Raw genomic sequence first — 57671 nt, 5'->3', positions numbered from 1 at the left:
CCCCGTCCAGGTCGGTTTTCATCAGCGTTTTCCAGTCCTCAAGGTCCACTTCATGGATGCGGCCCTGGACAATCACGCCAGCATTATTCACCAGCACGTCAACCCGGCCATATTTATTCAGCACGGTTTCTGACAGTTGTTTAACCTGGGCAGCGTCTGAGACGTCGCAGGCCGCTACCAGGTGGTCACCCGGCGTCAGTCCGGCCAGCGTCTCTTCGAGTTTCTGCGCGGTGCGTCCCACCAGCACCACTGACGCGCCTTCTTCTGCAAAGCGTTTTGCGCTCGCCTCACCAATGCCGGACCCGGCACCTGTCACAACCACAACTTTCTGCGTAAATCTGGACATTATGCCTCCTTATCAGCATCAATTTTCACGTTTAACAACCGGTTAAGCCTGGCAGTGATTGCCAGAAATTCAAGCGCAGCGTCAGAGGCGCTGCGCCTGAAGCCTTACCGTCATCCCTAATCAGGGACGTCTGAACAGGGCGAAGCTGCGTCCTTCCAGCTCAAAATCCTTCTCTTTGGTGATGACCAGACCGCGTTTCGCCACGTCGCTGGTGGTCAGCTCCAGCACCCAGCCCCCTTCACCAAACTGCGGGATGCGGAAGGGCACGTTGCCCTCAAACGGGTTAAGCAGCATCAGCACATCGTGCCAGATGCCCTCTTCGGTCTGCAGGTCGGGCCGCCCGATATAGACGCCCAGCGTGGAGCCTTCATCCCACTGCTCACTCTGCTGGAACCCGCCGCCGGCGTTAAACCATTTGATATCCATGCCGTCGCGCCAGTTCTCCCGACGCAGCAGAGGCTGCTGCGCACGCAGGCTCAGGATCTGGCGGGTGAACGCGCGCAGCGCTTCGGCGGATTCCGGCAGGTTATCCCAGTGAACCCAGGAGATTTCACTGTCCTGGCAGTAGCCGTTGTTGTTGCCCATCTGGCTGCGGCCAAACTCATCGCCTGCCAGCAGCATCGGCGTGCCGTGTGAGAAGATCAGGGTGGCGAGGAAGTTACGCTTCTGGCGCTCACGTACGGCGTTGATGCCTTCGTCGTCCGTCGGGCCTTCTGCGCCATAGTTGTACGATCGGTTGTCATTGTGACCGTCGTTGTTATCTTCGCCATTCTCATCGTTGTGCTTGTCGTTGTAGGAGACCAGGTCGTTGAGCGTGAAGCCATCGTGCGCCGTCACGAAGTTGACGCTGGCCCACGGGCGACGGCCGTGCTGATCGTAAAGATCGCCGGATCCGAGCAGACGGGCGGCAAAGTCGGTCGAGACGTTGTTGCCTTTCCAGTAGTCGCGCACCGTGTCGCGATACTGATCGTTCCACTCTGCCCAGCCGGGCGGGAAGCTGCCGACCTGATAGCCACCCGGTCCGATATCCCAGGGTTCACCAATCAGCTTTTTCTGTGACAGGATCGGGTCCTGCATTACGGCATCGAAGAAGCCGCCGCGCGGGTCAAAGCCATCCGGTTCGCGTCCCAGAATGGTGCCGAGGTCAAAACGGAAACCGTCGATATGCATCGACTCAGACCAGTAGCGCAGCGAATCGAGCACCATCTGCAGCACGCGCGGATGCGAGGTATTGACGGTGTTGCCGGTTCCGGTGTCGTTGATGTAGTAGCGGTGCTGATCCGGCAGGGTCCGGTAGTAGGAGAAGTTATCGATGCCTTTAAACGACAGCGTCGGCCCCAGCTCATTCCCCTCGGCGGTGTGGTTGTAAACCACGTCGAGGATCACCTCAATGCCGGCATCATGAAAGGCGCGAACCATGTCGCGGAAGCCCTGAATGCCGCGCGGGCCGAAGTAGCGGGTCGCGGGCGCAAAGAAGCCCAGCGTGTTGTAGCCCCAGAAGTTTTTCAGCCCTTTATCCAGCAGATGCTGATCGTCCGGGAACCAGTGCACCGGCAGCAGCTCGACCGAGGTAATGCCTAAGCTTTTGATGTAGTCGACGGTCGCTTTATGACCCATGCCGTCAAAGGTGCCGCGCAGTTCGGGCGGCAGCGCCGTGTTGAGCTGGGTAAAGCCTTTAACGTGGGTTTCATAGATCACCGTTTTCGGCCATGGCACGTTCGGACGGTTCCTGTCCTGCCAGTCAAACTCGTTGGGATCGATAACCCGGCACTTCGGTGTAAACGGCGCGCTGTCGCGGCTGTCAAAAGTGAGATCTTTATCGTCGTGATAGAGATCGTAGGCGAAGTGCGCCTCGTTCCAGGCGATGTCGCCCGCCAGTTCGCGGGCGTAGGGATCGAGCAGCAGCTTGTTCGGGTTAAAGCGATGACCATTCTCCGGGTCGTAGGGACCATAGACGCGATAGCCATAAAGCGCACCTGGCTTCAGACCCGGCACATAGCCGTGCCAGATTTCATGGGTATATTCCGGCAGCTCCAGACGGGCGATTTCCGTTTTACCGCTGGGATCGTACAGACAGAGTTCCACCCGCTCGGCGTGGGCACTGAACAGGGCGAAGTTTACGCCCTGACCATCAAAGTTTGCCCCCAGCAAATGGCTGTAACCCGCCGTAATTTCAAAACGCTGACTGTTTGACATTGATGCCTCGTTATTCAGTGAACAGATTGACGCGTAAAAGAAAAAAGGTTTCAGCGTGCCACCAGCACGGCGCACCACTGCGACGCCAGGTCGCCCAGCGCCAGCGCATCGCCCGCATCGAGCGTGTTACCGCTCAGCACATCCTCATAATGGCGCTGACGCAGCCCGTCCGGCAGGGCGAGGCTGATCTCTGCCCAGCGCGCCGCAGGCGGCTGATCCAGGTTTTCCGGCAGGGCGTCAAAGACCCGGCGCGACACAATGACAATCACCGCCTGATCCCCATGGGTGCGGGCAAAGGCCAGCACCTTGTCCGGCTGCCCACCCCCGGCTTCCAGCGCCAGATAGTCGCCGTGGCGGAACAGGTCAGGTTGCTGCTGGCGCAGCGCCAGCAGTTTCACAATCGCCTGCTGATTAACCTGGCCACGCCGCCAGTGGGCCTCACTGCCGTCGTGCTGCGGCGCACTGAGCATGGCGGCCAGCGCGTCAAAGTCGGGCTCGCGGCGGTTATCGGGGTCGACCAGGCTGAAGTCCAGCGCCTCGCTGCCCTGATAAATATCGGGCACGCCCGGCGCGGTGAGTTTCACCACGGTCTGGGTCAGACTGTTGACCAGGCCCGCGCGGATAAAGGGCTGCAGCGCCTCGCAGAAGTCATTAAGGAAGGCGTGACTGGCGGGCGAGAGCAGGTGACGGGCATAGCCCAGCACCGCCTCTTCATAGGCGTCATTGTTGTCGGCCCAGTCGGTGCGCAGCTTGGCTTCACGCAGCGCTTTTTCCACGTAAACCACAAAGCGGGCTTCCAGCGCCGCCAGACCTTCCGCGTCGTCCGGTTGCAGGGTGGTCGGCCAGACTCCGGCCAGCGCTTCATAGAGCATCCATTCGACTGCCGGCTCCGGTGCCGGGCCATCTTTCAGCCGCACGACCTGATCCTGATTCATCTCGCGCCAGCGGCTCACGCAATCCGCCCAGCGCTGCGGCGCTTCGGTCAGGGTATAGAGCCGCGCACGCGCATCCTCACCGCGTTTGGTGTCGTGTGTTGAGGTGCCCGACAGTGCATCGGGCTGATGGTCGCGTCGCGCCTGCATTTCGGCGTGGAACTGCGCCAGCGAGAAGTGACGCGCCAGCGGTTCAGCGCCGACCTCGTTCAGCGCCAGCGCCATGTGCTGACGGAAAAACAGCGTATCTTCGACAGACTTCGCCATCAGCGGGCCGGTCAGCTGCTGGAAGCGGGTGCGGAACTGCGTGGCATCCTCGCGGGCCGCAGAGGCGACCTCTGCCCGCAGAATCCGGGTCAGAAAGTCGAGCGCCGCGCTGTCTGGTGCCGTGGCGCTGGCTTTCACCTGACCAACCACCTGCTGCAGCAGCTGCTGGTCGGCAGGGGTCAGGCCCTCCGGGGTGCCGTAGGTGCGATAGACCGGGAACGCTACCAGCAGCTCGCGCAGCGCATTTTTCAGCTCAGGCTCCGGCTGTGGCGTGCCCTCTGCGTCGGCGATCGTCAGCGCCAGCTGGAGTAACCGGTTAAATTCTCCGGCAAAATTACGGTTCGCCATCAACAGCTTGGCGGCGCGCAGCTCCGCTTTCATGTCCACGGTTTTGCCAATCACCGCCTGATAGGCTTTGCGCAGGCCACTCAGGCGATCGCTGTCGACCAGCAGGTTGGCGAGCGCCGCCATAAACTCATAGCCGGTGGTGCCGGAAACCGGCCACTCATCCGGCAGCTGTTCATCCTCACCCAGGATCTTCTCCACGGTGAGGTAGCAGTCGGGACCCGCCGCCTGGCGCAGCTGCTCCAGATAGCCGCGCGGATCGGCCAGGCCATCGACGTGATCCACCCGCAAGCCCTGCACCGCGCCGCTGTGAACCAGTTCAAGAATCAGCTGGTGCGCTGCGTCAAAGACCGTTTTGTCCTCCACGCGCACGCCCACCAGACCGGTCACCTCAAAGAAACGCCGGTAGGAGAGGTCGCGCGGCGCATCGCGCCAGGACATCAGTCGCCACGGCTGCTGGTCATGCAGGGCCGCAATCTCTGCGGCATCGCGCAGGGCGAGCACCGCCTCTTCCCGATCCTGCCAGGTCCGTGGGTCCAGCGGGTAGAAATTGTCAAAGTAGGCCAGCGCCGGCTTGCCGCTCTGCGGGTCACGCTGCACGCTGATCTCGCCATTCGCCAGCACCGCCTCAAAGGTGTCACCGAGGAACGGCAGTGTCAGGCGACGTGACCAGTCGATATCAAAATAGCTGGCGTAGCGACTCTGTTCGCCATGTTCGATCACGTCGCGCCACCACGGGTTCTCAAGCGACGCGGCCATATGGTTCGGCACAATGTCGAGGATCAGGCCCAGTCCGGCGGCCTGCAGCGCGGCGACCATCCGATCAAATCCTTCGCGTCCGCCAATGGCGGGCTCGATCTCGTTGACGTCGGTGACGTCATAGCCGTGGGTGGACTCCGCAGTCGCGCTGAAGATCGGCGAGGCGTAGAGATGGCTGATCCCAAGCTGTTTCAGATAGGGCACCAGCGCCGCGGCGCGGTCAAAGGTCATGCCGTTGCGGAACTGGATGCGATAGGTTGCGGTTGGAATAGTCATGCGGTTTCTCCCTTAGCCAGACGCACCACGATAGAGTCAGGCGCGAGTTCAGTTGCGGCCTGCGGCCAGGCAAACAGGGTCTTACCCGGCAGATCGGGGATCGGCTGCGTGCGGTTGCTGACGTTCAGCGCCAGGGAGAGCGTGCCCGCCGGGAAGTCCCAGCGCACCGCGAGGAAGCCCTCTGACGTCGTGATCACCTGGCCGGCGTCCCCCCCGGCGCTCTGCAGCAGCGGCACAATATGCTGCTGACGCAGGCTGAGCAGCTGGCGCGTCAGTGCCAGCCACTGCTGGCCTTCCGGCGTCTCCCTCTTCTGCCAGTTAAGTTTCGACTGTTCAAAAGTGGTCACATCATTAGGGTCCGGCACGGTTTCACCGTGACCGGCATGGCCTTCAAATTCTCTGGCGCGGCCTTCGCGCACCGCTTTAGCCAGATCGCCGTGGAAATCGGTGAAGAACAGGAACGGCTGGGTTTCGCCATACTCTTCGCCCATGAACAGCAGCGGGATATGCGGCGAGACCAGCAGGGTGGCCAGCAGCACCTGAGTGCGCGCCGCGCCAGCCAGGCTGATGAGCCTTTCGCCCTGCGCCCGGTTGCCCGTCTGATCGTGGTTCTGGATAAAGTCGACAAAGGCCACCGGCGGCTGGCTGCTGCTTTTCACTCCACGCGGTTCACCTGACTGCTTCGACACTTCGCCCTGATAGACAAAGCCTTCTGCCAGCGCCCGCGCCACCTGCTGCGCCGGATGATCGGCAAAGTCCTGGTAGTAGGCGTGATCTTCCCCGGTCGCCAGCACATGCACGGCGTTGTGGAAGTCATCGTTCCACTCCCCCGTGAACAGCGGAGCGTCGCCTTTTTCATCACGCGGATGAAGGAAGGTGACATTGCGGCAGTCTTCGGTGGTGAGATGGATAGGGCGATCGGTAATCGTCGAGCGGATGCGCTCGGCAATCTCAATCAGCACATGCTTTTCGCTGGGATCGTCAATCTGATCGATGGCGTCAAAACGCAGGCCGTCGAGATTAAACTCCTGCAGCCAGTAGAGCGGCGCCTCCACAATGTAGCGCCGAACCGCATCAACGTCATAGGCGATGCCTGCGCCCCACGGCGTCTTGCGCTCCTGATGGAAGAAGTCAGGCGAGAGCAGGGGCAGATAGTTGCCCTCCGGGCCGAAGTGGTTCAGCACGATATCGAGCACCACCGACAGACCGTGGCCGTGCGCTGCGTCGATAAAGGCTTTGAAATCATCGGGTGTGCCGTAGGCGGCGTGCGGTGCATAGAGCAGCACGCCGTCGTAGCCCCAGCCGCGGTTGCCGCCAAACTGCGACACCGGGAGCACCTCGATCATGGTAATGCCGGTTTCCGCCAGCACCGGAAGCTTTTCAATCGCGGCCCGGAAAGTGCCTTCGGGGGTAAAGGTGCCGATGTGCAGTTCATACACCACCGACTCCGGCCACGGACGACCGCGCCACGCCGTGTTCTGCCACTGATAAGCATCAGGATCGATCACCAGAGAGGGGCCGTTGACCTCCGCTTTCTGGGCGCGGGCGGCGGGATCGGGCACGGCTGTGCCATCGGCCAGCACAAAGTCATACTCTGCGCCGGCAGCCACACCGGCAACCTGCGTCTCAAACCAGCCGTCAGCCTGCGGGGTCATCTCTATGTCTTTACCGGAGAGGCGCAGCGTCACACGTTGCTGGCCGGTTGCCCAGAGGCGAAAACGCACCTCATCACGGGCAACCCGTTCAGCGCCCCAGCTTTTGGAAAAAGATTTGGATTCCATTCAGTTGCCTCATTTAGCCTGGAAATGCGCAATGGCGTCCATCGCGCGAAAAGGATGTTGATCATGCAAATGTCAAAAATCATAAACCTGCCAGCGAGACCAGGATGCCGGGTGGGCCGGCGCGTCTCTTCAGCCAGGAAGCTGGACTGGTATTCAGTGTGATGCGGTGGAAAAGGGCGGTGAGACCGCTTCCACGCGGCTACAGTGAATAATCATAGACTAAGATGTTGCCCTCGCCGGGCGGCGGAGGGGCTGGTGAACAAAATTTGCGTTTATGACGCTGAATCAGCGTGATCCGGGATGAGTGAAAGCGGGGGCGGCGCAGAAAAAGCTGACGGAGGGGGCGGATTCGCTATAAGCTCAGGCACGTCCGGACAGGCTCGCCCGTGACGCTGAATGTTTAAGGAGAGGATGTGAGGAAAAACGCCCTGTTAGCCGTGTTGCTGCTGCTTTCTGCCTGCTCTAACCGGGTCGGACACCGGCTGGACAATACGCATCTGCAGCAGATTCATGCCGGTCAGACCACCAAAGCCCAGCTGATCGCCCTGTTCGGCCAGCCCGACAGTGAAATACCCTACCCGGACGGGCAGCGGCTGCTGAAATGGACCTACAGTGAGGCGCGCACCCTGAATACCACCGAGGGGCAGACGCTGACCGTGCAGATGAAAAATGACAGAGTGCTGAACTATGCGCTGAGTAAAAGCTGAACCGCGCGGCAGCAGGGGCCGCCGCGCGTGGGGGGTTACTGTTCGCTGCTCTGCTGCGCGTCCCGGCTCCCGGGGTGCGGCTGAGCCAGCCGGGCGAAATCGGACCCCGCCGGATGCTGATAGATCTGCAGTTCAAACAGACGGGCCATCGAATAGATAAACTCAAAAATTTCCGCCTGGGTATTCTCATAATCCACCCACAGAATGGAGGAGGTGAAGCAGTAGATCTCCACCGGTAACCCATCCGGTGACGGTTTCAGCGGCCGCACCACGATATACATCTCTTTCTGAATATCGTGACGCTGGGCGAGCCAGGCGGTCAGGAACTTACGAAATACCATCAGATTGGTAATGCCGTTCTCCATAAACCAGCGGTCGCCAACGGCGCTGATGTCGCGCCCGTCCAGCAGCCCGGTAATCGCTTCGCTGGCGATGCGGATCTGGCTCATCGACTGCAACATCTCCTGATTCACAAAGGTGATCGACTTCTGATCCAGATAAAAGCTGCGCATGATACGGCGCGCACCGGAGGAGAACATCGCCTGCCAGTTCGTGTAGGTCTCGGTCAGGAAGTTCTTGGTCGGGATGCGCGAAATGGTGTTGTCCCAGTTGCGGATGGTGATGGTGTGCAGCGCAATATCGATCACCTCCCCGCTGATATTGTTATCCGGCATCTCAATCCAGTCGCCCAGCTGCAGCACGTCGTTGGAGGAGAGCTGAATATTGGCCACCAGCGACAGCAGCGTATGCTGAAAGATCAGCATCAGCACGGCGGCCACCGCACCCAGCGAGGAGATGATGATCGCCGGTGACTTGTTGGACATAATCGCCAGAATCATGATCGCGGCGATAATGTGCACCAGGATTTTACCAATCTGGATGTAGCCTTTGATCGAGTGATTCTTGCGCTTCGATTTGCGCGAATAGGAGCTGTTAACGATCTCCAGCACTTCGTTGAAGAAGATCGACAGATAGATAAAGAACAGGATGCCGCAGATGGTCTGCACGGCGATCTTCAGATGCTCCGGCAGGCCGGGCATGAACTGCAGGAAATTGTAGACCACAATGACCGGCACAAAATTGGAGAGCTTCTGCGAGAGGCGCACATCTTTGTCCAGCGGCACGCCCTGTTTGTGGCTGCTGAAGAAGACTTTCCTGACCACTTTGACGATGAAGAATTTGCAGATCAGGTGAGTGACCATCCCGGCCATTATCAGCAGCAGCAGGCTGAAGCTGGCCGACAACACGCTGTTTCCCTCAATAAAACGCATCAGACTCTGTATGTAATGCATGATAACCACGTGCAAAAAATGTAAGGGGCGAATTCAACCACAGCAGAGGGGCGGATGTTAAGCGGCGAATGCGCTCAGAGGCCTTCGCAGCGCTTTTTTTGTCCGGCTGAGTGTGCCTGGCATCACGCCGTGAAAAAGCTTTTCCATCAGGCACTCAGATAAACGCGGCGCTGGCCGATAACGCTACTATCTCCTCTGATATGAGCCTGCTCACATGATAAAAAATCTTAAAATAACGCACGGTATTCTGGCGGTGCTGGCCGTCTTCATCATTTTACTCACCCTGACCGGTTTCCTGTTCTACAACGGCATGGCAAAAGCCGATAAAAACTTCGTGGCCGCTGAGCAGCTGACGCTGCAGCAGCAGCACCTGAGCGATGCCGTGAAAACCCTGATCAAAACCCGCGTCACCATCAACCGCGTGGCGATCCGTTTCCTGAAGAATCAGCAGGACCCGAAATCGCTGGCGGCGATGGCGACGCTGCTGGAGCAGGCGGGGCAGTCTGCGGCGGCGGCCGACGCCGACTTCACCGCCTGGCAGGGGCTGACGCAGCAGGAGAAACAGAGCGACGCGCAGGCGACGCAGGTGAAGGCGGCCTATCAGCAGATGCGTGAAACCATGCTCGCCTCCATCACCTTTCTGAAGCAGGGCAACTACCCGGCTTACGGCAACCTGGAGGCGCAGGCCGCCCAGGATCAGCTCGACAGCGCCTATCAGGCCTGGCGTGCGCTGAACATCCAGCTGATGAAAGCGACCTCCGAGCATAATCAGCGCAGCCTGACGGATGCGCTCTGGACGCTGCTGACCATCGGCCTGATTACCGTTGTGGTGGCCGCAGCGGTCTGGATCGGGCTGCAAAAACTGCTGGTTGGCCCGCTCGGCAGGCTGACCGGTTACATGCGTGCCATCTCCGGCGGTGATTTAACCTCCGCGATTCAGCAGGAAGGGCGCAATGAGATGGGGCTGCTGGTTCAGGAGCTGCAGCAGATGCGCGATGCGCTGGTGGTGACCATCACCTCGGTTGATGACGCTACCCGTTCAATCTTCACCGGTGCGGCGGAGATCTCCGCGGGCAGCAGCGATCTCTCCTCCCGCACCGAACAGCAGGCCGCCGCGCTGGAGCAGACCGCGGCCAGCATGGAGCAGCTCACCTCGACGGTGAAACTCAACGCCGACAACGCCCGCCAGGCGACCACGGTGTCAAAAGAGGCGTCAACCACGGCGGTGCAGGGCGGCGAGACGGTGGCCCGGGTCATCGCCAACATGGATCAGATCAGCGAAAGCTCCGGTCAGATCGCCGGGATTATTGCTATTATCGACAGCATCGCGTTTCAGACCAACATTCTGGCGCTGAATGCGGCCGTTGAGGCGGCGCGCGCCGGGGAGCAGGGTCGGGGATTTGCAGTGGTGGCGGGTGAAGTGCGCTCGCTGGCTGGCCGCAGCGCCACGGCCGCGCAGGAGATCCGCGGCCTGATTGACTGCTCTGCTGAGCGGATCAGAACCGGTGCCGGTTACGCCGCGCAGGCGGGCAGCGCGATGGAGAGCATCGTGACATCGGTAAGCCGGGTCACGCAGCTGATCGAAGAGATCGCCGCCTCCTCGACCGAACAGACCCGTGGCATTGAGCAGGTCTGCATCGCCGTTTCAGAGATGGATGGCGTTACGCAGCAGAACGCCGCGCTGGTGGAGGAGTCTGCCAGTGCCGCCGCCTCGCTGGAGGAGCAGGCAAGTTACCTGCGTAAAACGGTCGCGGTTTTCAAAACCGGCACGCTGCACGCCGCGTTTACAGCCGCACCGGTCGCGAAGGCGATCGCCGCGCCACAGCGTCAGCCTGTCGCCGTGGCCGACAACGACAACTGGCAGAGCTTCTGACGGGAACGCCTTTTACGTCAGGGTTCCGCTTTCTCCGCCATAAAAAAAACCGCCCGGGGGGCGGTTTTTTTATTCACTTAAGGCATCAGGCCGGAACAGACTGTGCCTTCTGGCTGCGGGACCAGACGCGGTGCGCTTTCATCGCCTGCGTAAATTCAGAGGTCAGGGCGCTTTCCGCCGAGTCACCCTGCACGATGCCTTCTTCCTGATCGCCATCACCCAGACCGAACTGCGCTTTGAAGCGGCGCGCGTCGCCCACCAGGCCAATGACCTTGAGGTGCTTGTAGGCTTCCAGCAGGAAGTAGCGGGCATCACCACTTAACAGCAGCGCATCGATGTTGCCATCCGGTACGATCACCGCATCAAAGGTCAGCGAAGGCAGACCGGCGAAGGTGGCGTCGATCGGCAGTACGGAACCATCGTCGGCACGCACCTGGCCCATGTGCGGCGCCAGAAGTTTGGCGTGCACACCTTCCGCTTTCAGCGCCTGCAGGATCGCCAGCACACCGTCCGCTTTCACGCCGTCGCTCAGCAACAGTGCAACCTGACGGCCTTTGATCTCGCCATCCGGCACGGCATAGAGGCTCAGGCTGTCATCTTTGGTCAGGCCGTTGACCGGTGCCGGCGGCTGGATATTGCGCTGCTCGTCGGTCAGGGCGATGCCCAGATTGTCGGCCACACCCTGCGCCAGTTTGGTATCGATGCGCGCCAGATGATCCACCACGCGCTCACGAATATAGGCACGTCCTACTTTGCTCAGCTCAAACGAGTAGGCACCGATGATGTGCTGCTGCTCAACCTCGGTCTGGCTCTGCCAGAACAGGCGCGGCTGGGCATAGTATTCGCCGAAGGAGGGGCTGCGCTCGCGCACCTTGTGGCCTTCGATCCGCTCCTGATAGCTCTCGAAGCCGCCGCCTTTCGCCGCCGGTGGGGTTTCACGCGGCCAGTTGTCGTTGATCGAGTTCGGCTCGTAGTTAGCCGGGTTGGTGTCGATGTCCTGACGATGCATCCCCTGACGCTGGAAGTTATGGTAAGGGCAGGTCGGACGGTTAATCGGGATCTCGTGGAAGTTCGGGCCGCCCAGACGACTGATCTGCGTGTCGGTATAGGAGAACAGGCGACCCTGCAGCAGCGGATCGTTGGAGAAATCGAGCCCCGGCACGATATGACCCGGATGGAATGCCACCTGCTCGGTTTCGGCAAAGAAGTTGTCCGGGTTACGGTTCAGCACCATTTTGCCGACAATTTCAACCGGAACCAGCGCTTCCGGGATCAGTTTGGTGGCATCGAGAATGTCGAAGTCAAATTTGAACTCATCCTCTTCCGGGATCAGCTGCAGGCCCAGTTCATATTCCGGGAAATCGCCCGCTTCAATGGCTTCCCACAGATCGCGGCGGTGGAAGTCCGGATCGCGGCCGGTCAGTTTCTGCGACTCATCCCACAGCAGTGAGGCTTTACCGGCCACCGGCTTCCAGTGGAAGCGGACAAAGGTCGCTTTGCCTTCGGCGTTAATCAGGCGGAAGGTGTGAATCCCGAAGCCTTCCATGGTGCGATAGCTGCGCGGAATGCCGCGATCGGACATCGCCCAGATGACGTTGTGCATGGTTTCCGGCTGCAGGGAGACATAATCCCAGAAGGTGTCATGGGCACTCTGGCCCTGCGGGATTTCATTGTGCGGCTCCGGCTTAACGGCGTGCACAAAGTCAGGGAATTTATGCGCATCCTGAATAAAGAACACCGGGGTGTTGTTACCGACCAGGTCAAACACGCCCTCTTCGGTATAGAACTTGGCGGCGAAACCGCGGATATCACGTACGGTATCGGCAGAGCCAGCACCCCCCTGTACGGTGGAGAAACGCACGAAAACCGGGGTGGTCTGATTCGGATCGCTGAGGAACTGAGCTTTGGTCAGATCTTTCAGTGAGCGGTAAGGCTGAAAGTAGCCGTGTGCCGCTGAGCCGCGTGCATGCACGATACGCTCAGGAATACGCTCATGGTCAAAGTGCGTGATCTTCTCACGCAGGATGAAGTCTTCCAGCAGGGTCGGACCACGCGTACCGGCTCGCAGGGAGTTCTGGTCGTTGGCGATGCGGGTGCCCTGATTGGTGGTCAGCGGCTGGTTCGTGCCGTTTTTACGGCTGGCTTCAAGCTGGTCGAGTTTAGCGTTGTGGGTCTGTGGCGCTTTCAGGCTGCCTGGGGCAGTAGGCTGCTTGCCTGGCGGAGTGGGTTCGGCGGGTGGCTGATGCGAACCATCTTTCGGTGCCAGCGAACCCAGACCCGGCTCTGATGACTCTGGTCCGGTAGTGGGCGCACGGTGGCTCAGGGGTTTCTTCTCAGTTTCTTTCGACATTAATCCATGCTCCGGCTGTTGTTTTATTTTCGACGACACTAAATATAGAACAACCTGAACAATGCTGAGGGTAAACGGGGCATTTAATCCGGATGGCTGCCGCTTTTTCGTCCGGCTGAAAACGCACGCTTATCTGCGGGTACGCCTCGTCGCTTCGTTTATTCACCCCCTGTGCCGTCTGGCTTATCGGCGCGTCAGTGCCCGCCCGCCAGGCCATCCGCTCTGTTTTCCCTCCGCCAGCCTGACCTGCCATCTCTCCCCGCTGAGGCGCTGAACCGGGGAGATAACCATAAACAGATTTAATGTTGATAAAGCGGCAAACGGGTTGAATATGGAAATGTTATATCATAACATTTCATTTTGTAACTTTTACTGAGGGTCAGGTTGTGGTGAATCATGCAGGTAAATGGATAGGGATCGTGGCGGCGCTGTTAATCACGCAGCAGGTGCAGGCACACGGCAGTCACGCACATGGCAAACCGCTGTCAGCGCAGGAGCAGAAAGCCGCAGAAGGGGTCTTTGCTGACAGCGACGTGAAAGATCGTTCGCTTTCTGACTGGGATGGGCTGTGGCAGTCGGTCTATCCGCTGCTGCAGAGTGGCGAGCTGGATCCGGTCTGGCAGAAGAAAGCGCAGCAGGATCCCCATAAAACGGCCGCAGAATATAAAGAATATTATCGCAAAGGGTATGCCACCCGCGTCGATACCATCGGTATTGAAAATGGCGTCATGGAGTTTCACGTGGGCGACCAGGTCAGCGCCTGTCACTACCGCTATGACGGCTATAAAATCCTGACCTACAGCTCTGGCAAAAAAGGGGTGCGCTACCTCTTTACCTGTGAAGACGCGAACAGCCGCGCGCCAAAATATGTGCAGTTCAGCGACCACACGATCGGACCGCGTAAGTCTGCCCATTTCCATATCTTCACGGGCAACGACTCTCACCAGGCGCTGCTGGCGGAGATGGAGAACTGGCCGACCTATTATCCCTACCAGATGATGAATGCTGAGGTGGTGGAGGAGATGCTGCACCACTAAGCGCGGGGTAAGATGGCTCACGGGTGACGGCGGGTCGGGCTCCTGTCCGCCGTCCTTCTCCTGACCCGTGGCCGCGCTGTCAGCCCACCCAGACCGGGCGGCGCGAAGCGGGGATACCCATCACGACGCGGCGATAAGCCTCCTCCACCAGTTGCTGAATCAGGCCGGGCGAGAGGCCGTCACCGGGCGAGACCGTGATCCAGTGACGCTTATTCATGTGATAGCCGGGGGTAATAGAGGGGTAGATGACTCGGTGCAGCTCCGCCTGCTGCGGCTCGCATTTCAGCGTGATGATGGGCACCCCGCGCAGTTCGGTCAGCAGCAAAAACACTTTTCCACACACTTTATATACCTGATGTTTCGGCCCGAACGGATAGCTGCATTCGGCGGCGGGCAGCCGCTCCGCTGCGTCGATGGCGATGCACTGGATTTCATGGCCCTGCATAGCGTTTCTCCCTGTCACTCTATAGCCTGCCTCTGCGCCCCGCGACTGGCTGGTCGCCAGAGGCCTGTTACACTTCTGATAAGCATCAATCAGGAGCAGTCATGAAATTAGGCTTTGCATGTAAGTATCTCAACAGTGATGGCAAACAATTTTTCCCGTTTCGCGCCACCACCCGTAAACGGTTTCTGAGTTTATCGCATGATGAACGTTATCAGCTGGTCTATGAGATCAGCGTTACCAACCTGAATCATCTTTATCAGACGCTGGAGCAACTGGCTACCTTACCCGCGCCTCTCCGGATGATGCGTATCGGCAGCGATCTGCTGCCGCTTTACACCGTGCCCGAAGCCACACCGCTGTTTGCGGCGTTTCTGCCCGAACTCCATCCGCTGTTTGCCCGCTGTGGTGAACTGGCGCGGGCAAATGATATCCGGCTCTCCTTCCATCCGGGCCAGTACACCGTGCTGGCCTCCGATAATCCCGATGTGGTGACCCGCGCGCTGGAGGATGTGGAGTATCACACGCTCTGCGCTACGCTGATGGGCTACGGCAAACAGTTTCAGGATTTCAAAATCAACATCCATATGAACGGCAAGGCGGGGTTCGACGGATTTAAACGCGCCTTTGAGCAGCTCAGCCCGGAAGCGCAACGGATGCTGACGGTGGAGAATGATGAGATCTCCTGTTCGCTGGATGACGTGCTGCAGGCGGCACCGCTCTGTCCGGTGGTGCTGGATATTCACCATCACTGGGTAAAAGAGAGTGAGTTTATTCAGCCAGACGATCCGCGTGTTGCCCGCGTCATCGACTCCTGGCGCGGCGTGCGTCCGGTGCTGCACTACTCGATTTCGCAGGAGGGGATCATTCCGCCGCAGGGCTGGCCCGATCAGGCGGCGCTGGGGGTGAGCAAAAGCAAACTGCGGGCGCACTCTGACTACTTCTTTAACCCGACGCTGAATGGATGGGCGCTGTCGTTTCAGGATTTCGACATTATGTGCGAAGTGAAAATGAAGAATCTGGCGCGGGAACCGCTCTACGCCTGGGCGATAGCGCAGCAGCGGATAGCCGATCCCCTGGCAGAGTGTGCCAGGGAATCGTCCTGTTAAATAATCGCCACGCCGCCAGTGACGGCGATGGTTGCCCCTGAAATGTAGCTGCCTTCGTCACTGGCCAGCATCACATAGGTGGGTGCCAGCTCAGCAGGCTGACCGGCCCGCTGCAGCGGCACCTCGCTGCCAAAGTTTTTCACCTGTTCAACCGGCATGGTTGAGGGGATCAGCGGCGTCCAGATAGGGCCGGGCGCGACCGCATTGGCGCGGATACCTTTTTCAGCCAGCAGAGCGGCCAGTCCGCCGGAGAAGTTGACGATGGCGGCTTTAGTGGCCGAATAGGCGAGCAGCTTCGGTTTTGGCTGATCGGCATTGATTGAGGCGGTGTTGATGATCGACCCGCCCGCCGGCATATGCCGGGTGGCGGCTTTAGTCAGATAAAACATCGCGTAGAGGTTGGTTTTCATGGTGCGGTCAAACTCTTCATCGCTGATCTCATCCAGCGACATACGCGTCATCTGAAAGGCGGCGTTGTTGACCAGGATGTTAACCTCCCCGAAAGCCTCTACCGCCCGATCGACCAGCGCATTACAGTGAGACGCCTCGGTAATATCGCCGGGCACCAGCACGGCTTTGCGACCGGCGGCCTCTACCAGCCGGGCCGTATCCTGCGCATCTTCATGTTCATCGAGGTAGGAGATCAGCACATCGGCACCTTCGCGGGCAAACGCAATGGCGACAGCCCGGCCAATGCCAGAGTCGCCACCGGTAATAATGGCTTTTTTACCCGTCAGGCGGCCTGATCCCTGATAGCTCTCTTCGCCATGATCGGGCTGCGGCTGCATCGCGGCAGTGCTGCCTGGCCACGTCTGCTGCTGTTCGGCGAAAGGTGGCTGTGGACGCTGAGTGGATGACATGGCTATTCCTCCAGTAAAAAAGGCGAAACCTGTCAGGGCGTCACTCCCCGACAGGCGTGCAGCATGAGTGATTAAGGTTTCGGCGGCGTGATACCGTCAATCTGCTCTGCCTGGGCACCGGAACCCGGGCGGGCGTTACCGAGCAGCGGTTCGTCACCCAGAATATCGGGCTGCTGTTTCGCGCTGAACTGACCCTGACCATCGTAAGCCGGACCGCTGCTCCAGCGGCCTTCCGGCAGCGGTTTATCCAGTGAGGTGTTCAGGCAGTAGTAGGAGTGTTCCTGCGCCTCATTTTCCTGCGGGAAGCTGTTCGGGATCGGCAGCGAGGCGTTCAGTCCGCCCATCTCCTCAATCACCGCCAGCCACTGCTGCTGGTGCATGGTGTCCCTGGCGATCAGGAATGAGAGGAAATCCTTCATGCCTTTATCTTCGGTCATGTTGTAGAGACGGGTAGCCAGCACGCGACCGGTGGCCTCTGCGGTGACGTTGGCCAGCATATCCGCCGCGACGTTACCGGAGGCGTAAATGTGGCTCATGTCGAACGGCATTCCGTTGGCGTTCACCGGCATTGCGGCCAGGCCGGAAGAGAGAATATGGCGCGGGTTCATGCCGCCCAGAATCGCATTGACCACCGGATCTTTCGCGGAGGCTTCCTGGTAAGAGAGGGGGGCACCTTCCAGATTAAGCGCCACGGCGTAGCCCAGCATTTCGATATGGCTCAGCTCTTCGGTGGCGGTTGAGATCAGCAGATCGCGAATCCGCACATCACCGCGTGCGCCCATTGCCTGGAAAAAGTATTGCATCGCTACACGAATTTCACCTTCGACGCCGCCGATCGCCTGCTGTAACAGCATGGCAAACTCTGGATCGGGTTTCTCTACACGAACCGGAAATTGAAGTTTTGATGAATGATGAAACATGATTATTTTCCTCGTCTGTGTTTGCAGGAGATGCAGAAAAAGCCTGGACACAGATATCGGATAAATAAAGCGAACCGAGAGCAATTAACCGCAATTGGTGGTGAAATAAGCGGCAAAAATAGTTAAATCTGGCACGATATCTGGCTGTAAGAGAGGGAGGAAAAAGAGGGGACGCAAAGGGGGTCTACAGGACAAAAAAAAGCCCCTTATCAGGGGCAGATTCCGGACAGGAAACGCATCCATGCTAATTCGCGTTCCATCGTAACAGACACAGGTTTTTTAGCTGGCGCTGGCTGCCGGCGCACGCTGCAGAACATGTTCAAGAGCCTGACGGTAAACGTCCTGTTTAACCACGTCACGCTCACTCTCCAGGCGGTTAATCAGGCCCAGCACGACATCTTTATCGGAAACGTGGGCTTTAGCACGGGCGAGTTCAGCATGGACAGCCGCGATAACCTGTTTTTCAGTCGTCAGTGTCTTGCCAGAGTTCATGAAGTAATCAGAAATCTGAGACTCTGTATTCATCGTAGGTTGCATGTCAGGCCTCATAAGAAATTGGGGGTTGATGCGTCGATTCAGATCCGGTGACCGGCAGACGCAAAAAAAATTGCATCTGAAGGTGGAAATCCACAACACCTTCAGATGCGGTGCAAAGCACCCTTCGTTACAAGTGATTTATCGTCACGCAGTAAAGTTATACAAGAATGAGAAACTTGTACAATGAAATCTGATAAAAGTGTACTGGTCGGAGATGTTGACGGGTTGAGTTTTCCTCGAAAATGGCAGGTTTTTTTCTTTTATGTGAGTAAATACAGTGGGTTAATTTATCATCCCGGTCAGCGTAACGGGAAGGGCAAGGCACCCGTTTATTTTGCGGCCACCCGGTAAAAACGTTACAACTGCCTTTTTTACGCCGTTTTTCTCCAGAAACCTGTACAGCCTGTACAGGTTTCTGCGGTGCACAGGATCAGCGTGCACCGCGGCTGCTGGAATCCTGACCGTCCGGCCGGTCAGGACGCATAATTCACTTCACACGCCGGAGGCAGAAGACTAAGGTTGACCCCTAATTCATCACAAGGAAACGATCATGGTTCACGACTATTTCGCGATACCGCCTGCGGGCATCACTCAGGAGCAACACAAACGTTCGGTCGCCGTGGCGGCTGCCCTGTCAGTGGCAAAAGAGTCCGTCAGCGCCTCGACCTCGGCTACCGGCTCTAAAGCCTCCTGGGACCTGCAGGCAGTGGCCAATGAAATTGGCAATCTGGCCGACGCGATTCAGGATGCGCTGGAGAGCGACAGCGCGGTTTAAACGCTGACGGCGAGGCCACCGCCGCCGCTGAGACGGAAGAGAACAGGGCGGTGGCAGCGACCCGCACAGCCTGCGAACGGTCACTGTCGGGCACTGCCGGAAAGGGGGTTATCTCATCGCCCCCGGCTCAGACTGAATAGCGTGGCAGAGCCTGTGCGCTGCTTATTTCCTTTCTCCCGACCGCTCCGCTCTTCTTGTTTTTTGCGCACGATCACTCTCTTATCTGACCTCTTTTCATTCCCGGAATGATTCAGCGCACGCGGCTGAACATTCTCTTTTTCTGCCTGCGATAAATGTCCTTCAGCCAGCATCACCGCATTAAGGCTGTCGCGCGTTGCCGTTTAAAAAAAGCGGAATAATCAGGCTGCGTTACCTGTTTAAATGGCCGCCGGGCGTGATCCGATTGTGCTTAAGTTAAAAAGTCAGTGGGTGAATTTATAAGAAGAATGAATGTAAGCCGCTCTCAGCGTTATTTTATCGCTGCGGAGAAAATCATCTGATTTCGCTTAATATCGCGGCAGCCAGAAAGAAAGATTAAAAAAAGTGTGTGGTTGTCAGGCGCTTTACTTAAAAACACCTCGTTTCGCTTGATTAAAAGGGGGATTCGATATTACTGTGTTTATATACAGTAATTCGGAAGAGGAGAACAATGATGGAATTTATCAAACCTGCGGACATACGCGCCGCAATGGCCTTGCCGCTCTATATCGAACGTGTCCCGTGCGGATTTCCCTCCCCGGCGCAGGACTATGTTGAACAGCGTATCGATCTGAATACGCTGATGGTACAGCACCCCAGCGCCACCTATTTTGTCCGGGTCAGCGGCGAATCGATGATAGAGGCGGGCATCAATGATGGTGACATGCTGGTGGTCGACAGCTCCCTCACCGCCGGACATGGGGACATCGTGGTAGCCGCCGTCGACGGGGAATTTACCGTGAAACGCCTGCAGCTTCATCCCTGCCTGCAACTGATGCCGATGAACACCAAATTTAAGCCCATCGCCATCCAGACTGAAGATGTGCTGGAAGTGTTTGGCGTCGTTACCTTTGTGATTAAATCGACGCACTGAGCATGTTTGCGCTGGCCTGAATGAATGCCGCTATCCGGCAGAAAGCATCGGTGCGCTGATGCAATGAGACAGGCGCAGAGAGCCCGCTTCAGCCGGACTCTCCGCGCCTGCACTACGCCTGGCAAGCACCACGGCACGCGCGTCACAGGCGAGGGCGACATTCATGTCGTGAATTTCCCAATCCAGGGGTTATGGGTTTCCTGAGACCAGAGCTGTGACAGCCGTTCCCGGAACTTTTCCGCCGCCGGACTGAGTCCCGTCTCTCTGCGCTGAACCAGGCCCAGCGTGCGTCGGATCACCGGTTCAACCAGCGGACGGCTGACAAGGACAGGGTGTTCATCCATGGGCATCGCCAGGTTCGGCACCACCGCGACACCCAGGCCCGCCTCCACCATACCGAGTGACGTTGAGAGATGTCTGACCTCGTAAAACCAGTCGGGTTTAAAGGTTCCGCCCTCCAGCGCCTGGTCGATTAGCGATCGGTTACCGCTTGAGCGCCTTACACCAATCAGTCTTGAACCCGCCAAATCTTCCCACGTCACCAGCGGTTTTTGCGCCAGCGGGTGATCGCGCCGGCAGGCGAGAACAAAGGGTTCATTGACGAGCGGGCTAAAATCGATGTTGGGATGTGTGATGTTTATCATATTTATGCCGAAATCTGCGTCGCCATTTAAGACGGCTTCGAGGCAGTCGCTGGCACTGTGTTCCAGAATCCGGATACGAATGTTGGGATAGAGATTGTTAAAATCTCTGATAGCGGAGGGCAGAAAGTAGAACGCCGCCGTGGGCAGGCAGGAGAGGGTAATCACTCCGCTCTGATGTGTCGCCATCTCCTTAATACTGAGAATCGAGCTTTCATAGAAGTCGATTAAATTCTTCGCTTTAGGTAAAAACTCTCTGCCAACCGCCGTAAGCCTGATATTTCTTGTCGTCCGTTCAAATAGCGTTGTTCCCAGGTTCTCCTCCAGTTTCTTAATTCTGCGTGTTAACGCAGGTTGTGAAATGTGAAGAAAGTGCGAGGCTCTTGTGAAACATCCAATTTCTGCAATTTTAACAAATGCTTGTATTCCCTGAAGCTCATGCTGCATGACCGTTCACGCCTTATTGTGATGAAGGTTTAACCACACTAACTCAGTGGGTATCTATGCGCAAAGCGTATTAATGACGCGAATATTGACATTAGAGTTATCGATGGCGCTGTGGAATTTTGATGCGGTTCTTATCACTATCAGAAATGAGAAAACATCATGCTAAAGATTCCTTGCGTACTGATGCGGGGCGGGACGTCGAAAGGGCCGGTGATTCTGGCCAGCGATTTACCGGCCAATGTTGAAGAGCGTGACGCTGTGCTGCTGGGTCTGATGGGCGCAGGCCATGAGCTCGAAATTGATGGTATTGGTGGCGGAAGTCCCCAGACGAGCAAGGTGGCGATTGTCAGCCCGTCACAGCACCCGGATGCCGATGTCGATTATCTTTTCGTTCAGGTGATGGTCAACGAGCGACGGGTCGATACCACGCCTAACTGCGGCAATATGCTCTGTGCTGTCGGGCCTTTTGCGATTGAAAAAGGGCTTGTCAGCGCCACCTGTCCCGTCACCACCGTGCGAATTCGTAACCTCAACACCGGCACTCTGGTCGACGCAGAGGTGCAGACGCCAGACGGGCGTGTCACTTATGAAGGCGACACACACATCGACGGGGTTCCCGGTACCGCAGCGCCTCTGGGGCTGACCTTTCTGAATTCGGCCGGCTGTAAGACCGGTAAATTACTGCCTACCGGTAACGTTATCGATCGTATCGATGAGGTTGAGGTGACCTGTATCGATATGGCCATGCCGATGATGCTCATTGATGCGACTCAGCTGGGAAAAACGGGCTATGAAAAACCGGCAGAGCTGGAAGCGGACCGCGCATTTATGGCGCGCCTGGAGCATCTTCGTCGTCAGGCTGGCCGGGCGATGGGGCTGGGTGACGTCGCTGACAAAGTGATCCCTAAACCTGTCCTGCTGAGCAAACCCCATGCGGGAGGGACGATTAGCGTTCGTTACTTTATGCCGCATGCCTGCCACCGCTCGCTGGCGATTACCGGGTCGATCGGCATTTCAACCGCAACACGCATTGAAAACTCTGTCGCTCACCGCGTGATGGCCGGACAGCCAAAGATGCCATACACCAATATTATCGATATTGAACATCCCGGCGGGAAAATTTCCGTTTCATTAACCAATGACAGTCATGAAATAGAAAAAACGCGAGCCGCGGTTATCCGGACATGCCGCAAACTTTTCGAGGGCGTTGTCTGCGTGCCGGATGCTGTAATTCCAGCAGTTATTTAATTACTGACCTCTGATAAAAATAATGGCCGCGCAGGCGAGCTATCGCTTTCTGTACCCTGAAAATAATATTGAGGATGTTATGACTATAACGACTGATAAAAAAACAGACCCCATGAGTGAGGTCAAAGCTGGTGCTTATATTCGCATCATTCTGGCCCTGGCTTTATCCGGGCTGGCCGAATTAGCCTCACTGTTCTTTATTCAGCCACTGCTGCCGGTTCTGGCGGTGGAATATGACGTTCCTGTCAGTCAGGTGAGTATTATTCTCTCCGCCGAGACCGCTTTACTGGCGTTCGGTCTGTTATTTACCGGAACGTTATCCGACCATTATGGCAGAAAGCGATTAATCATCGTTTCGCTGCTGGCAGGGGGGATATTGACGCTTCTCTGCCCGCTGGCGCAATCGTGGGCGCTGCTGGTTGCTCTGCGCGCCGTTATCGGACTGGCACTCAGTGGTATTGCGGCGGCGGCAACCGCCTATATCAGTGAAGAAGTGGCGCCGGTGGTGGCTGGCGTTGTCACCGGTTACTTTGTGTTTGGCAACTCCATGGGCGGCATGTCCGGGCGTATTATTGCCAGTCAGTTGATTGAACATATTTCTATAAACACCATCTTCTATGGATTTGCCGCCAGCCTCATCGCCGTGGCGATCCTGGTTAATTTCCTGTTGCCCGCCTCACGCAATTTTAAGCCGACTGAAAATCTGAATGTATTGTGTGTGGTGAAGGGCGCGGCGGCACACTTTAAAAATAAAAATCTCTCCAGGGTGTTTATTCTCAGTTTTATTATTTTTGGTGTCTTTACCTCACTCTATAACTATCTGGCTTTTTTCCTGAAGGGCGAACCCTTCAATATTACGCCAGCCAATGCGGGTCTGATCTCCTTCAGCTTTGCCCTGAGTTTCTTTACTGCACCGCAGGCGGGCCGGTTTGCCGAAAAATATGGCAGCATGACGGTACTCAGAATGCTTTTCGCCATGATGGCGCTGGGCATGCTGCTGACGCTGGTGAATAACGTGGCCATCTTTATCGTCGGGGCGGTTATTTTCACGGGCTGTTTCTTTGGCTGCCATGCAATTGGTCTGCGCTGGGTCAGCAAAAATGCCACCCATGCGCGGGGGCAGGCGGTCGCACTCTATCTTTTCTTCTACTACATGGGCGGCTCAGTGATTGGTTTCGTCAACGGTTTTGTCTTCCATGGCACCGGCTGGCACGGAATGACCGCTTTCATTATCGCCCTGCTGGTCGTGGCTGCCGTCGTGGCCACGTCGCTGGCGGGGGGTGAACAAAAAAAGCTGGTGCCCGCCACGCCCGTGAAATAACCCCGTAAACACCTTCACGCCGTCTCTGGCGGCGTGAACCCGGACAGATGTGAACAGAAGAAGCAGGCTCTATTATGAAACTAACCAGCTACAGTCATCACGGCCGTAAAAGCTACGGCATCTTTACCGAGAACGGCATTATCGACCTGGGTAAAAGAATCGGTCATACCTGGCCTGATCTGAAAGCCTTACTGCAGCAGGATGCCATCGACGTTGCCCGGCAATATCAGGATGACCCTGCCGACGTCAGGGTGAGTGAGATTACCTTCCTGCCCGTCATTGAAACACCCGAAAAAATCTTTTGTGTCGGCATGAATTACGCCGAAAAACGTCAGGAGTTTGCTGAAACCAGCGATGCGCCAACCCTGTTTATCCGGTTTCCTGACTCCCAGACCGGGCATGGAACGCCGGTCGTTAAACCGGCCTTATCCAGCGAGTTCGATTACGAAGGGGAGCTGGCCGTGATTATTGGCAAACCGGGCAGCAATATCGCGGTAAGTGAGGCGATGCAGCACGTTGCCGGCTACAGCTGCTACATGGATGGCTCCGTGCGTGACTGGCAGCACGCCTGGTTTACCGCCGGTAAAAACTGGCCTCATACGGGCGCTTTTGGCCCCTGTATGACGACGGCGGATGCCATTCCGGACCCGCATGCTTTGTCAATTCAGACCTGGCTGAACGGCAGGCTGGTACAGAATGATTCCACAGCCATCATGATCCATAAAATTGCTGACCTGATTAGCTACATTACCACCTTCACTTCACTCAGTGCCGGAGACGTCATTATTACCGGCTCGCCCGGTGGCGTTGGCAAAAAGCGCACGCCGCCCCTCTTTATGTATGAAGGCGACCAGGTCGACGTGGTTATTGAAAATGTCGGGCACCTGACCAACACGATTGTGGAGTCCGATCCGCAGCATCAGCGGCTGGCGTCGTAGTTTCTGCCAGTGACAACGGAATGTGACCCTCAACGGTATTTTCAGGAGTAACCCGATGTATAGCGACCAGGCGCTGACGTTCGAAACGGTTGACACCCGCCACGTTACGCTGCGGGAAGAGATCCGCCTTTTTCTGGCAGGGAATGGATTAGGCATGGATGAGGATATTGAGCAGTTCGTTGTGGCGCGCTGCAAACGGGATCTGGTGGCATGTGCAGGCATCGCGGGCAATACCTTAAAATGCGTCGCGGTGGAAAGCGGCTGGCGCGGAACCGCACTGGGGCTCAAGATCGTTCATGAAGCGGAGGTGCAGGCTATTCAGAATGGCGAGCATCAGCTCTTTCTCCTGACTACGCCAGAGAGGGTGAAAGCCTTCCGGGGATGCGGATTCTATCCGCTGGTGACGCTGGATAACCGCGCCACGCTGATGGAGAACACGCCGGTCGGCATCGATCACTACTGCAGAAAGCTACGGGCTCATCATCGGGTTCAGGCCGATCACGTTGGCGCGATTGTCATGAATGCCAATCCGTTTACCTCCGGACATCGCTATCTCATTGAGCAGGCTGCACACTCCTGCGACTGGCTGCATATTTTTGTGGTCGAAGAGGATTTATCGGCGTTCTCCTTTCAGGAACGTTTCGCGATGGTCCAGGCGGGGGCACGGCATATTCCGAATGCCTCGGTTCATCCCGGCTCGCGCTATATTATTTCGCGCGGGACTTTCCCCGGTTATTTTCTGAAAGAGAAGCAGATCGTGAATGACGTCTTCGCTGCCATCGATCTCATCTTATTCCGTCGCTACATTGCGCCTGCGTTAAATATTACGCAGCGGTTTGTCGGAACAGAACCCTTTTGCAAAGTTACGGCGCACTATAACCATGCGATGCATAACTGGCTCGAAGATGAGGCGATAATGGCAGACGCTATTATTAACGTGACTGAGATCGCCAGAATAACGGATGAAAATAATCTGCCAATATCGGCTTCTGCGGTAAGGGCGGCATTAAAAAGAAAGGATATGGATGCGGTTAAACGAATGGTGCCCGCCACGACGCTGCCTTTTTTAACCCGGTGGCTGTCACACCACGCTTTTACGCAGCCAGATTATGACCTGGCGAACGTCTGATAAATCATTATTCAGGAAAATAAAATGAAAATAGTTAAGGCGGCTATTGCCGGCACGCTGGAATCCAGCGACCTGGTGGTTAAAGTCAGCCCCGGTGAAGAGGGGCTGGAAATTACGATCCGCAGTGAAGTTTTTAAACAGTTTGGCGAACAGATTGCTGCCGTGGTGAAAGAAACGCTGGCGGCACTTAATGTGACCCAGGGGGAAATTGTTATTGAAGATAAAGGGGCACTGGATTGCGTTATTCGCGCCAGACTGCAGGCGGCAATATTGCGTGGCGCAGATCGCACCGATATCGTGTGGGAAAAAATATCATGAAAAAATTACGTCGCAGCATGCTTTTTTTACCCGGTTCAAGTGCCGCCATGCTCTCCACGGCTTTTATTTATCGCCCCGATTCAATCATGTTTGATCTGGAAGATGCCGTTTCATTAAAAGAGAAAGACAGCGCGCGGCTGCTGGTTTTTCATGCCTTACAGCACCCGATATATAAAGAGATCGAAACGGTGGTCAGAATTAATCCGCTGAATACCCCCTTTGGGCTGAAAGATGTTGAAGCGGCGGTTCGGGGCGGCGCGGATGTTATTCGCTTACCGAAAACAGATACGCCGGATGATATTGATCAGCTGGAAAGTGAAATTGCCCGCATCGAGGCGGAATGTGGCCGTCCGGTGGGATCAACAAAACTGATGGCAGCGATTGAATCGGCTGTCGGCGTGATTAATGCGGTCGCTATCGCCAAAGCATCGCCGCGTTTAATGGGCATCGCGCTGGCGGCCTTTGATTACGTGATGGATATGCAGACGGAGCGGGGCGACGGCGCCGAACTTTTTTATGCGCGCTGTGCGGTATTGCATGCGGCGCGTGGCGCAGGGATCGATGCGTTTGATGTGGTCTATGCCGACATTGATGATGAGGCGGGTTTTTTAAAAGAGGTGGAGCTGATTAAGCGTCTGGGCTTTAACGGCAAGTCGCTGATCAATCCCCGGCAGATTGAGATCGTACACAATGCCTACGCGCCCACGCAGGAAGAAGTTGATTACGCAGAGCGCGTGATTGCTGCGGCAGAAGAGGGGGATCGTCAGGGGCTGGGCGTGGTGTCGCTGAACGGAAAAATGATTGATGCGCCGATTATCAACCATGCCCGCGTCGTCCTTGACCGTAAAAACGCCTCCGGCGTCCGTCAGTAGCCCTTCCGCCCCGACTAACAGGATGAAATGATGAGCCATTTAACCCGAGCACTCCAGGCCCTCTCCGGCAGCGCATATCAGTATGAACGCTTTACCGGTGCCCATACCCACACCCCGCACCTCGCCGATCTCCGGCAGAAATATCAGCGCAAACTTTTCGACAGTATTGATGACGTTTTAGAACGCTGCGAACTGCGTGATGGGATGACCGTCTCGTTTCATCACGCCTTTCGTGAAGGGGATAAGGTGATTAATTACGTCATGGACAAGCTGGCCGAAAAAGGCCTCAGAGGGCTGACGCTGGCCTCGAGTTCGTTAATGACCTGCAACGCGCCGCTGATCGAACACATTAAAGCGGGCGTCGTGACCAAAATCTACACCTCCGGCATGCGTGGTGAACTCGCCGAGGCGATTTCACATGGACTGATGGCGGAACCGGTAGAGATCCACTCGCATGGCGGCCGGGTTCATCTGATTGAGAAAGGGGAAATCAGCATCGATATCGCCTTTTTAGCGGTCTCCTGCTGCGACGAGTATGGCAATGCCAGCGGCAGCGGCGGTGCATCGCGCTGCGGTTCGCTGGGGTATGCGATGGTGGATGCCAGATATGCCAGAAAGGTGGTGCTGCTGACGGAAAGCATTGAGCCGTTTCCCCTGATGCCCGCCAGTCTGACCCAGGACCAGGTGGATTACATTGTCAGAATCGACAGCGTCGGCGATCCGGCAAAAATCAGTGTCGGTGCTGCCCGCGTCACCAGTAATCCGCGTGAACTGATGATTGCGCGCTCGGCTGCCGACGTGATTGAGCACTCCGGCTATTTCCGCGACGGCTTTTCGCTGCAAACCGGTTCGGGTGCCGCCTCGACAGCCTGCACCCGTTTCCTGGAATCACGCATGCGTAAACAGAACATTGTGGCCAGTTTTGCTCTGGGCGGCATTACCGGCACCCTTGTGGATCTGCATGAAAAGGGACTGATTAAAACACTGCTGGATACGCAGAGTTTCGATGAGGTTGCCGGCGCCTCGCTGGCGAAAAACCCGCATCACGTTGAAATCTCCACCAGCGTGTATGCCAACCCCTCCGCCAAAGCCGCCTGCTGCGATCGTGTCGATATTGTCATACTGAGCGCGCTGGAAATCGATACGAATTTCAATGTGAACGTGCTGACCGGTTCCGACGGCGTGATGCGCGGGGCATCCGGCGGCCATTGTGACGTGGCCGCCGCGGCGAATCTGACCATCGTGGTGGCTCCGCTGATCCGCAGCCGTATTCCGACCGTCGTTCGTCAGGTGACCACACGGGTGACACCGGGAGAGAGCGTCGATGTTCTGGTCACCGATCACGGGATTGCCGTCAATCCCGCCCGACAGGAGGTGAAGGCCCGCCTGATGGCCGCGGGTCTGCCGGTGGTCGATATCGACACGCTTTATCAGCGTGCGCTGCTCATCTCGGGCGAGCCAAAGCCCATTGCGTTTACCTCCCGCATCGTCGGCGTGGTGCGCTATCGCGATGGCAGCGTCATCGACGTGGTCAGGCAGGTGAAAGCGTGAACCGTGTTGTGGCCCCGGCATCGTGCAGGCGTCTGGCGCTTGACGATGTGCTGAACGCCAGAGAGGCGCGCGCGCGTCGGCAGCAGGCGTGGCTGTGCCAGTATGGGCAGCCGGTGATTTCAGCCACGCTCGTCTGGCCGGGGGAGGTCAAAGATACCCCGCTTGCCCGGCAGGTCATGGCTGAGGCGAAAGAGGCGATTAATCAGCGGCTGCAACAGCACCGATGGCGGATCGCCAGGCAGGAGGCGGCCTTTCCCGTCACCGGCCCGGAGGCGCTCTGGTCCGTGTCGTCACCCGCCTGGATGATCAAGCATGTCATGGCCGATCTGGAGGATAACCACCCTCTTGGGCGTTTGTGGGACATTGATGTCTTTTGTCCCACTGCGGGCCTGATCAAGCGCAGTGCGATACATCAGCCGATGCGCAGATGCTTTCTCTGTCATGAACCCGCCCACGTCTGCTCCCGTATGCGCCGCCATGCCCAGGATGAACTGGCGCAGAGAATTGAGGAGATAACCTATGACTATTTCAGCGATCAGCGTTCAGCCTGAGCACGCCGGGGATATCGCCTGGCTGGCCGCAGAGGCGATGGTCAAAGAGGTGAAGCTGACCCCTAAGCCGGGGCTGGTGGATCGCCGGAATAATGGGGCGCATAGCGACATGAATTTCATGCACTTTATGGCCAGTATTCGCGCCGTCTCACCCTGGTTTCCCCGTTTTTATGCCCAGGGGGTTGCCACCGCCGGTTTGCCCGCTTCCCAGACGTTACGGGCAATCAGACCCACGGGGCTGGCCTGTGAGCAGGCGATGTTTAAGGCCACGGGAGGCATCAACACCCATAAAGGCGGAATTTTCTCTCTGGGACTGCTGTGCGCTGCCGCAGGCCGGCTCGCTAAAAACGCGATAAGGCTCAGCCAGCACAGCCTCTGTCGGGAAATCCGCGCGATGTGCGCAGGTCTGGTCGGCAACGAACTCAGCAACCCCGGTCAGGCAAAAACCCAAGGCGAACAGATTTTTCAGGCGTTCGGATTAACCGGCGCGCGCGGTGAGGCGGAGAAGGGCTTTGACACCGTCAGGCGATATGGTCTGCCGCAGTGGGAAAACGTCCTGCGTGCGGGGGGATCGGAAGAGGAGGCCCTGCTCAGGATGCTGCTGGCTTTAATCGCCGCCAATCCCGACACCAATCTGGTTTCGCGGGGCGGTATGCGGGGACTGAACTATGCCCGGCGCTACGCCACCCGGCTCCTGAAAATCAGGGATCTCTCCGGTGAAACGCTCACAAAGGCGCTGAGACATATGGATAACGCCTTCATTCAGAAAAATATCAGTCCGGGAGGCAGCGCAGATCTTCTGGCGGTGGGGTGGCTCCTTTCCCATTATCCGGCGTCATGAAACCGCATGAACAGGGCGAGGAAAAAAGAATGATGACGCAACGGCTGCACCAGCTGAGCGAGCGGTTCACGGTGATTCTGGTGCCGGGGGTACGCGACAGTGATGAAGGTCACTGGCAAAGCTGCTGGCATCGGCGTTTTCCTCACTGGAAACGGATACGTCAGCGAAACTGGCTGGCGCCCGATATTGATGGCTGGATCACAGCGATACGCCGGGAGCGTTTATGTGGCCAGCGCCCGGCGATTCTGGTCGGACACAGTTTTGGCGCGCTCGCCGCCTGCCGTCTGGTTCAGACGCAGACGCTGCCCGTGGCCGGCATCATGCTGGTTGCGCCCGCAGAGCCCGCGCTGTTCGGACTGGAGGAGCAGGTGCTGCCGGAAAAACTGCCCGTTCCCGGCGTGATGTTTGTCAGCCACAACGACCCCCTCATGCCATTTAAACGCGCCCGGTTCTGGGCGGAATGCTGGGGTGCACACCTTATCGATCTGGGTGACGCCGGGCACATTAATAGCGCGGCCGGCTTTGGGGAGTGGGAATTTGGCCTGGCGCAACTGGCCGCATTTGGCGAAGGCCTTGAGACCGATAATTAAAAGCAGAATTACGCACACTCTTTACTTCACGCAATTCAGACAGGTGATGTCTGTTTCGGAGAAACTATGTCAGACAGCTACAGTAAGCATGTACAGGAACGTGCTTTAAAAAATCTTCCTCCTGAGCCGCTTAATGCCGGGCAAACCCGCGCGTTAATTGATGCGCTGATATGTGCAGAGGGTGACGATAAAAACAGGCTCCTGGAGCGGTTAGCCCATTGCGTTCCGCCCGGCGTCGATCCGGCCGCCAGCGTTAAAGCGGATTTTCTTTATCAGCAGATTAAAACCGGTGACCAGGCGGGCATCATTCCGCCTCAGCAGGCGATTGAACTGCTGGGCACCATGCAGGGTGGATACAATATTCAGCCGCTGATCGATCTGCTGGACGACCCCCAATGGGCGAGTTGTGCGGCGCAACAGCTGAGTCACACCCTGCTTATTTTTGAAAAATTTAACGATGTGGCTGAAAAAGCGCAGCAGGGGAATCACTCTGCACAGGCGGTGATGCAGTCATGGGCGCGGGGCGAATGGTTTACACGCCGCCCGGCACTCCCGGAGACGATGACGCTCAACGTCTTCCGTGTCACCGGTGAAACCAATACCGATGACCTGTCTCCCGCGCCTGAGGCATGGTCACGTCCCGATATTCCGCTGCATGCGCTCTCTATGCTGAGCCATCCGCGCGAGGGGGTGGAGCCGGATGAGCCTGGCAGCCGGGGGCCGATGACGCAGCTGGCAACACTGAAGCAGCAGGGCTATCCACTGGTCTACGTCGGGGATGTGGTGGGAACCGGCTCGTCGCGAAAATCGGCCACCAATTCGCTTCTGTGGCATATCGGCAGGGATATCCCCTGGGTGCCCAATAAACGCAACGGCGGCGTGGTGTTTGGCGGAAAAATTGCCCCCATCTTTTTCAACACGCTTGAGGACTCGGGCGCACTGCCTGTCGAAATGGACGTCTCCGGCCTGAAGACGGGCATGCTGATCGACCTTTATCCTTACCGGGGCGAAGTGCGCGACCACGCCAGCCAGCAGCTGATCACCCGATTCACGCTGAAAACGGCGGTGCTGCCTGATGAAGTGCGTGCGGGCGGGCGTATTCCGCTGATCATTGGCCGAAGCCTGACGGCCAGAGCACGGGAGTGGCTGGGACTGCCGCCTTCCGACCTCTTCCGGCAGCCTGAAGCCCCCGCACCGTCCACGGCAGGTTTTACCCTGGCGCAAAAAATAGTGGGAAGAGCCTGTGGTGTGGCGGGCGTGCGGCCCGGCCAGTATTGCGAACCTAAAATCACCACGGTCGGTTCGCAGGATACCACCGGCGGCATGACGCGCGATGAGCTGACCGATCTCGCCTGCCTGCGCTTTTCCACCGACCTGTTCATGCAATCGTTCTGTCACACGTCGGCGTACCCTAAACCGGTTGATGTGAAGCTGCATGAGACACTGCCAGAGTTTATCAGCCAGCGGAATGGCGTCGCGCTCAGACCCGGCGATGGCATCATTCACTCCTGGCTTAATCGCATGCTGATCCCCGATACGGTCGGCACCGGCGCAGACTCTCACACCCGTTTCCCATTAGGGATCTCGTTTCCGGGCGGCTCCGGTCTGGTCGCTTTTGCCGCAGCAACCGGCATTATGCCGCTGGACATGCCGGAGTCGGTGCTGGTGCGTTTCACCGGCGACATGCAGAAAGGGATCACCCTGCGTGACCTGGTTCACGCCATCCCGCTTTATGCCATCCGACAGGGATTGCTGACGGTAGAGAAGAAAAACAAGATCAACATTTTCTCCGGCCGGATTCTGGAAATCGAAGGGCTGAGCAGCCTGAAAGCCGAACAGGCTTTCGAACTGGCGGATGCGTCGGCTGAACGCTCTGCGGCGGCCTGTGTGTTGCGTCTGGAAGAGGAGAATGTGGCGGAGTTTCTGCGTTCGGATATTGCGCTGCTGCGCTGGATGATAGAGCAGGGCTATCAGCACGCCGGGACCCTGGCGCGACGGATTGCAGAGATGGAGGCCTGGCTGGCTAACCCGTCGCTGCTGGTGGCCGACCAGGATGCTGAGTATGCGGCCATAATCGAGATAGACCTCACAGAAATCACCGAACCCATTGTCTGTGCGCCGGATGATCCGGATGATGCCCGCCTGTTGTCAGAGGTGGCCGGTTCGCCAGTTGAGGAGGTGTTCATTGGCTCCTGCATGACCAATATTGGCCATTTTCGTGCGGTCGGTAAACTCCTGTCGGACGTGAAGGATCTGCCTGCCAGGCTCTGGCTGGCGCCGCCAACGAAAATGGATGCGCAGCAGCTCTCCCGCGAAGGCTACTTTAACCGGTTTATTCAGGCGGGTGCCCGAATCGAACCTGCTGGCTGTTCTCTCTGTATGGGGAATCAGGCCCGGGTGCGGCAGGGGAGCCATGCTGTTTCAACCTCGACCCGTAACTTCCCGCATCGCCTGGGAACGGATGCCCGTGTTTTTCTGGCGTCGGCTGAACTGAGCGCGGTGGCGGCGATGATGGGTAAAATGCCGACGGTGGAGCAGTATCTTCGGCAGATCGAGAAGATTCACCCGCATCACGACGAGACGTATCGCTATCTTAATTTCGACCAGTTACCGCACTATCGGTCTGCGCACGATGAAAAGAGGGTAATTAAAACGTTTGCCGGGCAGAACCTGTAATCCGTGACGTTTAATCTAAGCGTGTGAGCCGCATCCGGGCAGACAGCAGAGGCAGAGTGTGACGTTTCTGTTGTTCCGGGTGCGGCACACAGGGAGGTGTATGTTGACCGCAAAAACCACAAAAATAGCGTTGCTCATTTTTATCCTTCTCTTATCCCTCGTTTTGCCGCCGCCCACAGGGTTAACCCGGGAGGCCGCGATACTGGCCGGGATTTATCTCGCGGCGATTGTCGGGTTGATCAGCAAGCCTTACCCTGAACCGGTCGTCATGCTGGTCGCCGTGGCGCTCTCCTGTCTTGCCATCGCCCGGTTTGACGACTCTCCGGTGAAATCGCTGGATGTGCTGAGCGGCTATGCCTCCGGTACAACGTGGCTGGTGTTCAGCGCCTTTACATTGAGTGCAGCCTTTGTGACCACCGGACTGGGCCGGCGTCTGGCGTACGGGTTTATCCTGAAATTTGGCTCGACCACATTGCGACTCGGCTATGTCACCGCACTGCTGGACGTCATTCTGGCACCAGCGACGCCCTCTAACACCGCCCGCGCCGGCGGGGTCGTCTTTCCCATCATCAACAGCATCGCGCTGGTCTTAGGCTCCACGCCAGGCGAGACGCCGCGTAAAGCCGGGCGGTTTCTGATGGTGAATGTTTACATGGTCACCAAAACCACCAGCTACATGTTTCTTACCGCTTTCGCGGGCAATGCCTTAGCCCTCCAGTTAATTTCTGACATTTTTCACATTCAGATTAGCTGGGGTGGCTGGGCGCTGGCTGGCGTGCCGCTGGGGCTGCTGATGCTGGCGCTGATCCCCTTCCTGACCTATAAAATCGTGCGTCCGGAATTAAAAAAATTAGATAACGTTCACATCGCCACGGCCGGTCTGCAGGCGCTGGGGCCAATGAGTCCGAAAGAGAAAGGGCTTATCGTGGTGTTTATCGCCGCTCTGCTGGGATGGATCTTTTCCCGCCATCTGGGGTTAAACGAATCGGCGGTTGCCGTTATGGCGATGGTGGCTGCCCTGATCTTTAACATCATCAGCTGGAATGATGTGCTGCAGAATAAGGGGGGCTGGAATACCCTGATCTGGTATGGCGGCATTATCGGACTCAGCACGACGTTAAGCAAAGAGGGCATTTTTCACTGGCTGGCAGAGGTGATGTCGGTACACCTGAACTTTCTGGGGCCGGATAACAGCACGATTATCATCATTGTCCTGCTGAGCCTGGCGGTACGCTATCTGTTCGCCTCAGGTGGTGCCTATGTGGCCGCGATGGTGCCGGTGTTAGCCACGGTGGGACTGGTCACCGGCGCGGCACCCGTCCTGCTTGCGCTGGCGATCCTCTTTTCTAACTCCTATGGCGGTAGCCTGACGCACTATGGCGGCGCGGCAGGCCCGATTATCTTTGCCGCGGGCTACAACGATATTAAATCGTGGTGGATCACGGGAACGGTGATTACCCTGTTAACCTTTATCCTGCATATGCTCATCGGCCTTCCCTGGTGGAGCTTCCTTTTGCAGCACGGACTGCTGTAAACACGGTCAGGGCTTTGCTGGCTGACACCGCGCCGGGTCAGCCCTCGCTCTGCATGGCACGTTATTTTGCCACAGGGAGATCCTGATAACGGGTGGTGTAGGCGGGTGACAACATTTCCCGCTTCATCGCCCAGGGCTTCTGGACGCCCTGACCGGCAAACCATAACTTCGCTTTTCCGCTCTGATTAATGCCATCGACCACGCGCATCAGCGCTTCACTGCCAGGGCGGGGCTGAAACTCATCGAAAAGATTAAGTTGCGTCACGCCCTGATTAAAAAAGTCCCCCAGCATAACGCCTGCCTTCATATAGCGGCAGCCATCCAGCCAGATACGATCCAGCGCTTCGGCGGCCACGCGTATAATGTCGCGGGTATCGTTAGTCGGGATAGGTAACTGCGCCATAGCCTGATTACCATAAAAACCCTCTCCTTCAGCATGCGGACTGGTGCGGATAAACACGGCGACCTGCCGACAGAACTGCCGCTCCTCACGCAGTTTTTCCGCCGCTCTGACGGCATAGTTACACACGGCTTCCCGCATATCAGCATACGCTGTGATGCGTCCTGAAAAAGAGCGTGAGCAGATGATCTGCTGTTTCGCAGGCGAGAAGGTCTCCAGTTCCAGGCAGGGTTCGCCGCGCAACTCCCTGACCGTTCGCTCCAGCACCACGTTGAAATGTTTGCGAATAACCCAGGTACTCTGTTCCGATAAGTCTTTTGCCGTGATGATGCCCATGGCATTCAGTTTCCTGCTGAGACGTCTTCCCACACCCCAGACATCTTCAACCGGGATCAGGGCCATCAGCTTTTTCTGGCGATCCACATTAGAGAGGTCAACCACACCACGGGTTTTTGACCATTTTTTTGCGGCGTGATTCGCCAGTTTGGCCAGAGTTTTGGTCTGTGCAATGCCGACACCGACGGTAAGATGGGTATCCTGTTTGATGCGTGCACGGATCTCGTGCCCGACTTCTTCCAGAACGCGACAGTGGCGAACGCCGGTGAGGTCGACAAACGCTTCATCAATGGAGTAGATCTCAACGGCTGGCGAGATTGCTTCCAGCGTGGTCATGATCCGGTTACTCATATCAGCGTAAAGCGTGTAATTTGAACTGAAAACGTGGACGTTGAGCCGCTGCAAATCCTCTTTGATTTTGAAATAGGGTGCCCCCATTTTGATCCCCAACTGCTTTGCCTCGGCCGAGCGGGAGATAATACATCCATCATTATTACTCAGGATGCAGACGGGCTTGCCTCTCAGGTCGGGCCTGAAAACGGTTTCGCATGAGGCGTAGAAGGAGTTGACATCAACCAGGGCGAACATCAGCGATCGGCCCTGTTTAGCGAACTGTTAATCAGGAAGTGGCTGGCCAGCCGATAGCCAGCAGGGGCAGTGACATCGGCATGAGCGCGCGGTTGAGATGTCACGGGTCTGAAAAGGGGCATAAAGGTATCTTTGCGGGTGCTGTATATAAATACAGTAGTGCTGATCAGCGATGCTGGTCAAGTCACGCCATACCGATTCTTTTTAACTTTATGTTATGAAAGCGCTTTTTATTGTTCGTGCGGCAGGTACGTGAAGGGGCTGCGGCATATCCCAGCCGGCACCGCACAATGTTCAGCTCCTCGTCAGATAAAGGATGCAGGCTGCGTTAGCGCGACGCTTAATGCGCGTAGTGTACTTATCACTGCTGCCTGCGCTAGAATCCCCGGTTGATTTGACCGAAATGCACCTCTTCAGGCCGGTAATAATGATCACGACAGCGACAACGCAAAAAAGCAGAGAGCGGGGACGGCCCAGAGAGTTCGATATCGAGCAGGCTCTGGATCACGCGATGATCGTTTTCCGGCAAAAGGGGTACCATGCAGCCTCCATCGGCGATCTGAGTGAGGCGATGAACCTCTCTGCAGGCAGTATCTATAAGGCGTTCAAAGATAAACGCTCACTGTTTCTGCTGGTCTTCGAGCGCTATCTGCTGCTGCGCAATGCCGATCTGCGCCGTCGTCTGGCCCCCTGCGTGAGCGGGCGGGAGAAGATCACCGAGCTGTTACAGTTCTATCTGGATTCGGCGCGGGCGACGGAGGGACGGCGTGGCTGTCTGGTTGTCGCCAGTGCCATTGCGTTGCAGACAATGGATGAGGCGCTGGCGCAGCGCATCAATGAAGTTGTGCAGCGTAATCAGCGCTTCCTGGTTTCACTGCTGGAGCTGGGGCAACGGGATGGCTCTATCGATAACACGCTGGACAGTGAAGCGGCAGCGGGCCTGATTCTCTGCATTGCGTTTGGTATGCGGGTGACAGGCAAGGTGGGCGATATGGTCAATGAGCAGCAGACGCTGGCACTGGCATTGAAGGTGCTGGGGTAACAGCGAGCCCGCTGTGTGACGCGACACCGCCCGGAGCATGTCCGGCACGCGGGGGACTGAAACGCCCCCGACGATTAACGGCCGAACAGCAGGCTGATGAGCGCGTGATAGTGGCGCTCTTCTTCCTGTGAAGACGCTGTTTCAAGGCGGCGCAGCAGTTTGGTGCAGATCGATTTGCGATTCACGTTCTGACCGGCATTCAGAATTTCCACCACCACCTGTCCCAGCGTCTCTTGCTGTGAAGGCAGGCTTGCCGCATTAAAATAACGGGCAATGTCGTCTGCCGTTTGTGGCAGTCTCTGGTTCGGGTACATGGGTCGTTTCCTGGCGGATAGTTCAGCATCTAACGAATAGGTACAAAGTTATACAATATGGTCTGTGTTGTACAGCTATTTCGCCAGAAATCGCCTGATTTTTATTCAGCACGGCTGCGCTGACAGTGGCAGGGTAAAAAACAGGATGAGCGGAGTCTGCGCAGGGTGCAAAACCAGCAGGCGGGCGCAGACTGACAGCACCCGACAGCCTGGCCTGCAGCATAGCTAGCGGTAATCTTTCAGGAAAACCGGTGCCTGTCCGGTCTCAACCAGCCAGTTAAGTTCGGCGCGGTCGCGCGATGCGGCTTCGGTGAAACTTTTGAGCCAGTTTCGCGCATCGGCAATCTGGGCGACGCGTTCATCACTGCGCTCATGCTCGGCCATTTCACCCAGCTGGCGAATCAGTGAAACGAGCGTGATTTCCTGCTCTGTAAAAGCCAGATTAATTGCCGCTTCACCAAGAATCATATGACCGACGTTTTTGTCATAATACACCATATGTCATCTCCTGATTAATGAGCCATACGCCAGTTTAGTTAAAGGCGTCTCTGACTAAAAGAGCAGAAATAGCAGGTCAAAACGATCGGTCTTTTCCCAAAATAAACGGCACCTCAAAGCGAAGCGCTAACCTGTTAATATTCCAGCATAAAAAATTTCAGACACCTCTGTTCATAAAATAACTGAGCGATTTTGACGATTAAACAGAGAGGGAGATGCCTGAAATTCAGATAAGCCAGCGACTCTGGCCAGGCACAGGGTCACATTAAAGCGCGCCTGTTTCAGCAACAGAGAAAGGAGAAGGGGTTTATAAAAAGAGGCGGACGACTGACAGTCAGAATAAAGCCGCCCGAAGGCGGCTTTATTCCACAGAGAGCGTTATTTATTCGGTACTTCGGAAACCGCTTTAACGTCGGCTTTATTAATCTGTTGCTTCACGCCGTTTGCATCGGTGTAAGCCAGCAGGCCTGCATCAGATTCTGACGGTTTGCCATCACTAATAATGGTGCGTCCATCGTTAGTCTGAATCGCATAGCTGGTGCGGGTGCAGCCAGTTAATACAGTCATACCAATCAATGCGGCGAGCGGTAAAATCAGCGCTTTTTTCATCTTATTCACCTTATATTAGTTATCGAGTTCACTCATATTGCTGATCTCATTGCGATTGATTTGCTCAGTTTTTCCTGTCTGAGCATCGCGATAAGAAACCAGACCGGTATCTGAATCAATCTGCGGTTTGCCATCAGTCACAATGGTGCGGCCATCAGTGGTCTTAATCGATTGATTGGAAGAGCAGCCTGCCAGTGTGCCTAAAGAGAGAGCCAGCAATGCGATAGCTGACAGGGATTTCATTTTCATTTTTTGTTCTCCATGAATTCATATCCAGACGTTTACAGCATAGACGCCTTTATAAATTCTGCTGGCCCTGACCCGCTCCGTTGCGTTTTTTTTAAGCAAAAACAGTGGCCGCTGTGATTATTTCCGACACTAAGTCCGGGAAATAGCATTTATTGCAACTTTATATTGTCGGCACGGACATTTTGCGCTGCTGACCTCCCGTCACAATAAGCACAAAGCCAAAGGCGAAAATAAGATCGGAGATAAGGGCCGCTATTTTGTTAATGCCCGGACCGTCAGCAGGAGAATAGATCGCAGCGCGGAACGCGGGCGCCGGGGAAAGCTCTCCTGCAGAGGAGGATGAGTGGCCCGAAGCCGGTGCGATCCCGGGCCAGAGAGAGGCTATCAGAGGACAGAGTCTTCGCCCGCTTTGGCGGCCGCTTTTTCCGCCTTCATGGCGCTGACCGGATCGGAGGCGCTCAGCCAGCGGTCAAACTTCTGGTAGGTGTCGATAAAGGTCTTAAAGTAACTGCTGGCAATGGTGGCATTCTCTTTGTGATTCATAAACGCCACGGCCAGCTTGAATGCATCTTCGTTATCAAATTTCATGTTGGTTTCCCTCGCTTAAGATGCATAGAGCGTAGCCTGATAACGTGACCTCTGCATTCAGACAACCGCCTGAAAAGCGACAATAATTCTCTCTGCCCGACACCATTCATCCGATTGGCGCGGATTCCCACTTACTTCACGCCAAATCCTTCTTATAATGCCAGCTTCACTTGTGAAGGGGACCCGCTTATGTCGAAAGGATTAATCGTTGCCGCTGTGCTGCTGCTGTCGGGTTGCAGCCTGTTGCATAAACAGCCGCCAGCGCCGCAGACGCTGCACTATCGCTGTGGGACGCTGCCGCTGACCGTGACGCTGGATGAGGGTCAGCAGCAGGTCAGTTTCATTATGGACGGCCAGCCGCTGACGCTGAAGCAGACCGTATCGGCGTCCGGTGCCCGTTACAGCGATGGCACCTATGTTTTCTGGTCTAAAGGCAACGGCGCATTTATTGAACGGAACGATAAAATTGTCGTGAACGATTGTGAGCTGCAACCTGCCAGCTGACTCTTTATCTGAAAAGGCGAGCATTATGAGCGACAGCGAAACGCTACACACCATTGCCCATCTGCGGCGTGAATATACCCGCGGCGGATTACGCCGGAAGGATCTGCCGGACGATCCCGTCGTCCTGTTTGAACAGTGGCTGAGCCAGGCCTGCGAGGCAAAACTGCCCGATCCGACGGCCATGACCGTCGCAACCGTGGATGAACAGGGCCAGCCGTGGCAGCGTATCGTGCTGCTGAAGCACTTCGATGCGCAGGGCATGGTGTTCTATACCAACCTCGGCAGCCGCAAGGCGTTACAGCTGGCAAACAATCCGCGCATCTGCCTGCACTTCCCGTGGCACTACCTGGAGCGTCAGGTGATGGTGCTGGGCGAAGTGGAAAAACTCTCGCCGCTGGAGGTGCTGAAATATTTCCACAGTCGTCCGCGTGACAGTCAGATCGGGGCCTGGGTGTCGAAGCAGTCGAGCCGTATTTCGGCGCGCGGCATTCTGGAAGGGAAGTTCCTTGAGCTGAAGCAGAAGTTCCAGCAGGGCGACGTGCCACTGCCCAGTTTCTGGGGCGGCTATCGGGTGAAATTTCATACGCTGGAGTTCTGGCAGGGGGGCGAACATCGCCTGCACGATCGTTTCATCTACCAGCGCGATCACGATGGCTGGAAAATCGACCGTCTGGCACCCTGAATCTGTACGATTCCCCCCTATCAGCGCTGGCACAGAGAGCGTCAGCGCTTTATGCTATAGCCCTGATTTTTTTCGATTCCGCATCCCGGCGGAAAGCTGTGTACCAGCCTAGGTGCAGTCTGATCAATTTGGAGTCAGTAATGACCAGCAGTAACCTGATACAACAATTGCAGGAGAGGGGCCTTATCGCCCAGGTGACGGATGAAGAGGCGCTGACAGAGAAACTGGCGCAGGGGCCAATTTCGCTCTATTGCGGCTTTGACCCCACAGCCGACAGCTTGCATTTGGGCCATCTGGTACCGCTGCTCTGCCTGAAGCGTTTTCAGGATGCCGGCCACAAGCCGGTGGCACTGGTCGGTGGCGCAACCGGCCTGATTGGCGACCCGAGCTTCAAAGCCGCAGAGCGTAAACTTAATACCAGCGAAACCGTCGGTGAATGGGTTGAAAAGATCCGCCAGCAGGTGGCTCCCTTCCTCGACTTCGATTGCGGCAGCAACAGCGCAATCGCCGCCAATAACTACGACTGGTTTGGCAGCATGAACGTGCTGACCTTCCTGCGTGATATCGGCAAGCACTTCTCCGTCAATCAGATGATCAACAAAGAAGCGGTGAAGCAGCGTCTGAACCGTGACGATCAGGGCATCTCCTTTACCGAGTTCTCTTACAATCTGCTGCAGGGCTATGACTTTGCCTGCCTGAATGAGCGCCACGGCGTCTCGCTGCAGATTGGCGGATCGGATCAGTGGGGTAACATCACCTCCGGTATCGACCTGACCCGTCGTCTGCATCAGAACCAGGTGTTTGGCCTGACCGTGCCGCTGATCACCAAATCTGACGGCACCAAGTTCGGTAAAACCGAAGGCGGCGCAGTCTGGCTGGATGCGAAGAAGACCAGTCCGTACAAGTTCTATCAGTTCTGGATCAACACCGCGGACGCAGATGTCTATCGCTTCCTGAAGTTCTTCACCTTCATGAGCATTGAAGAGATCAACGCGCTGGAAGAAGAGGACAAAAACAGCGGCACCGCGCCACGTGCGCAGTATGTGCTGGCTGAGCAGGTCACGCGTCTGGTGCATGGCGAAGCGGGTCTGTCGGCGGCGAAACGCATCACGGCCAGCCTTTTCTCCGGCGCCGTGAGCGATATGACCGAAGCGGATTTCGAGCAGCTGGCGCAGGATGGCATGCCAACTATCACCCTGAGCGCTGAAGACGATCTGCAGCAGGCGCTGGTGAAAGCAGAGCTGGTGCCGTCACGCGGTCAGGCACGCACCATGATTGGCTCCAACGCCGTCTCTCTGAACGGTGAAAAGCAGTCTGACGCGGAATACCGCTTCAGCGACAGTGACAAACTGTTTAACCGCTTCACGCTGCTGCGTCGCGGTAAGAAACATTACTGCCTGATTAACTGGCAGTAAGATTTCAGGGCCGGTCTCCGGCCCTTTTTTATGGCAAGGCAGGACAGGGCAAACAAGTGAAAAATATTTTAGCGATTCAGTCGCACGTTGTTTTTGGTCACGCCGGGAATGCGGCGGCTGAGTTTCCGATGCGCCGCCTGGGTGCAAACGTCTGGCCGCTGAATACCGTGCAGTTTTCCAACCATACGCAATATGGCCACTGGACCGGCACGGTGATGCCAGCAACGCACTTAACCGACATCGTGAAAGGCATTGCGGACATCGACCGTCTGAAGACCTGTGACGCGGTGCTGAGCGGCTATCTGGGCTCGGCGGAGCAGGGCGAGCAGATTCTGGAGATTGTCCGTCAGGTCAAAGCGGCCAACCCGAACGCCTGGTACTTCTGCGATCCGGTGATGGGCCATCCGGAGAAAGGCTGTATCGTCGCCCCGGGCGTGGCAGAGTTTCACTGCAAAATGGCAATGCCTGCCAGCGACATCATCGCGCCGAACCTGCTGGAGCTGGAGATGCTGAGCGAACGCACCGTCACCGATGTAGACGCGGCGGTGGACGCAGCACGGGCGCTGATCGCTCAGGGGCCGCGCGTGGTGCTGGTGAAACATCTGGCGCGTGCGGGGCGTCGCAGCGATCGCTTTGAGATGCTGCTGGTGACGGCAGAGGATGCCTGGCACATCAGCCGTCCGCTGGTGGACTTTGGCGTCCGTCAGCCGGTCGGGGTGGGGGATCTGACCAGCGGACTGCTGCTGGTTAATCTGCTGCACGGTAAATCGCTGCAGGATGCGCTGGAGCACGTCACCGCTGCGGTTTATGAGGTGATGCTGAAAACCCATCAGATGGGTGAGTATGAGCTGCAGCTGGTGGCGGCACAGGATGCCATCGCCCATCCTACCCAGCACTTCGCGGCTGAAAAGCTGTAACGCATCAGGGCCGGTCATCCGGCCCTGTTCACTCAGGCTAATCCTTCGGCCCTGAGTGCCGCCTGCACCGCAGGCCGCTCGGCAACCCGCTCAAACCACGCCTTCAGCGCCGTATACTCAGACAGATCCAGTCCCAGCGCGTTTGCCCAGCGCGTCACCACGAAGAGATACGCATCGGCCACGCTGATGTGCAGCCCCATCAGCCACTGTCTGTCACGCAGTGATTCATCGACAAAACGAAATTTTGCTTCCAGCTGGCTGCGGGTCTGCGCTTTTACCTCGTCAGAGTAACCCGGCCGGAACAGCGGCCCGAAACTTTTATGCAGCTCGCTGCCAACGTAGCTGAGCCACGCAACGGTCTGGTAGCGCGTCAGGCTGCCAACCGGTGCCAGCAGGTGGCGATCGGGTTTCAGATCCGCCAGGTACTGCACAATGGCGACACCTTCCGTCAGCACGGTGCCATCGCTGAGCTGCAGGGCGGGCACCTGACCTTTGGGATTGATCTGGCGAAAGTCGTCGCCGCGTTCGGTGAGCTTTGTAGCCAGATCAACGCTGACCTGGGTGAAGTCGAGCCCGCATTCGCGCATAACAATGTGAGGTGAGAGCGAACAGGCACCCGCTTTGCAAAACAGTTTCATAACCCGGTCTCCTTGTGGCAATGGGGTTACTGCATAGTAAATGCTCAGAGCAGAATTGCCAGTGACAGGGATCAGGGAATAATCAGGGGGAGACGTCAGCCATAAAAAAGCCGGGCAGAGCCCGGCTGAGAGATGACAGGGTGGCTGTCAGGCCTGCACATCCCGGGCTCTTGCTTCAGAGTCCTGCGTCATGCGGTTCAGCAGCGGCGCAGTAATCAGCATCAGCACGGCGATCACTGCCGTAGTAATACCAATCTCCTGGAACACACGGCTGTAGGTTGCCAGTGAAATCAGCGGATCGGTCACGTTTTCAGGCACAGCCATCAGGTTAGCGACTTTACCGGCAATCACCGCCGCACCGGCAGTGGTCAGGAACCAGGAGCCCATGATAAAGCCCATCAGACGCTGAGGCACCAGCTGCGCGACCATCGCCAGGCCGAGACCGGAGATCATCAGCTCACCGATACTCTGCAGCGCATAGCTCAGGATCAGCCAGTTAACAGAAACGATACCGGCATCGCTGGCAAACTTCGCGCCCAGCGGCAGCACCAGGAACGCGGCGGAGCAGAGCACCATACCAAAGGCAAATTTGTGCGGCATCGGCAGCTTATCGCCCAGCTTGTTGTAGAGCGACGCCAGCAGCGGGCTGGCCAGCATGATCCAGAACGGGTTCAGCGCCTGGAACTGCTCCGGGGCAAAGGTAATGCCGAAGATAGTGTGCTCAACGTTACGGATAGCGAAGAAGTTCAGAGAGGTCGGCATCTGCATGTAGAGCACGAAGAACAGAATCGCTTCAACCATCAGCAGGAAGGCCACGATCATCTTACGACGCGCCGCGCCCTGCAGCGCAAAGGCTTCTTTGGCAAACACCAGCACGATGCCCAGTGCAATCACCGCCAGCACCACGCGTGCAATCGCCTGGTGATGCAGCATCCAGTTTGCCAGTGCGACCAGCACCACGACGCCCACGAGGGTCATCAGCAGTTTACCGACCTGCAGCGGCGCAAAGTCCGGTTTAGAACCGTAATCTTTGACCATGCGTTTGCAGAACAGGAAGTTGAACAGGGTGATGACCAGACCGATGACGCAGAGGGAGAAAGCGACGCTGTAGCCATATTTTGCGGCTAACCACGGTGTCAGCATCATCGAGAACAGCGAACCGATGTTAATCGACATGTAGAACATGGTGAACGCACCGTCGAGACGCGGGTCATCTTTCTCATAGCAGGTCGAAAGCAGCGAAGAGGGATTCGCTTTAAACAGGCCGCTACCCACGGCGATGGTGGCCATACCGAGATAGACGATACTGACGTTGTGGCCGGAGAAGGCGACCAGCGCATAACCCAGCGCCAGCACCAGTACACCCAGTACGATAACGCGTTTGGTACCCAGCACCTTATCACCGAGCCAGCCGCCGATGGCGACCAGACCATAAACCAGCGCACTGAATGAAGAGAACAGGGTAATAGAGTCTGATTCAGACAATCCCAGCTGCTTCACCAGGTAAACCGCCATAATGGCCTGCAGGCCATAGAAGCCAAAACGTTCCCATAACTCAATCGAAAAGATTAAGTAGAACGCCTTTGGCTGTTTAAACGCATTGAGGCTGACAGCCTCATCAGTGTGTTTGTTTGCAGTTGACACTTGTACCTCAGTTTTGTCACATCCTGTTTCGGGACAGGAATTAAGTCTGCGTCATGTGAGTGTTCCATGCGCAAAATTGTTATCAGAAGGGAGGAGCGGCGACTAATTTGGCTGATTACGGGCAGCAGGGCAAGAGTTTTCTGACACCCCGTGTAACCTGATAATGTCAGGTTAAAAATCTTACAATAAACGATGAGGCAGATTTTAATATTGATCTGAAATATCACTTCAGTATAAAAATGCCAAATGAGGGCGGCTTACTGGATGAAATTAATATTAACTGCTAATGACACCTTATGCAGATTAAACGTTTGCCGGATGATAATTCAGCAGCACTAACCGGCAGAAGATGGCTATTTACCAGGCGATCTGCCGAAAATTAAAACGTTAAGCCTGCCGCATTGATGAAAAAGCGTCCGGGTGACGATCCGGAACACAAAACGGCGATTTATTTCAGAAAGTAAAACAAGAAATCGATTGCGCGGGGCTGGCGGGTACGAAAACCCGTGTTGCTGAGCGCGCTCGACAGAATATTCACATTCCTGTAGCCTCTCAATTTCCCCTTACAGGAACTCGCTATGTCCTCCTCCCTGCGTTTATCACTGGTCGGTGATTACCGCGCCAGTGCGGTTGCCCATCAGGCTATTCCCCTTGCGATTGAACGTGCCGCCCGTCGGCTGAACATCACTGCGGAAGCAGAATGGATCCCCACTGAACAGCTTAGCGAGGCGCATCTGGCGCAGAGCGATGCTATCTGGGTCGTGCCGGGCAGTCCTTATCATAATGACGCGGGTGTCTTCGACACCATTCGCCGGGCGCGGGAAAGCGGCAAACCTTTCCTCGGTTCCTGCGGCGGATTTCAGTATGCGGTCATCGAATATGCGCGCAATGTGCTGGAGTGGCAGGATGCGCGTCACGCCGAAACAGAGACGGGCGGGCGACAGGTGATTACGCCACTGAGTTGTTCGCTGGTGGAGAAGCGCGGCACAGTAAGATTTGAAGCGAACTCCCGTATCGCCCAGGCCTATGGGGCGCTCAGCAGCGATGAAGGCTATCACTGCAACTTTGGCGTCAACCCGGCATTCAGTACTGCACTGGGCGAGAACACGCTGCGCATTACCGCCTGGGATGAGGCGGGTGAGGTGCGCGGCGTTGAGCTGCCCGACCATCCTTTCTTTATCGCGACGCTGTTTCAGTCAGAGCGCGCCGCCCTGCAGGAGAAGGACGCTCCGCTGGTGGTCGCGTGGATGCAGGCCGCGCTGGCGCAGCGCTGACAGGCATCATCAGGTGACACCGTCACGGATAACCGGGCGGGCGCGATGATAACCGTCAGCGATTCAGCTGGCGGCGCTGCGCGATCTGTTCAGCGCGCAGCAGCAGGGCCTGCAGATCCTCTTCATCGATATCCAGCAGTTCACCGCCCTGCATCGCCTGATGCAGATCGGCGCGGGTCAGCGGCACCGGCATCGCCACCGGCTCAGGTTTACTCTCTGCGGGAGCCAGCGGATGCGGATAGCGGCGACCGGCCAGATTATTAAACAGTAGCGCCAGCAGCGCCAGCGTCAGGGAGTTGAGCAGAACCGGCGTCAGAACAAACTGATAGCCCAGCTGCTGCACCGCAGGTCCGCCCAGAATGGCGGTCAGCGCCACCGCGCCGCCAGGCGGATGCAGGCAGCGCAGCTGAAACATCAGCAGGATCGCCACACAGGCTGCCACGCCGCAGGCAATTGCCGGATTGGGGATCAGCAGGCTGACGGTCACGCCCGCCAGCGCTGACAGGCTGTTGCCGCCGACGATGGCCCACGGCTGCGCCAGCGGACTGGCGGGCACACCAAACAGTAACACGGCCGAGGCGCCGACCGGCGCGACAAACCAGAGGTTCAGCTCACCCAGCATCCAGTGGCTCAGCAGGCTGGTCAGCATCAATCCGCAGCCGGCGCCCAGCGCGGCGAACAGGATATGCTTTTGCGTGACCGCCAGCGGGTGCGGCCAGAGTCGCGCCAGGAACTGGCGCAGAGGATGCCTCGCAGCAGGAGGCCGTTCATTCGTTGCTTTACTCACCGGATCATAACATTTTCTTATCGTCAGGGGCGGCGATTTTCCATCATCAACAGTGAGGTAACAACCCGACAAACTGTGACGTTATTCAGAACGGCAGCAAGGGCGGTGGCTGAGAGAGACGCAGAGGGCAATCAGACGATAAAAAACCCGCCGCAGCGGGTCAGTCCGTTTTTTCAGGATACTCGCAGAGATCCTCAATCAGGCAGGAGCCACAGCGCGGTTTGCGCGCCACGCAGGTGTAACGGCCGTGCAGAATCAGCCAGTGATGACAATCGACCTTATACGCCGCCGGAACCACTTTCAGCAGCTTCTGTTCGACCTCCTCCACGTTTTTACCGGGAGCAAACCGGGTGCGGTTGCTGACGCGAAAGATATGCGTGTCGACAGCGATGGTTGGCCAGCCAAAGGCGGTGTTGAGCACCACGTTGGCGGTTTTGCGGCCGACGCCCGGCAGCGCTTCCAGCGCCGCGCGATCTTCCGGCACCTCGCCGTTGTGCTGTTCCAGCAGAATGCGGCAGGTCTTGATGACGTTTTCCGCTTTGCTGTTAAACAGGCCGATGGTTTTGATATAGGACTTCACGCCATCCACTCCCAGCGCCAGCATGGCGGCAGGGGTGTTGGCCACCGGATAGAGTTTCGCGGTGGCTTTATTGACGCTGACATCGGTCGCCTGCGCGGAAAGCAGGACCGCAATCAGCAGTTCAAACGGCGAGCTGAAGTGAAGCTCGGTGGTCGGATGCGGATTATGTTCCTGCAGACGCCGCAGGATCTCGGTGCGTTTCGTCTGATTCACACGGCTTTCCCGGCTGCGCCCTGCGGTGCGGCGCTGGCCGCGGCTTCAGCACGCAGTGCCGCGCGCTGCTTCATCTTCTGATCGATCAGGTATTTGCCCGCCAGCATCATGCCGAGGCCAATAAACGCGCCAGGCGGCAGCATGGCCAGCAGCATCGGCGAATCAAAATGGACCACTTCAATGCGCAGCGATTTTGCCCACGGCCCCAGCAGCTGATCGGCGCCGTTAAACAGGGTGCCGCTGCCGATAATTTCGCGCAGCGAGCCCAGCACCACCATGGCGCAGGTCGCGCCCATGCCGATGGCGAAACCATCGAGCGCCGCCAGCGGAATGCTGCTTTTAGAGGCCACGGCTTCGGCACGGCCCACCACGATGCAGTTGGTCACGATCAGCGGGATAAAGATCCCCAGCGACTGATAGAGTCCATAGGCATAGGCGTTAATCAGCATCTGCACGCAGCTCACCACCGAAGCGATGATCATCACGTAGATCGGGATGCGGATTTCCGAGGGGACCCAGCGGCGCGAGGCCGAAATAAAACTGTTGGTCAGGGTCAGCACCAGCGTGGTCGCCAGCCCCAGGCCGAGCGCATTGGTGGCCGTTGCGGTGACCGCCAGCAGCGGACAGAGGCCCAGCAGCTGCACCAGCGCCGAGTTGTTCTTCCACAATCCGCCAACCAGCAGACTTTTAGCTTCACTCATTTGCGTCTCCACATTGCGGTAACGAAGAAAGTTTCTCCGGCAGCGTTTTCATTAACAGCGCGGTGCGTTTGGTCGCATTGACCACCGCGCGCGGGGTAATGGTGGCGCCGGTAAACTGATCGAACTCGCCGCCATCTTTTTTCACAGCAAAGGCCTTATCGCCGGGTCCCTGAACCACTTTGCCGTTAAAGCTGTTGATCCAGTCAGAAATCCGCAGTTCGATCTTGTCGCCCAGGCCGGGCGTTTCATGATGTTCAATCACCCGCACGCCCAGTACTTTACCCTGGAAATCGGCACCGACCAGCATCTGTATGGCACCAGAATAGCCGTCAGGCGCGGTGGTCTCCAGTGCGGCAGCCACCGGCCGATCGCCTTTGCGCGCCAGATAGAGGTGATGGGGCGCGCTGTTACCCAGCGCCGGATCGGTGACAACGTAACAATCCTGCTGAATGTTATTGTCATAAAGCGTGGTCGGAACCACCTGATCCAGCAGGTTTTTCTGCTGTAACTGCGTCTGATGTTCGACCGTGGGTTTAGTCACGGTGTTCACCACGGCGGTCGCCGCGGTGGTGATCGCGGCAAACATCGCCAGCGTTACCCCATTTTTGCGAATCGTCTCCAGCATCGCTTAATCCTTCTGATGGCCGTAAACGCGCGGCTGGGTGTAGTAATCGATAAGCGGCACGCAGATATTCGCCAGCAGCACGGCAAAGGCGACGCCATCGGGATAGCCGCCGAAGCTGCGGATCAGCCAGACCAGCAGGCCAATCAGTGCACCATAGATCAGGCGGCCCCGGTTAGTGGTTGAGGCTGTCACCGGATCGGTCGCAATAAAGAACGCGCCCAGCATGGTGGCACCGGAGAACAGGTGGATCAGCGGGCTGTTGAGCGAGTCCGGTGAGAAGAACCAGCCCAGCGTGGCGCAGACGGCCAGCGACAGCAGCATCGCCGCAGGAATATGCCAGCGGATAGCATTTTTCCACAGCAGGAACAGGCCGCCCGCCAGATAGCCGACGTTGACCCACTGCCAGCCGAGACCCGCCAGCACGCCGCTGTAAATCGGCTGGGCCAGCAGATGTTCAGCGCTGTGACCCGCGCGTAAGCCGGTTTTAAAGGTATCCAGCGGGGTCGCCTGGCTGATGCCATCCACACCCATCTGCAGCTGCTGCATGGTATCGCCCGCCAGGGTATGCCCGCGGAAAACCATGCTAAGGCTGTCGAGCAGGCTGGGTTTGATCGCCTGAAGGGTATCGGGCGGCAGCCAGCTGGTCATCTGCACCGGGAAGGAGATCAGCAGCACCACATAGCCAACCATTGCCGGATTAAAGGGGTTCTGACCCAGCCCGCCATACAGCTGTTTCGCAATGACCACGGCAAAAAGCGTACCGACGACCACCAGCCACCAGGGTGCCAGCGGCGGCAGGCTGATGCCGATCAGCACGGCGGTCAGCAGCGCTGAGTTATCTGCCAGCGTGCTGGCAACCGGCGCTTTGCGCAGCCGCAGAATCGCCGCTTCGGTCAGCCAGGCGGTGAGCGTCGCCAGTAAAACCTGTAACAGGGTGCCGTAGCCAAAGAAATAACACTGTGCGGCAAAACCGGGCAGCGCAGCCAGCACCACCAGCAGCATGATATTGCTGGTGCTGCGGCGATTGTGGGTGTAGGGAGAACTTGCGATACGAAAAGCCATTTAATCCTCAAGCGTCGTAGACGACTGCGCTTTACGCGCTTTGGCACGGGCGATGGCGGCAGCAATAGCGGCTTTGCGCGCATCATCGGGTTGATTCAGTTCAGGTGCCTGTTCAGGTTCGGCATTCGCATTGTTTGCCTGCTCCTGAGCCTGCTCCGCTTTCTCCACCGCAAAATGCGCGGCGGTCGCCAGCGCGGCGGCGTCGCGTGACGCGGCGTCCGCCTCCTGTTCCGCCTGTGAGGGCTCAGGGGCGCTGTCGGTGACGGGCGTAGCGGGTTCAGCGTGCTGCGCCTGCGCGGCTTTCTTCGCTTTGGCGCGGGCAATGGCGGCCTGCACGGCGGCTTTACGCGGATCGGTTTCTGCCGGTGCGTCTGCGGCGCCGTCAGTGACAGCCTGCGTGGACGCTTCAGCATTGTGCGCCTGCGCGGCTTTCTTCGCCTTGGCGCGGGCGATGGCGGCCTGCACAGCGGCCTTACGCGGGTCGGTTTCAGCCGGTGCGTCTGCGGCGCTGTCGGTGACAGCCTGCGTGGACGCTTCCGCATTGTCCGCCTGCGCGGCTTTCTTCGCTTTGGCGCGGGCAATGGCGGCCTGCACGGCGGCCTTGCGCGGGTCGGTTTCAGCCGGTGCGTCTGCGGCGCTGTCGGTGACAGCCTGCGTGGACGCTTCCGCATTGTCCGCCTGCGCGGCTTTTTTCGCTTTAGCGCGGGCGATGGCGGCCTGCACAGCGGCCTTGCGCGGATCGGTTTCGGCCGGTGCAACTGGCGTGACTTCAGCAGCCGGTTGCGCTGTTTCCACCTCCGGCTGTGCCGCTTTCTTCGCTCTGGCGCGGGCAATCGCCGCTTCCACCGCCGCTTTACGCGGATCGGTGGTCTGACGCGTGACCGGCTGGGTTTCAGCCTGCGCCTCGGCCTGACGCAGACGCGCCTGCGCATGGCGGGCTTCACGCTGCGCCTCAAGCGTCGCTTCATCCGGCTGGGCAGCCGGACGCGCGTTCACCCGCGCTTTTGCGGCGGCCAGTTCACCGTTATCCGTACGAGCCACACGCTGCTTGGCCTCTTCATGGCGTGCTTCGCGGGCCTGTTTTTCACGCTCCAGTCGCGCCTGACGCGCTTCAAAGCGCGCTTTCGCTTCCAGCGTGCGTTTGGCTTCCAGATCGATGGCGCGCAGTTCCGCTTTTTCCTGCCGATAATATTGCACCAGCGGGATGTTACTCGGGCAGACATAGGCGCAGGCACCGCACTCAATGCAGTCATCGATATGGTGAGCGCGCGCTTTATCGTGATCGCCGCCCTGGCTGAACCAGTAGAGCTGCTGTGGCAGCAGCTTAGCCGGACAGGCATCGGCACAGGCTGAACAGCGAATGCAGGACTGCTCTTCGTCGTTGTTGCCCATCTCACTGGCAGAAGGCGCCAGAATACAGTTAGTAATCTTCACCACCGGCACATCCAGCGACGGCAGGGTAAAGCCCATCAGCGGACCGCCCATGATCACCATCTGGCGCGGCGCAGGGGTGAATCCCACCTGATGCAGCAGATGACTGATGGGCGTACCCAGACGGCTCCAGACGTTACGCGGCTGAGCAATCGCCTCACCGGTCAGGGTGACCACGCGCTCGGTAATCGGTTCGCCGTTGATAATGGCGCGCTTCACCGCCCACGCGGTGCCAACGTTCTGCATCAGCACGCCGATATCGGTTGAGCGCCCGCCGTGTGGCACTTCCTTGCCGGTCAGGATGCGGGTCAGCTGCTTGGCACCGCCCGAGGGGTATTTGGTCGGGATCACCCGGATTTGCAGGTCACGCTCACTGCCCAGCGCCTGCTTCAGGGCGGCAATCGCTTCGGGTTTGTTATCTTCGATGCCGATCAGCACCCGCTCAGCCTGCAGCACCCAGCCGAGAATGCGGCTGCCTTCCAGCACCTCGGCGGCATAATCCTGCATCAGGCGATCGTCCGCGGTGATGTAAGGCTCGCACTCTGCCGCATTGATAATCAGGGTTTTTACCCCGCGCAGGCCACCTTTCAGTTTCGTGGCGGTCGGGAAGCCCGCGCCACCCAGGCCCGCCACGCCCGCATCGTGAATGCGCTGCACGATATCGGCGCGCGGATGCTGGCGATAGTCAGGCAGAGGATCGAGCGGCACCCAGCGATCTTCGCCATCGGGCGTCATAAAGATGCAGAGTTCGGACAGACCGGAAGGATGCGCGGTCATGTGCTGGCCAATCGCATCAATCACCCCGGAGGTGGGCGCATGAACCGGCAGCATACGGCCGGTTCCAAACGTCAGCGGCTGACCGCGCAGCACCTTATCGCCAGGCGCCACGCAGATCTCGCCTTCATGGCCGATATGCTGTTTTAACGGAATAACGAAACGGTCCGGCAGGGGCAGTTCGCTCAGCGGCGTGCCGTTGGACTGGGTTTTCATTTCGGGCGGATGAATGCCGCCCTGAAAATCCCAGACCTTCTCTTTTTTCAGGAAGTTAAACAGATTAAGCATGAGTTTCTACCGGGATCACCCGTACAGGAATGGTATTCAAATCCCACTTCCAGTTAGCTGGCGTGGTGGCAACCGGACGCATTTCGATGCAGTCAGTCGGGCAGGGGGCGACACAGAGATCGCAGCCGGTGCAGACATCGCTCAGCACGGTGTGCATGGCGCGGGTGGCCCCGACAATCGCATCCACCGGACAGGCCTGAATACATTTGGTGCAGCCAATACAGTTGGCTTCATCAATAAAGGCCACGGTGCGCACCGGCTCTTTCGCCGTTTCGTCGCCATCGATGGGCTGCGGTTCAACGTTAAGCAGGGCCGCCAGCTTGAGCATGGTCTGCTCACCGCCCGGCGCGCACTTGTTGATCGCTTCACCGTTGTTACCGACCGCATCGGCATAGGGACGGCAGCCAGGATAGCCGCACTGGCCGCACTGGCTCTGCGGCAGAACGGCATCAATCTGCTCAACAATGGGATCTTCTTCCACCTCAAAGCGGCGCGAGGCGTAACCCAGCAGGCCGCCGAACACCAGGCTCAGCGCACTCAGTACAGCAATAGCAATCCAGATCGCGGTCATCAGAATTTCACCAGCCCGCTGAAGCCCATAAAGGCCAGTGCCATCAGGCCCGCGGTAATCAGGGCGATGGAGTTACCTTTGAACGGGGCGGGAACATTGGCCAGCACCAGCCGCTCACGCATACCGGCAAACAGCACCATGACCAGCGAGAAGCCGATAGAGGCGCTGAAGCCATAGAGCGCGGCCTGCATAAAGGTGTGGTTAAGGTTGACGCTCAGCAGGGGCACGCCCAGCACCGCACAGTTGGTGGTGATCAGCGGCAAAAAGATCCCCAGCAGACGATAGAGCGACGGGCTGGTTTTACGCACCACCATCTCGGTGAACTGCACAACGACGGCGATCACCAGGATATAGGCCATGGTACGCAGATAGACCAGATCCAGCGGCAGCAGGATCAGATGGTTGACCAGCCAGGCGCAGATCGAGGCCAGCGTGATCACGAAAGTCGTGGCGAGACCCATGCCAATCGCCGTTTCCAGTTTTTTGGAAACGCCCATAAAAGGGCAGAGGCCGAGAAACTTCACTAAAACGAAGTTATTTACCAGCACGGTGCCAACAAAGAGAAGCAGATAATCGGTCATTTTTTCGCCTGGGAGCCAGAAAGCGGCTTATTATCATTGATAGCGCGGCGTATCTCAACACCCGCGCCATCGGCAGAGCGGCAGACCGCACTCAGAATTAAATTCCTGACATAACTCACAGCGTTACGGCGCAATGAAGGTCGCTTTCACCCGCTTTGAACGTTTGAAATAGGGCGCGAAAACCGCCGCGGCCAGCAGCGATAACAGCAGCGTCTGCAGCGCACGGCTGTCGGCAACCGGCGTGAACGCAAAGGTTTTCAGCGCTAACAGCACCGTAATCAGCAGCCAGAGCAGGTAGTGACGCGGCAGGCGATGCGACCGCTTGAAGAACAGCCAGCTGATCCAGAGGCTGTAGGCCCAGACCGCGACGGCCGTAAGCAGGGAAATGGCCCAGTAGGAGAAGAGTGTGCTGCCGTGCGAAAACAGCGCCACACGCCATTCAGCATTGAACAGCGGGGTGAGATACATCGCCAGCACCAGAACGGTGGTTAACAGAGTCATTATCAGCCAGGCCAGCGGCAGCAAAAGCCAGCCGCCAATACGTGGCGCAGCAACCTGTTCATTCATCGGGAGTTATTCCTGTCTCGGAGAGTCGAAGCGCAGCAGGATAACATGTCCGGAAGGGCTCGCCCATCCGGACAGGTCAGGGGGTAAAAGAGCGGTTAACAGCAGAAAGTCAGACCACGTAACGCCACACTGTTTTCGGGACACAGCCGAGATCGTACAGGCGTCCGCCGGAGACCAGCTCAGCACGCCGGTGGTCGGCAGCCCGATACATGTTGATGATCTCGATATCATTCGTCAGTGAGTAGTTGAGGTGGTCGAAAAGCTTTTCCAGACTGTCTGAATTATTTACTTTGCGGAATTTAAGCAGGTAATCGTGCGCAGTCATCATTGCCATAACAGATAGAAGTAACAAAGGAGTGCTCAGTATAGGGGGCGGGCCTTGCCTGTCCAGATCGGGCAGGTAAGAAAAGGTGAAAATCAGACTAACGCACCGTAAACGTAATGAAAATTCGTAGTTTTATTTTTTTACCACTGTCCTGAGCCATTACCCCGTCTCTGGCTGCGCGTGAATGTTTCATCCTCAACGGCAGAAGCGGCAAAAAACCGCTTTGCCTGCCACGATAAAAGCCGGTTTTTGCGCTCACGGGGCGAATCGTCCGTCAGTGGCTTTTTTTCGCGGTTTTTACTGCAGCATTATCCTGAACCTCTTCGCGATCGTCAGAGAAACGTTTCGCTCCCGGACAGTGTCAGCAGGCGACTGTGCGGGCAGTCACAAAACCTGTTTTTTGTTGCGGCTCAGCGTCATAACCCGTTTTGTACGCCTGGCTGTAATCGTTTCCAGCACCATTACACATAAGCGATTCTGTTTATTACAATTATTTAACCGCAAAGTTTTTATTTCTCAGCAGTTCTCTCCATAACGCCACGGCCAGCAACCCCCTGTGGTTACACGTAACTCCTTTAAATTGCTCTGTTTTGTGAGGCGCGTCGCCATTATGCACCCTTTTTTAGTCCAGGCTAAGCGTGCTCTCTACCCTAAACAGCAAACGCCCTTCAGAGGAATGAAAACTATGTGGAAACGTTTACTTCTGACCACGCTGGTCAGCGCCGCATTAACCGGCCCGGTGCTCGCGGCAGACATGACGGTCGGCTTCTCGCAGGTCGGTTCAGAATCTGGCTGGCGCTCGGCGGAAACCAATGTGGCGAAAAGCGAAGCGAAAAAACGCGGCATCACCCTGAAAATCGCCGACGGACAGCAGAAGCAGGAGAATCAGATCAAGGCCGTACGTTCATTCATCGCGCAGGGCGTGGATGCCATCTTCATCGCGCCAGTGGTGCAGACGGGCTGGGAACCGGTGCTGGAAGAAGCCAAAGACGCCAAAATTCCGGTCTATCTGCTGGACCGGGCCATCGTCGTGAAAGACAAGTCGCTTTATCAGGCGGTGGTTACGGCGGATAACGTGCTGGAGGGCAAGCTGATCGGTGACTGGCTGGTGAAAACCGTCGGCGACAAGCAGTGTAACGTGGTGGAACTGCAGGGCACCGTCGGGGCCAGCGTCGCGATCGATCGCAAGAAAGGCTTTGCTGAAGCGATCAGCAACCATCCAAACATTAAAGTGATCCGTTCTCAGTCCGGTGACTTTACCCGCAGTAAAGGTAAAGAGGTGATGGAGAGCTTCATCAAGGCGGAGAACAACGGCAAGAATATCTGCATGGTCTATGCACACAACGATGATATGGCGATCGGTGCCATTCAGGCCATTAAAGAGGCGGGTCTGAAACCGGGCAAAGATATCCTGACCGGCTCGATTGACGGGGTGCCGGATATCTACAAAGCGATGCTGGCGGGTGAGGCAAATGCCAACGTGGAGCTGACGCCGAACATGGCTGGCCCGGCGTTTGATGCGCTGGAGAAATTCAAAAAAGATGGCACGCTGCCGCCAAAAGTGATCAAGACCGAGTCGAAACTGTTCCTGCCTGCTGACGCTGAGAAGGAGCTGGAGAGGAAAAAAGGCATGGGCTACTGATCCGCAGACCAGCCGCAGACCGCCCTGTGGGGCGGTTTTTTATGACCAGGCGGAGTGAGCAGAATGACCACGCAAAATGAAGCACCGCTGCTGTCCATCAGCGGCGTCAGCAAAGGGTTTCCCGGCGTCAAAGCACTGAACAACGTCTCCTTCGATATCCGCAAAGGGGAGATCATGGCGCTGCTGGGTGAGAACGGTGCCGGTAAATCGACCCTGATCAAAGTGCTGACCGGCGTCTACAGCCGGGATGCCGGCACCATCATCCTGAATGGCGAGGCGATTACGCCGCACAACACCGCGCAGGCGCAGGAGATGGGCATCGGCACCGTCTATCAGGAAGTGAATATGCTGCCGAACATGTCGGTGGCGGATAACCTCTATATTGGCCGTGAACCACGGCGTTTCGGTATGATCGATCGCCGCCGGATGGTGCGTGATGCCGATGCGCTGATGCGCAATTACGGTTTTTCGCTCGATGTCACCCGTCCGCTGGGCCACTATTCGGTGGCGATGCAGCAGATTATCGCGATCTGTCGGGCGGTCGATCTCTCGGCGCAAGTGCTGATCCTGGATGAGCCAACGGCCAGCCTGGACGCCAGCGAGGTGGAGATGCTTTTTACCCTGATGGCGCAGCTGAAAGCCCGCGGAATGAGCCTGATTTTTGTTACCCACTTTCTCGACCAGGTGTACCGCATTACCGATCGGATTACCGTGCTGCGCAACGGGCAGTTTATTGCCACCCGCGATACCGCTACGCTGCCGCAGATTGAGCTGATCAAGCTGATGCTGGGACGCGAACTGCTGGAGACGGCGCTGCAGCGGCAGGGCAGCACGCTGCGCAGCAATCAGCCGGTCGTCTCGTTTGAAGATTACGGCAGAAAAGGCACCATTGAACCCTTTAACCTGGCGGTCCGCCCCGGCGAAGTGGTCGGGCTGGCGGGGCTGTTAGGATCCGGACGCACCGAAACCGCTGAAGTGCTGTTTGGCATCCGGCGCGCCGATCGCGGCACGGCGAAGATCAAAGGTAAAGTGCAGCGCATTACCAACCCGGCCAGAGCCTCACAGCTGGGAATGGGTTTTTGCCCGGAGGATCGGAAGACCGACGGGATTATTGGCGCGGCCTCGGTTCGCGAAAACATCATCCTAGCGTTGCAGGCGCAGCGTGGCTGGCTACGCCCGATTAAAAAGCGCGAGCAGCAGGCAATTGCCGACCGTTTCATTAAAAGTCTCGGCATCCGCACACCGCACGCGGAGCAGCCGGTAGAGCTGTTATCGGGCGGCAACCAGCAGAAG

55 protein-coding genes (1 of these 55 running past the window's edge) are annotated in these 57671 nt (G+C 57.3%); 26 read left to right on the top strand and 29 right to left on the bottom strand.

All coding sequences use genetic code 11. The annotated features are described in order from the left end of the window. From CKF42_RS02470 to treZ, 4 genes are all read right to left on the bottom strand, one after another. Positions 1–346, bottom strand: the beginning of a protein-coding gene (locus CKF42_RS02470) for an SDR family NAD(P)-dependent oxidoreductase (RefSeq protein WP_009090434.1). Its footprint begins 419 nt before the window's first position; only the first 346 of its 765 coding nucleotides appear in the window; it begins with the start codon at positions 344–346; the stop codon falls past the left edge of the window. A gap of 120 nt (positions 347–466) precedes the next feature. Then, positions 467–2542, bottom strand: a complete 2076-nt coding sequence (gene glgX / locus CKF42_RS02465) for a glycogen debranching protein GlgX (RefSeq protein ID WP_111207478.1) — start codon at positions 2540–2542, stop codon at positions 467–469. 50 nt (positions 2543–2592) lie between these two features. Continuing rightward, positions 2593–5121 (bottom strand): malto-oligosyltrehalose synthase, encoded by a 2529-nt coding sequence (treY, locus tag CKF42_RS02460; RefSeq protein ID WP_111207402.1) that lies wholly within the window; start codon positions 5119–5121, stop codon positions 2593–2595. Next, complete coding sequence (gene treZ / locus CKF42_RS02455) at positions 5118–6902, bottom strand: malto-oligosyltrehalose trehalohydrolase (RefSeq protein WP_009090428.1); 1785 nt, start codon at positions 6900–6902, stop codon at positions 5118–5120. The genes treY and treZ overlap by 4 nt, the downstream gene beginning before the upstream one ends. Positions 6903–7315: 413 nt before the next feature. Between treZ and CKF42_RS02450 the strand changes: the two genes are divergently transcribed. Beyond that, a complete protein-coding gene (locus CKF42_RS02450; RefSeq protein ID WP_111207400.1) occupies positions 7316–7609 on the top strand; it encodes a hypothetical protein in 294 nt (97 codons plus the stop codon). Between the two features lie 35 nt (positions 7610–7644). On the opposite strand, the gene CKF42_RS02445 is transcribed toward CKF42_RS02450, so the two are convergent. Continuing rightward, positions 7645–8901, bottom strand: a complete 1257-nt coding sequence (locus tag CKF42_RS02445) for a mechanosensitive ion channel family protein (RefSeq protein WP_009090423.1) — start codon at positions 8899–8901, stop codon at positions 7645–7647. Positions 8902–9115: 214 nt separating this feature from the next. Here CKF42_RS02445 and CKF42_RS02440 point away from each other — a divergent pair, with 214 nt between their 5' ends. Then, positions 9116–10774, top strand: coding sequence for a methyl-accepting chemotaxis protein (locus CKF42_RS02440; protein ID WP_111207398.1), 1659 nt, complete (start codon positions 9116–9118; stop codon positions 10772–10774). Between the two features lie 85 nt (positions 10775–10859). On the opposite strand, the gene katE is transcribed toward CKF42_RS02440, so the two are convergent. Next, a complete protein-coding gene (gene katE / locus CKF42_RS02435) occupies positions 10860–13124 on the bottom strand; it encodes a catalase HPII (protein ID WP_046101753.1) in 2265 nt (754 codons plus the stop codon). A gap of 386 nt (positions 13125–13510) precedes the next feature. Between katE and zinT the strand changes: the two genes are divergently transcribed. Next, complete coding sequence (zinT, locus tag CKF42_RS02430; RefSeq protein WP_369974594.1) at positions 13511–14161, top strand: metal-binding protein ZinT; 651 nt, start codon at positions 13511–13513, stop codon at positions 14159–14161. A 79-nt stretch (positions 14162–14240) separates the two neighbouring features. Here the strand turns inward: zinT and CKF42_RS02425 are convergent, their stop codons facing one another. Further along, positions 14241–14606, bottom strand: coding sequence for an MmcQ/YjbR family DNA-binding protein (locus CKF42_RS02425; RefSeq protein WP_111207397.1), 366 nt, complete (start codon positions 14604–14606; stop codon positions 14241–14243). A 101-nt stretch (positions 14607–14707) separates the two neighbouring features. On the opposite strand from CKF42_RS02425, the gene CKF42_RS02420 reads away from it, so the two are divergent. Beyond that, positions 14708–15712, top strand: coding sequence for a UV damage endonuclease UvsE (locus CKF42_RS02420; RefSeq protein ID WP_111207395.1), 1005 nt, complete (start codon positions 14708–14710; stop codon positions 15710–15712). On the opposite strand, the gene CKF42_RS02415 is transcribed toward CKF42_RS02420, so the two are convergent. From CKF42_RS02415 to CKF42_RS02405, 3 genes are all read right to left on the bottom strand, one after another. Next, positions 15709–16572 (bottom strand): glucose 1-dehydrogenase, encoded by an 864-nt coding sequence (locus CKF42_RS02415; RefSeq protein ID WP_009090416.1) that lies wholly within the window; start codon positions 16570–16572, stop codon positions 15709–15711. The two genes, CKF42_RS02420 and CKF42_RS02415, sit on opposite strands and share 4 nt — an antisense overlap. 71 nt (positions 16573–16643) lie before the next feature. Beyond that, complete coding sequence (locus CKF42_RS02410) at positions 16644–17492, bottom strand: manganese catalase family protein (protein WP_009090415.1); 849 nt, start codon at positions 17490–17492, stop codon at positions 16644–16646. 279 nt (positions 17493–17771) lie between these two features. Beyond that, positions 17772–18029, bottom strand: coding sequence for a biofilm development regulator YmgB/AriR family protein (locus CKF42_RS02405; RefSeq protein ID WP_033736266.1), 258 nt, complete (start codon positions 18027–18029; stop codon positions 17772–17774). Between the two features lie 550 nt (positions 18030–18579). Between CKF42_RS02405 and CKF42_RS02400 the strand changes: the two genes are divergently transcribed. Both CKF42_RS02400 and umuD read left to right on the top strand, forming a co-directional pair. Then, positions 18580–18804 carry a hypothetical protein gene (locus CKF42_RS02400; RefSeq protein WP_009090413.1) on the top strand — a complete coding sequence of 75 codons (225 nt, stop codon included), beginning with the start codon at positions 18580–18582 and terminating at the stop codon, positions 18802–18804. Between the two features lie 652 nt (positions 18805–19456). Continuing rightward, the gene (gene umuD, locus CKF42_RS02395) at positions 19457–19876 is read left to right on the top strand and encodes a translesion error-prone DNA polymerase V autoproteolytic subunit (RefSeq protein ID WP_009090412.1); all 420 of its coding nucleotides are present in this window, start codon (positions 19457–19459) and stop codon (positions 19874–19876) included. Positions 19877–20037: 161 nt separating this feature from the next. On the opposite strand, the gene CKF42_RS02390 is transcribed toward umuD, so the two are convergent. Further along, positions 20038–20964, bottom strand: a complete 927-nt coding sequence (locus CKF42_RS02390) for a LysR family transcriptional regulator (RefSeq protein WP_111207394.1) — start codon at positions 20962–20964, stop codon at positions 20038–20040. 159 nt (positions 20965–21123) lie between these two features. On the opposite strand from CKF42_RS02390, the gene CKF42_RS02385 reads away from it, so the two are divergent. The 12 genes from CKF42_RS02385 (at position 21124) to CKF42_RS02330 (ending at position 34533) form a co-directional block, all read left to right on the top strand. After that, a complete protein-coding gene (locus CKF42_RS02385; protein WP_111207393.1) occupies positions 21124–22212 on the top strand; it encodes a 4-oxalomesaconate tautomerase in 1089 nt (362 codons plus the stop codon). A 79-nt stretch (positions 22213–22291) separates the two neighbouring features. Next, complete coding sequence (locus tag CKF42_RS02380) at positions 22292–23533, top strand: MFS transporter (RefSeq protein ID WP_111207474.1); 1242 nt, start codon at positions 22292–22294, stop codon at positions 23531–23533. A gap of 74 nt (positions 23534–23607) precedes the next feature. Continuing rightward, positions 23608–24471, top strand: a complete 864-nt coding sequence (locus tag CKF42_RS02375) for a fumarylacetoacetate hydrolase family protein (protein ID WP_111207392.1) — start codon at positions 23608–23610, stop codon at positions 24469–24471. Between the two features lie 55 nt (positions 24472–24526). Next, the gene (gene citC, locus CKF42_RS02370) at positions 24527–25600 is read left to right on the top strand and encodes a [citrate (pro-3S)-lyase] ligase (RefSeq protein WP_009090402.1); all 1074 of its coding nucleotides are present in this window, start codon (positions 24527–24529) and stop codon (positions 25598–25600) included. Positions 25601–25624: 24 nt separating this feature from the next. Continuing rightward, on the top strand, positions 25625–25918 hold the full coding sequence (gene citD / locus CKF42_RS02365; RefSeq protein ID WP_009090400.1) for a citrate lyase acyl carrier protein: 294 nt from the start codon (positions 25625–25627) through the stop codon (positions 25916–25918). Beyond that, positions 25915–26790, top strand: a complete 876-nt coding sequence (gene citE, locus CKF42_RS02360; RefSeq protein WP_111207391.1) for a citrate (pro-3S)-lyase subunit beta — start codon at positions 25915–25917, stop codon at positions 26788–26790. The genes citD and citE overlap by 4 nt, the downstream gene beginning before the upstream one ends. Before the next feature lie 30 nt (positions 26791–26820). Next, positions 26821–28341 carry a citrate lyase subunit alpha gene (citF, locus tag CKF42_RS02355; protein ID WP_111207390.1) on the top strand — a complete coding sequence of 507 codons (1521 nt, stop codon included), beginning with the start codon at positions 26821–26823 and terminating at the stop codon, positions 28339–28341. Next, entirely contained in the window at positions 28338–28892 is a 555-nt protein-coding gene (gene citX / locus CKF42_RS02350) for a citrate lyase holo-[acyl-carrier protein] synthase (RefSeq protein ID WP_111207389.1), read from the top strand. Before citF ends, citX begins: the two co-directional genes overlap by 4 nt. Next, positions 28861–29733: a triphosphoribosyl-dephospho-CoA synthase CitG gene (citG, locus tag CKF42_RS02345; protein WP_111207388.1), complete on the top strand. Its 873-nt coding sequence runs from the start codon at positions 28861–28863 to the stop codon at positions 29731–29733. Before citX ends, citG begins: the two co-directional genes overlap by 32 nt. Before the next feature lie 29 nt (positions 29734–29762). After that, positions 29763–30323: an alpha/beta hydrolase gene (locus tag CKF42_RS02340; protein WP_111207473.1), complete on the top strand. Its 561-nt coding sequence runs from the start codon at positions 29763–29765 to the stop codon at positions 30321–30323. Between the two features lie 66 nt (positions 30324–30389). Next, positions 30390–32999, top strand: a complete 2610-nt coding sequence (gene acnB / locus CKF42_RS02335) for a bifunctional aconitate hydratase 2/2-methylisocitrate dehydratase (protein ID WP_111207387.1) — start codon at positions 30390–30392, stop codon at positions 32997–32999. A 100-nt stretch (positions 33000–33099) separates the two neighbouring features. Beyond that, on the top strand, positions 33100–34533 hold the full coding sequence (locus CKF42_RS02330) for an anion permease (RefSeq protein WP_111207386.1): 1434 nt from the start codon (positions 33100–33102) through the stop codon (positions 34531–34533). 61 nt (positions 34534–34594) lie between these two features. Here the strand turns inward: CKF42_RS02330 and umuC are convergent, their stop codons facing one another. Further along, complete coding sequence (gene umuC, locus CKF42_RS02325; protein ID WP_111207385.1) at positions 34595–35857, bottom strand: translesion error-prone DNA polymerase V subunit UmuC; 1263 nt, start codon at positions 35855–35857, stop codon at positions 34595–34597. 427 nt (positions 35858–36284) lie between these two features. Between umuC and CKF42_RS02320 the strand changes: the two genes are divergently transcribed. Then, complete coding sequence (locus CKF42_RS02320; RefSeq protein ID WP_058956544.1) at positions 36285–36899, top strand: TetR/AcrR family transcriptional regulator; 615 nt, start codon at positions 36285–36287, stop codon at positions 36897–36899. Positions 36900–36973: 74 nt separating this feature from the next. On the opposite strand, the gene ycgZ is transcribed toward CKF42_RS02320, so the two are convergent. From ycgZ to CKF42_RS02295, 5 genes are all read right to left on the bottom strand, one after another. After that, entirely contained in the window at positions 36974–37213 is a 240-nt protein-coding gene (gene ycgZ, locus CKF42_RS02315; RefSeq protein WP_009090377.1) for a regulatory protein YcgZ, read from the bottom strand. Positions 37214–37438: 225 nt separating this feature from the next. Next, a complete protein-coding gene (locus CKF42_RS02310) occupies positions 37439–37711 on the bottom strand; it encodes a hypothetical protein (RefSeq protein ID WP_009090376.1) in 273 nt (90 codons plus the stop codon). A 378-nt stretch (positions 37712–38089) separates the two neighbouring features. Next, on the bottom strand, positions 38090–38320 hold the full coding sequence (locus tag CKF42_RS02305; protein ID WP_009090374.1) for a YgdI/YgdR family lipoprotein: 231 nt from the start codon (positions 38318–38320) through the stop codon (positions 38090–38092). 15 nt (positions 38321–38335) lie between these two features. Next, entirely contained in the window at positions 38336–38569 is a 234-nt protein-coding gene (locus CKF42_RS02300; RefSeq protein WP_009090372.1) for a YgdI/YgdR family lipoprotein, read from the bottom strand. 384 nt (positions 38570–38953) lie between these two features. Beyond that, complete coding sequence (locus CKF42_RS02295) at positions 38954–39157, bottom strand: hypothetical protein (protein WP_009090370.1); 204 nt, start codon at positions 39155–39157, stop codon at positions 38954–38956. 189 nt (positions 39158–39346) lie between these two features. Here CKF42_RS02295 and CKF42_RS02290 point away from each other — a divergent pair, with 189 nt between their 5' ends. From CKF42_RS02290 to pdxY, 4 genes are all read left to right on the top strand, one after another. Further along, positions 39347–39661 carry an MliC family protein gene (locus CKF42_RS02290; RefSeq protein WP_009090369.1) on the top strand — a complete coding sequence of 105 codons (315 nt, stop codon included), beginning with the start codon at positions 39347–39349 and terminating at the stop codon, positions 39659–39661. Positions 39662–39686: 25 nt separating this feature from the next. Beyond that, on the top strand, positions 39687–40343 hold the full coding sequence (pdxH, locus tag CKF42_RS02285) for a pyridoxamine 5'-phosphate oxidase (protein WP_009090367.1): 657 nt from the start codon (positions 39687–39689) through the stop codon (positions 40341–40343). Between the two features lie 140 nt (positions 40344–40483). Continuing rightward, positions 40484–41758 carry a tyrosine--tRNA ligase gene (tyrS, locus tag CKF42_RS02280; RefSeq protein WP_009090365.1) on the top strand — a complete coding sequence of 425 codons (1275 nt, stop codon included), beginning with the start codon at positions 40484–40486 and terminating at the stop codon, positions 41756–41758. Positions 41759–41814: 56 nt separating this feature from the next. After that, on the top strand, positions 41815–42675 hold the full coding sequence (gene pdxY, locus CKF42_RS02275) for a pyridoxal kinase PdxY (protein WP_009090363.1): 861 nt from the start codon (positions 41815–41817) through the stop codon (positions 42673–42675). A 32-nt stretch (positions 42676–42707) separates the two neighbouring features. Here the strand turns inward: pdxY and gstA are convergent, their stop codons facing one another. Together gstA and dtpA are read right to left on the bottom strand one after the other, a co-directional pair. Then, positions 42708–43313 (bottom strand): glutathione transferase GstA, encoded by a 606-nt coding sequence (gstA, locus tag CKF42_RS02270; protein ID WP_111207384.1) that lies wholly within the window; start codon positions 43311–43313, stop codon positions 42708–42710. 147 nt (positions 43314–43460) lie between these two features. Beyond that, positions 43461–44957 (bottom strand): dipeptide/tripeptide permease DtpA, encoded by a 1497-nt coding sequence (gene dtpA / locus CKF42_RS02265; RefSeq protein WP_111207383.1) that lies wholly within the window; start codon positions 44955–44957, stop codon positions 43461–43463. 578 nt (positions 44958–45535) lie between these two features. On the opposite strand from dtpA, the gene CKF42_RS02260 reads away from it, so the two are divergent. Then, positions 45536–46231, top strand: coding sequence for a CTP synthase (locus CKF42_RS02260; RefSeq protein WP_111207382.1), 696 nt, complete (start codon positions 45536–45538; stop codon positions 46229–46231). 55 nt (positions 46232–46286) lie between these two features. On the opposite strand, the gene CKF42_RS02255 is transcribed toward CKF42_RS02260, so the two are convergent. The 10 genes from CKF42_RS02255 to ydgT all read right to left on the bottom strand — a co-directional run bounded on the left by CKF42_RS02255 (position 46287) and on the right by ydgT (position 54736). Continuing rightward, the gene (locus CKF42_RS02255; RefSeq protein ID WP_111207381.1) at positions 46287–47018 is read right to left on the bottom strand and encodes an HPP family protein; all 732 of its coding nucleotides are present in this window, start codon (positions 47016–47018) and stop codon (positions 46287–46289) included. Between the two features lie 160 nt (positions 47019–47178). Continuing rightward, positions 47179–47811 (bottom strand): endonuclease III, encoded by a 633-nt coding sequence (gene nth, locus CKF42_RS02250; RefSeq protein ID WP_009090357.1) that lies wholly within the window; start codon positions 47809–47811, stop codon positions 47179–47181. Continuing rightward, positions 47808–48512 (bottom strand): electron transport complex subunit E, encoded by a 705-nt coding sequence (locus tag CKF42_RS02245; RefSeq protein WP_009090356.1) that lies wholly within the window; start codon positions 48510–48512, stop codon positions 47808–47810. The genes nth and CKF42_RS02245 overlap by 4 nt, the downstream gene beginning before the upstream one ends. Next, positions 48505–49137, bottom strand: coding sequence for an electron transport complex subunit RsxG (gene rsxG, locus CKF42_RS02240; protein WP_058956538.1), 633 nt, complete (start codon positions 49135–49137; stop codon positions 48505–48507). Before rsxG ends, CKF42_RS02245 begins: the two co-directional genes overlap by 8 nt. A gap of 3 nt (positions 49138–49140) precedes the next feature. Next, positions 49141–50199: an electron transport complex subunit RsxD gene (gene rsxD, locus CKF42_RS02235; RefSeq protein ID WP_111207380.1), complete on the bottom strand. Its 1059-nt coding sequence runs from the start codon at positions 50197–50199 to the stop codon at positions 49141–49143. Next, positions 50200–52692, bottom strand: coding sequence for an electron transport complex subunit RsxC (gene rsxC / locus CKF42_RS02230; RefSeq protein ID WP_111207379.1), 2493 nt, complete (start codon positions 52690–52692; stop codon positions 50200–50202). After that, positions 52685–53263, bottom strand: a complete 579-nt coding sequence (gene rsxB / locus CKF42_RS02225; protein ID WP_009090345.1) for an electron transport complex subunit RsxB — start codon at positions 53261–53263, stop codon at positions 52685–52687. The genes rsxC and rsxB overlap by 8 nt, the downstream gene beginning before the upstream one ends. Beyond that, positions 53263–53844: an electron transport complex subunit RsxA gene (gene rsxA / locus CKF42_RS02220; protein ID WP_003853423.1), complete on the bottom strand. Its 582-nt coding sequence runs from the start codon at positions 53842–53844 to the stop codon at positions 53263–53265. Before rsxA ends, rsxB begins: the two co-directional genes overlap by 1 nt. 123 nt (positions 53845–53967) lie before the next feature. Next, positions 53968–54411 (bottom strand): DUF2569 domain-containing protein, encoded by a 444-nt coding sequence (locus CKF42_RS02215; RefSeq protein ID WP_009090340.1) that lies wholly within the window; start codon positions 54409–54411, stop codon positions 53968–53970. 109 nt (positions 54412–54520) lie between these two features. Then, the gene (gene ydgT, locus CKF42_RS02210; protein WP_046101771.1) at positions 54521–54736 is read right to left on the bottom strand and encodes a transcription modulator YdgT; all 216 of its coding nucleotides are present in this window, start codon (positions 54734–54736) and stop codon (positions 54521–54523) included. A 685-nt stretch (positions 54737–55421) separates the two neighbouring features. On the opposite strand from ydgT, the gene ytfQ reads away from it, so the two are divergent. Together ytfQ and CKF42_RS02200 are read left to right on the top strand one after the other, a co-directional pair. After that, the gene (gene ytfQ, locus CKF42_RS02205) at positions 55422–56378 is read left to right on the top strand and encodes a galactofuranose ABC transporter, galactofuranose-binding protein YtfQ (protein WP_046101772.1); all 957 of its coding nucleotides are present in this window, start codon (positions 55422–55424) and stop codon (positions 56376–56378) included. A 63-nt stretch (positions 56379–56441) separates the two neighbouring features. Beyond that, the coding region (locus CKF42_RS02200; protein ID WP_111207378.1) for a sugar ABC transporter ATP-binding protein at positions 56442–57671 on the top strand (1230 nt) is incomplete at its 3' end.

This window comes from Pantoea sp. ARC270, assembly GCF_003236725.1.
Classification (GTDB): domain Bacteria; phylum Pseudomonadota; class Gammaproteobacteria; order Enterobacterales; family Enterobacteriaceae; genus Pantoea; species Pantoea anthophila.
Note: the sequence above shows the minus strand (reverse complement) of the source record. Positions and strands in the feature narration are given on the sequence as shown.

Bases quoted from the DNA above. Each gene is read 5' to 3' on its own strand.
- glgX (WP_111207478.1), bottom strand. From the start codon at position 2,542: ATGTCAAACAGTCAGCGTTTTGAAATTACGGCGGGTTACAGCCATTTG.
- treY (WP_111207402.1), bottom strand. From the start codon at position 5,121: ATGACTATTCCAACCGCAACCTATCGCATCCAGTTCCGCAACGGCATG.
- treZ (WP_009090428.1), bottom strand. From the start codon at position 6,902: ATGGAATCCAAATCTTTTTCCAAAAGCTGGGGCGCTGAACGGGTTGCC.
- CKF42_RS02445 (WP_009090423.1), bottom strand. From the start codon at position 8,901: ATGCATTACATACAGAGTCTGATGCGTTTTATTGAGGGAAACAGCGTG.
- CKF42_RS02440 (WP_111207398.1), top strand. From the start codon at position 9,116: ATGATAAAAAATCTTAAAATAACGCACGGTATTCTGGCGGTGCTGGCC.
- katE (WP_046101753.1), bottom strand. From the start codon at position 13,124: ATGTCGAAAGAAACTGAGAAGAAACCCCTGAGCCACCGTGCGCCCACT.
- CKF42_RS02425 (WP_111207397.1), bottom strand. From the start codon at position 14,606: ATGCAGGGCCATGAAATCCAGTGCATCGCCATCGACGCAGCGGAGCGG.
- CKF42_RS02420 (WP_111207395.1), top strand. From the start codon at position 14,708: ATGAAATTAGGCTTTGCATGTAAGTATCTCAACAGTGATGGCAAACAA.
- CKF42_RS02415 (WP_009090416.1), bottom strand. From the start codon at position 16,572: ATGTCATCCACTCAGCGTCCACAGCCACCTTTCGCCGAACAGCAGCAG.
- CKF42_RS02410 (WP_009090415.1), bottom strand. From the start codon at position 17,492: ATGTTTCATCATTCATCAAAACTTCAATTTCCGGTTCGTGTAGAGAAA.
- CKF42_RS02405 (WP_033736266.1), bottom strand. From the start codon at position 18,029: ATGCAACCTACGATGAATACAGAGTCTCAGATTTCTGATTACTTCATG.
- CKF42_RS02400 (WP_009090413.1), top strand. From the start codon at position 18,580: ATGGTTCACGACTATTTCGCGATACCGCCTGCGGGCATCACTCAGGAG.
- umuD (WP_009090412.1), top strand. From the start codon at position 19,457: ATGGAATTTATCAAACCTGCGGACATACGCGCCGCAATGGCCTTGCCG.
- CKF42_RS02390 (WP_111207394.1), bottom strand. From the start codon at position 20,964: ATGCAGCATGAGCTTCAGGGAATACAAGCATTTGTTAAAATTGCAGAA.
- CKF42_RS02385 (WP_111207393.1), top strand. From the start codon at position 21,124: ATGCTAAAGATTCCTTGCGTACTGATGCGGGGCGGGACGTCGAAAGGG.
- CKF42_RS02380 (WP_111207474.1), top strand. From the start codon at position 22,292: ATGACTATAACGACTGATAAAAAAACAGACCCCATGAGTGAGGTCAAA.
- CKF42_RS02375 (WP_111207392.1), top strand. From the start codon at position 23,608: ATGAAACTAACCAGCTACAGTCATCACGGCCGTAAAAGCTACGGCATC.
- citC (WP_009090402.1), top strand. From the start codon at position 24,527: ATGTATAGCGACCAGGCGCTGACGTTCGAAACGGTTGACACCCGCCAC.
- citD (WP_009090400.1), top strand. From the start codon at position 25,625: ATGAAAATAGTTAAGGCGGCTATTGCCGGCACGCTGGAATCCAGCGAC.
- citE (WP_111207391.1), top strand. From the start codon at position 25,915: ATGAAAAAATTACGTCGCAGCATGCTTTTTTTACCCGGTTCAAGTGCC.
- citF (WP_111207390.1), top strand. From the start codon at position 26,821: ATGAGCCATTTAACCCGAGCACTCCAGGCCCTCTCCGGCAGCGCATAT.
- citG (WP_111207388.1), top strand. From the start codon at position 28,861: ATGACTATTTCAGCGATCAGCGTTCAGCCTGAGCACGCCGGGGATATC.
- CKF42_RS02340 (WP_111207473.1), top strand. From the start codon at position 29,763: ATGATGACGCAACGGCTGCACCAGCTGAGCGAGCGGTTCACGGTGATT.
- acnB (WP_111207387.1), top strand. From the start codon at position 30,390: ATGTCAGACAGCTACAGTAAGCATGTACAGGAACGTGCTTTAAAAAAT.
- CKF42_RS02330 (WP_111207386.1), top strand. From the start codon at position 33,100: ATGTTGACCGCAAAAACCACAAAAATAGCGTTGCTCATTTTTATCCTT.
- umuC (WP_111207385.1), bottom strand. From the start codon at position 35,857: ATGTTCGCCCTGGTTGATGTCAACTCCTTCTACGCCTCATGCGAAACC.
- CKF42_RS02320 (WP_058956544.1), top strand. From the start codon at position 36,285: ATGATCACGACAGCGACAACGCAAAAAAGCAGAGAGCGGGGACGGCCC.
- ycgZ (WP_009090377.1), bottom strand. From the start codon at position 37,213: ATGTACCCGAACCAGAGACTGCCACAAACGGCAGACGACATTGCCCGT.
- CKF42_RS02310 (WP_009090376.1), bottom strand. From the start codon at position 37,711: ATGGTGTATTATGACAAAAACGTCGGTCATATGATTCTTGGTGAAGCG.
- CKF42_RS02305 (WP_009090374.1), bottom strand. From the start codon at position 38,320: ATGAAAAAAGCGCTGATTTTACCGCTCGCCGCATTGATTGGTATGACT.
- CKF42_RS02300 (WP_009090372.1), bottom strand. From the start codon at position 38,569: ATGAAAATGAAATCCCTGTCAGCTATCGCATTGCTGGCTCTCTCTTTA.
- CKF42_RS02295 (WP_009090370.1), bottom strand. From the start codon at position 39,157: ATGAAATTTGATAACGAAGATGCATTCAAGCTGGCCGTGGCGTTTATG.
- CKF42_RS02290 (WP_009090369.1), top strand. From the start codon at position 39,347: ATGTCGAAAGGATTAATCGTTGCCGCTGTGCTGCTGCTGTCGGGTTGC.
- pdxH (WP_009090367.1), top strand. From the start codon at position 39,687: ATGAGCGACAGCGAAACGCTACACACCATTGCCCATCTGCGGCGTGAA.
- tyrS (WP_009090365.1), top strand. From the start codon at position 40,484: ATGACCAGCAGTAACCTGATACAACAATTGCAGGAGAGGGGCCTTATC.
- gstA (WP_111207384.1), bottom strand. From the start codon at position 43,313: ATGAAACTGTTTTGCAAAGCGGGTGCCTGTTCGCTCTCACCTCACATT.
- CKF42_RS02260 (WP_111207382.1), top strand. From the start codon at position 45,536: ATGTCCTCCTCCCTGCGTTTATCACTGGTCGGTGATTACCGCGCCAGT.
- CKF42_RS02245 (WP_009090356.1), bottom strand. From the start codon at position 48,512: ATGAGTGAAGCTAAAAGTCTGCTGGTTGGCGGATTGTGGAAGAACAAC.
- rsxG (WP_058956538.1), bottom strand. From the start codon at position 49,137: ATGCTGGAGACGATTCGCAAAAATGGGGTAACGCTGGCGATGTTTGCC.
- rsxD (WP_111207380.1), bottom strand. From the start codon at position 50,199: ATGGCTTTTCGTATCGCAAGTTCTCCCTACACCCACAATCGCCGCAGC.
- rsxC (WP_111207379.1), bottom strand. From the start codon at position 52,692: ATGCTTAATCTGTTTAACTTCCTGAAAAAAGAGAAGGTCTGGGATTTT.
- rsxB (WP_009090345.1), bottom strand. From the start codon at position 53,263: ATGACCGCGATCTGGATTGCTATTGCTGTACTGAGTGCGCTGAGCCTG.
- rsxA (WP_003853423.1), bottom strand. From the start codon at position 53,844: ATGACCGATTATCTGCTTCTCTTTGTTGGCACCGTGCTGGTAAATAAC.
- CKF42_RS02215 (WP_009090340.1), bottom strand. From the start codon at position 54,411: ATGAATGAACAGGTTGCTGCGCCACGTATTGGCGGCTGGCTTTTGCTG.
- ydgT (WP_046101771.1), bottom strand. From the start codon at position 54,736: ATGACTGCGCACGATTACCTGCTTAAATTCCGCAAAGTAAATAATTCA.
- ytfQ (WP_046101772.1), top strand. From the start codon at position 55,422: ATGTGGAAACGTTTACTTCTGACCACGCTGGTCAGCGCCGCATTAACC.